This is a genomic window from Stenotrophomonas sp. GD03794, assembly GCF_029842145.1.
Lineage (GTDB): Bacteria > Pseudomonadota > Gammaproteobacteria > Xanthomonadales > Xanthomonadaceae > Stenotrophomonas > Stenotrophomonas riyadhensis.
Genome location: NZ_JAOCFV010000003.1, coordinates 1 through 57,671 on the forward strand (window position 1 = coordinate 1; position 57,671 = coordinate 57,671).

General features: G+C 65.3%; 48 protein-coding genes and 1 pseudogene (1 of these 49 running past the window's edge). 23 read left to right on the forward strand and 26 right to left on the reverse strand.

All coding sequences use genetic code 11. The annotated features are described in order from the left end of the window. The first annotated feature begins 412 nt into the window (after positions 1-412). On the forward strand, positions 413-1,402 hold the full coding sequence (locus N5D91_RS02415) for a fumarylacetoacetate hydrolase family protein (RefSeq protein WP_153856227.1): 990 nt from the start codon (positions 413-415) through the stop codon (positions 1,400-1,402). A 14-nt stretch (positions 1,403-1,416) separates the two neighbouring features. Further along, a complete protein-coding gene (maiA, locus tag N5D91_RS02420; RefSeq protein ID WP_110710961.1) occupies positions 1,417-2,085 on the forward strand; it encodes a maleylacetoacetate isomerase in 669 nt (222 codons plus the stop codon). A 76-nt stretch (positions 2,086-2,161) separates the two neighbouring features. Here the strand turns inward: maiA and N5D91_RS02425 are convergent, their stop codons facing one another. Then, complete coding sequence (locus tag N5D91_RS02425) at positions 2,162-3,289, reverse strand: PilT/PilU family type 4a pilus ATPase (protein WP_032127971.1); 1,128 nt, start codon at positions 3,287-3,289, stop codon at positions 2,162-2,164. A 121-nt stretch (positions 3,290-3,410) separates the two neighbouring features. Between N5D91_RS02425 and N5D91_RS02430 the strand changes: the two genes are divergently transcribed. The 11 genes from N5D91_RS02430 (at position 3,411) to N5D91_RS02480 (ending at position 15,826) form a co-directional block, all read left to right on the forward strand. Next, positions 3,411-3,776, forward strand: coding sequence for a DUF4398 domain-containing protein (locus N5D91_RS02430; protein ID WP_005415160.1), 366 nt, complete (start codon positions 3,411-3,413; stop codon positions 3,774-3,776). Next, positions 3,773-4,657: a hypothetical protein gene (locus N5D91_RS02435; RefSeq protein ID WP_164162109.1), complete on the forward strand. Its 885-nt coding sequence runs from the start codon at positions 3,773-3,775 to the stop codon at positions 4,655-4,657. Before N5D91_RS02430 ends, N5D91_RS02435 begins: the two co-directional genes overlap by 4 nt. Positions 4,658-4,981: 324 nt before the next feature. Further along, complete coding sequence (locus tag N5D91_RS02440) at positions 4,982-5,218, forward strand: YdcH family protein (protein ID WP_005407964.1); 237 nt, start codon at positions 4,982-4,984, stop codon at positions 5,216-5,218. 300 nt (positions 5,219-5,518) lie between these two features. Continuing rightward, positions 5,519-6,889 (forward strand): pyridoxal-phosphate dependent enzyme, encoded by a 1,371-nt coding sequence (locus N5D91_RS02445; protein ID WP_153856229.1) that lies wholly within the window; start codon positions 5,519-5,521, stop codon positions 6,887-6,889. Positions 6,890-7,012: 123 nt separating this feature from the next. Next, positions 7,013-8,197 (forward strand): cystathionine gamma-synthase, encoded by a 1,185-nt coding sequence (locus N5D91_RS02450; protein WP_153856230.1) that lies wholly within the window; start codon positions 7,013-7,015, stop codon positions 8,195-8,197. Next, positions 8,194-9,024 (forward strand): ABC transporter permease, encoded by an 831-nt coding sequence (locus N5D91_RS02455; RefSeq protein ID WP_153856231.1) that lies wholly within the window; start codon positions 8,194-8,196, stop codon positions 9,022-9,024. The genes N5D91_RS02450 and N5D91_RS02455 overlap by 4 nt, the downstream gene beginning before the upstream one ends. Then, a complete protein-coding gene (locus N5D91_RS02460) occupies positions 9,014-10,372 on the forward strand; it encodes an ABC transporter ATP-binding protein (protein ID WP_153856232.1) in 1,359 nt (452 codons plus the stop codon). The genes N5D91_RS02455 and N5D91_RS02460 overlap by 11 nt, the downstream gene beginning before the upstream one ends. Then, positions 10,369-10,950, forward strand: a complete 582-nt coding sequence (locus N5D91_RS02465; protein WP_153856233.1) for a CatB-related O-acetyltransferase — start codon at positions 10,369-10,371, stop codon at positions 10,948-10,950. The genes N5D91_RS02460 and N5D91_RS02465 overlap by 4 nt, the downstream gene beginning before the upstream one ends. 11 nt (positions 10,951-10,961) lie before the next feature. After that, positions 10,962-11,999 carry a class I SAM-dependent methyltransferase gene (locus tag N5D91_RS02470; RefSeq protein WP_153856234.1) on the forward strand — a complete coding sequence of 346 codons (1,038 nt, stop codon included), beginning with the start codon at positions 10,962-10,964 and terminating at the stop codon, positions 11,997-11,999. A 27-nt stretch (positions 12,000-12,026) separates the two neighbouring features. Next, positions 12,027-14,777: a glycosyltransferase gene (locus tag N5D91_RS02475; protein WP_180855364.1), complete on the forward strand. Its 2,751-nt coding sequence runs from the start codon at positions 12,027-12,029 to the stop codon at positions 14,775-14,777. Beyond that, the gene (locus tag N5D91_RS02480) at positions 14,774-15,826 is read left to right on the forward strand and encodes a hypothetical protein (protein ID WP_153856236.1); all 1,053 of its coding nucleotides are present in this window, start codon (positions 14,774-14,776) and stop codon (positions 15,824-15,826) included. The genes N5D91_RS02475 and N5D91_RS02480 overlap by 4 nt, the downstream gene beginning before the upstream one ends. Positions 15,827-15,867: 41 nt before the next feature. Here N5D91_RS02480 and N5D91_RS02485 read toward each other — a convergent pair whose 3' ends face one another. The 12 genes from N5D91_RS02485 to N5D91_RS02540 all read right to left on the reverse strand — a co-directional run bounded on the left by N5D91_RS02485 (position 15,868) and on the right by N5D91_RS02540 (position 27,768). Continuing rightward, positions 15,868-17,838 (reverse strand): hypothetical protein, encoded by a 1,971-nt coding sequence (locus N5D91_RS02485; RefSeq protein WP_153856237.1) that lies wholly within the window; start codon positions 17,836-17,838, stop codon positions 15,868-15,870. Between the two features lie 107 nt (positions 17,839-17,945). Next, positions 17,946-19,079, reverse strand: a complete 1,134-nt coding sequence (gene rffA, locus N5D91_RS02490) for a dTDP-4-amino-4,6-dideoxygalactose transaminase (RefSeq protein WP_153856359.1) — start codon at positions 19,077-19,079, stop codon at positions 17,946-17,948. A 34-nt stretch (positions 19,080-19,113) separates the two neighbouring features. Further along, entirely contained in the window at positions 19,114-19,479 is a 366-nt protein-coding gene (locus tag N5D91_RS02495) for an EamA family transporter (protein WP_057496716.1), read from the reverse strand. A 4-nt stretch (positions 19,480-19,483) separates the two neighbouring features. Continuing rightward, entirely contained in the window at positions 19,484-20,710 is a 1,227-nt protein-coding gene (locus tag N5D91_RS02500; RefSeq protein ID WP_057496715.1) for an acyl-CoA reductase, read from the reverse strand. Beyond that, positions 20,707-21,810, reverse strand: a complete 1,104-nt coding sequence (locus N5D91_RS02505) for an acyl-protein synthetase (RefSeq protein ID WP_153856238.1) — start codon at positions 21,808-21,810, stop codon at positions 20,707-20,709. Before N5D91_RS02505 ends, N5D91_RS02500 begins: the two co-directional genes overlap by 4 nt. Then, positions 21,807-23,204, reverse strand: a complete 1,398-nt coding sequence (locus N5D91_RS02510) for an AMP-binding protein (RefSeq protein WP_153856239.1) — start codon at positions 23,202-23,204, stop codon at positions 21,807-21,809. The genes N5D91_RS02505 and N5D91_RS02510 overlap by 4 nt, the downstream gene beginning before the upstream one ends. Further along, positions 23,205-23,951 (reverse strand): SDR family NAD(P)-dependent oxidoreductase, encoded by a 747-nt coding sequence (locus N5D91_RS02515; RefSeq protein ID WP_164162107.1) that lies wholly within the window; start codon positions 23,949-23,951, stop codon positions 23,205-23,207. It lies immediately after the preceding gene. A 2-nt stretch (positions 23,952-23,953) separates the two neighbouring features. Next, positions 23,954-24,202 (reverse strand): acyl carrier protein, encoded by a 249-nt coding sequence (locus tag N5D91_RS02520; RefSeq protein ID WP_057496711.1) that lies wholly within the window; start codon positions 24,200-24,202, stop codon positions 23,954-23,956. Beyond that, a complete protein-coding gene (locus N5D91_RS02525) occupies positions 24,199-24,951 on the reverse strand; it encodes a hypothetical protein (RefSeq protein ID WP_180855365.1) in 753 nt (250 codons plus the stop codon). The genes N5D91_RS02520 and N5D91_RS02525 overlap by 4 nt, the downstream gene beginning before the upstream one ends. Positions 24,952-24,956: 5 nt before the next feature. Beyond that, complete coding sequence (locus N5D91_RS02530; protein WP_228756428.1) at positions 24,957-25,985, reverse strand: glycosyltransferase family 2 protein; 1,029 nt, start codon at positions 25,983-25,985, stop codon at positions 24,957-24,959. 98 nt (positions 25,986-26,083) lie between these two features. Then, on the reverse strand, positions 26,084-27,022 hold the full coding sequence (locus N5D91_RS02535; RefSeq protein WP_180855366.1) for an electron transfer flavoprotein subunit alpha/FixB family protein: 939 nt from the start codon (positions 27,020-27,022) through the stop codon (positions 26,084-26,086). Beyond that, the gene (locus tag N5D91_RS02540; protein WP_153856243.1) at positions 27,022-27,768 is read right to left on the reverse strand and encodes an electron transfer flavoprotein subunit beta/FixA family protein; all 747 of its coding nucleotides are present in this window, start codon (positions 27,766-27,768) and stop codon (positions 27,022-27,024) included. The genes N5D91_RS02535 and N5D91_RS02540 overlap by 1 nt, the downstream gene beginning before the upstream one ends. Positions 27,769-28,032: 264 nt before the next feature. On the opposite strand from N5D91_RS02540, the gene rfbB reads away from it, so the two are divergent. From rfbB to rfbD, 4 genes are read left to right on the forward strand one after another with little or no spacing between them, the layout of a single operon-like run. After that, a complete protein-coding gene (gene rfbB, locus N5D91_RS02545) occupies positions 28,033-29,088 on the forward strand; it encodes a dTDP-glucose 4,6-dehydratase (RefSeq protein ID WP_164162104.1) in 1,056 nt (351 codons plus the stop codon). 14 nt (positions 29,089-29,102) lie between these two features. Further along, the gene (rfbA, locus tag N5D91_RS02550; RefSeq protein ID WP_164162103.1) at positions 29,103-29,990 is read left to right on the forward strand and encodes a glucose-1-phosphate thymidylyltransferase RfbA; all 888 of its coding nucleotides are present in this window, start codon (positions 29,103-29,105) and stop codon (positions 29,988-29,990) included. Further along, positions 29,987-30,544, forward strand: coding sequence for a dTDP-4-dehydrorhamnose 3,5-epimerase (gene rfbC, locus N5D91_RS02555; RefSeq protein ID WP_110710976.1), 558 nt, complete (start codon positions 29,987-29,989; stop codon positions 30,542-30,544). The genes rfbA and rfbC overlap by 4 nt, the downstream gene beginning before the upstream one ends. Next, positions 30,541-31,434, forward strand: coding sequence for a dTDP-4-dehydrorhamnose reductase (gene rfbD, locus N5D91_RS02560; RefSeq protein ID WP_180855367.1), 894 nt, complete (start codon positions 30,541-30,543; stop codon positions 31,432-31,434). Before rfbC ends, rfbD begins: the two co-directional genes overlap by 4 nt. A 52-nt stretch (positions 31,435-31,486) precedes the next feature. Here rfbD and N5D91_RS02565 read toward each other — a convergent pair whose 3' ends face one another. The 3 genes from N5D91_RS02565 to N5D91_RS02575 all read right to left on the reverse strand — a co-directional run bounded on the left by N5D91_RS02565 (position 31,487) and on the right by N5D91_RS02575 (position 36,969). Then, complete coding sequence (locus tag N5D91_RS02565) at positions 31,487-32,890, reverse strand: mannose-1-phosphate guanylyltransferase/mannose-6-phosphate isomerase (protein ID WP_180855368.1); 1,404 nt, start codon at positions 32,888-32,890, stop codon at positions 31,487-31,489. Positions 32,891-32,901: 11 nt separating this feature from the next. Continuing rightward, a complete protein-coding gene (locus tag N5D91_RS02570) occupies positions 32,902-34,248 on the reverse strand; it encodes a phosphomannomutase (RefSeq protein ID WP_180855369.1) in 1,347 nt (448 codons plus the stop codon). A 96-nt stretch (positions 34,249-34,344) separates the two neighbouring features. Next, a complete protein-coding gene (locus N5D91_RS02575; RefSeq protein WP_180855370.1) occupies positions 34,345-36,969 on the reverse strand; it encodes a DEAD/DEAH box helicase in 2,625 nt (874 codons plus the stop codon). A 173-nt stretch (positions 36,970-37,142) separates the two neighbouring features. Here N5D91_RS02575 and N5D91_RS02580 point away from each other — a divergent pair, with 173 nt between their 5' ends. Both N5D91_RS02580 and N5D91_RS02585 read left to right on the forward strand, forming a co-directional pair. Then, on the forward strand, positions 37,143-37,874 hold the full coding sequence (locus tag N5D91_RS02580) for a CoA transferase subunit A (RefSeq protein ID WP_012509993.1): 732 nt from the start codon (positions 37,143-37,145) through the stop codon (positions 37,872-37,874). 1 nt (position 37,875) lies between these two features. Then, positions 37,876-38,505 carry a CoA transferase subunit B gene (locus tag N5D91_RS02585; protein WP_153856250.1) on the forward strand — a complete coding sequence of 210 codons (630 nt, stop codon included), beginning with the start codon at positions 37,876-37,878 and terminating at the stop codon, positions 38,503-38,505. Here the strand turns inward: N5D91_RS02585 and N5D91_RS02590 are convergent. Then, on the reverse strand, positions 38,502-41,327 hold the full coding sequence (locus N5D91_RS02590; RefSeq protein ID WP_228756429.1) for a rhamnan synthesis F family protein: 2,826 nt from the start codon (positions 41,325-41,327) through the stop codon (positions 38,502-38,504). The two genes, N5D91_RS02585 and N5D91_RS02590, sit on opposite strands and share 4 nt — an antisense overlap. Positions 41,328-41,487: 160 nt before the next feature. Here N5D91_RS02590 and N5D91_RS02595 point away from each other — a divergent pair, with 160 nt between their 5' ends. Next, complete coding sequence (locus N5D91_RS02595) at positions 41,488-42,075, forward strand: alpha-ketoglutarate-dependent dioxygenase AlkB (RefSeq protein WP_180855371.1); 588 nt, start codon at positions 41,488-41,490, stop codon at positions 42,073-42,075. Between the two features lie 4 nt (positions 42,076-42,079). On the opposite strand, the gene N5D91_RS02600 is transcribed toward N5D91_RS02595, so the two are convergent. The 4 genes from N5D91_RS02600 to N5D91_RS02615 are packed head-to-tail and all read right to left on the reverse strand — an operon-like array spanning position 42,080 to position 45,598. Further along, positions 42,080-42,721 (reverse strand): ABC-type transport auxiliary lipoprotein family protein, encoded by a 642-nt coding sequence (locus tag N5D91_RS02600; protein WP_110710984.1) that lies wholly within the window; start codon positions 42,719-42,721, stop codon positions 42,080-42,082. Next, complete coding sequence (locus tag N5D91_RS02605) at positions 42,718-43,644, reverse strand: MlaD family protein (RefSeq protein ID WP_014035909.1); 927 nt, start codon at positions 43,642-43,644, stop codon at positions 42,718-42,720. The genes N5D91_RS02600 and N5D91_RS02605 overlap by 4 nt, the downstream gene beginning before the upstream one ends. 3 nt (positions 43,645-43,647) lie before the next feature. Continuing rightward, entirely contained in the window at positions 43,648-44,475 is an 828-nt protein-coding gene (locus tag N5D91_RS02610) for an ABC transporter ATP-binding protein (protein WP_110710985.1), read from the reverse strand. 1 nt (position 44,476) lies between these two features. Further along, the gene (locus tag N5D91_RS02615) at positions 44,477-45,598 is read right to left on the reverse strand and encodes an ABC transporter permease (protein ID WP_180855372.1); all 1,122 of its coding nucleotides are present in this window, start codon (positions 45,596-45,598) and stop codon (positions 44,477-44,479) included. Between the two features lie 92 nt (positions 45,599-45,690). Here N5D91_RS02615 and N5D91_RS02620 point away from each other — a divergent pair, with 92 nt between their 5' ends. Continuing rightward, the gene (locus tag N5D91_RS02620) at positions 45,691-46,950 is read left to right on the forward strand and encodes a threonine/serine exporter family protein (protein WP_279907085.1); all 1,260 of its coding nucleotides are present in this window, start codon (positions 45,691-45,693) and stop codon (positions 46,948-46,950) included. A 91-nt stretch (positions 46,951-47,041) separates the two neighbouring features. Here the strand turns inward: N5D91_RS02620 and N5D91_RS02625 are convergent. Both N5D91_RS02625 and N5D91_RS02630 read right to left on the reverse strand, forming a co-directional pair. Continuing rightward, positions 47,042-47,419 (reverse strand): annotated as a pseudogene (locus N5D91_RS02625) (H-NS histone family protein); the annotation flags it as partial. Between the two features lie 222 nt (positions 47,420-47,641). Next, on the reverse strand, positions 47,642-49,345 hold the full coding sequence (locus N5D91_RS02630) for a proline--tRNA ligase (protein ID WP_180855373.1): 1,704 nt from the start codon (positions 49,343-49,345) through the stop codon (positions 47,642-47,644). Positions 49,346-50,304: 959 nt separating this feature from the next. On the opposite strand from N5D91_RS02630, the gene N5D91_RS02635 reads away from it, so the two are divergent. Then, on the forward strand, positions 50,305-53,382 hold the full coding sequence (locus N5D91_RS02635; protein ID WP_180847192.1) for a TonB-dependent receptor: 3,078 nt from the start codon (positions 50,305-50,307) through the stop codon (positions 53,380-53,382). A gap of 199 nt (positions 53,383-53,581) precedes the next feature. Then, on the forward strand, positions 53,582-53,776 hold the full coding sequence (locus tag N5D91_RS02640) for a heavy-metal-associated domain-containing protein (protein ID WP_021204511.1): 195 nt from the start codon (positions 53,582-53,584) through the stop codon (positions 53,774-53,776). 80 nt (positions 53,777-53,856) lie between these two features. Here the strand turns inward: N5D91_RS02640 and cueR are convergent, their stop codons facing one another. The 3 genes from cueR to N5D91_RS02655 form a co-directional block, all read right to left on the reverse strand. Beyond that, on the reverse strand, positions 53,857-54,312 hold the full coding sequence (gene cueR / locus N5D91_RS02645) for a Cu(I)-responsive transcriptional regulator (protein WP_180855592.1): 456 nt from the start codon (positions 54,310-54,312) through the stop codon (positions 53,857-53,859). Between the two features lie 11 nt (positions 54,313-54,323). Then, positions 54,324-56,825: a heavy metal translocating P-type ATPase gene (locus N5D91_RS02650; protein WP_180855593.1), complete on the reverse strand. Its 2,502-nt coding sequence runs from the start codon at positions 56,823-56,825 to the stop codon at positions 54,324-54,326. 128 nt (positions 56,826-56,953) lie between these two features. Then, on the reverse strand, positions 56,954-57,671 hold the end of the coding sequence (locus tag N5D91_RS02655; protein ID WP_180855594.1) for a TonB-dependent receptor. 2,240 nt of this gene lie beyond the right edge of the window; only the last 718 of its 2,958 coding nucleotides appear in the window; the start codon falls outside the window, past its right edge — the gene reads right to left on this strand; its stop codon occupies positions 56,954-56,956.

Sequence of the window (57,671 nt, forward strand, 5' to 3'; positions counted from 1 at the left end):
ATCCACGCATGGCGTGGATCTACTGGCCACCGGCCCACTGTCGAAGGCGGGGTACTGTGGGTTTGCGGGGTGTGAGCGGCATGGGCCCGAGGCATGTCTCGGGCGGGTTGGGCCGGACGCCCAACCCCGGTCTTGCCGTGTGCGCAGGACAGCGCACACGAGCAAGCCGCGACCAAGCCCCCATGGATGGGTTTACGGCGTCCCCGCAAACCCACAGTGCCTCGCAATCCCACGGAATGTCCGCTGTTGCTGTTGCGTCGGCTGTTGCCTTGGCTTGAAGCAGGTGCAGGGCTGCAAGCCCTGCCAACCCCCCCACTACGGTAGGGTGGGCCGATGCCGCGCTGCAGCTTGGCGCCGCCGCAGATTTGATTACACTTGAAACTTGTTTGCCCACGACTCCGGACACCCACCCATGAAGCTTGGTTCTTTGAAGGAAGGCGGCCGCGACGGCACCCTGATCGTCGTCTCGCGTGACCTGCGCCACGGCGTGCGCGCCACCGGCATTGCCGCCACCCTGCAGCAGGCCCTGGAGGACTGGAGCCACATCGCGCCGCGCCTGAACGCCCTGTACGAATCGCTCAACGCGGGCGACGCCGATGGCGTGTTCGACCTGGATCCGCAGGCGCTGGCCGCGCCGATGCCGCGCGCCTATGAGTTCGTCGATGGCAGCGCCTACCTGCCGCATGTCGAGCGCGTGCGCCGCGCCCGTGGTGCCGAGGTGCCGGAGAGCTTCTACACCGACCCGCTGATGTACCAGGCGACCAGCGCCGGATTCTACGGTCCGCGCGACGCGGTGAAGGTGGTCAGCGAGGACTACGGCATCGACCTGGAAGCGGAGATCGTGGTGATCACCGACGACGTGCCGATGGCCGCTACTCCGGCACAGGCCGCAGGCCATATCCAGCTGGTCGGCCTGGTCAACGATGTCTCGCTGCGCAACCTGATTCCGGGCGAGCTGGCCAAGGGCTTCGGCTTCCTGCAGTCCAAGCCGCGCTCGGCGCTGTCGCCGGTGTTCGTCACCCCTGACGAGCTGGGCGCCGCGTGGCAGGACAGCAAGGTGCACCTGCCGCTGCTGACCCACATCAACGGCCAGTGGTTCGGTGCACCGGAAGCGGGCGTGGACATGCAGTTCAATTTCGCCCAGCTGGTCGCGCATGCGGCCAAGACCCGTCCGCTGGGCGCCGGCACCATCGTCGGCTCGGGCACCATCGCCAACGAAGACACCAGCAAGGGCGCATCGTGCTTCGCCGAGCAGCGTGTGGTCGAAACCCTGCGCGACGGCAAGCCGAGTACGCCGTTCATGTCGTTCGGGGACGTGGTCCGCATCGAGATGCTCGATGCCGCCGGCAACAGCATCTTCGGTGCGATCGAGCAGCGCATCGAACAGGCGACCAGGCCCTGAGCAGGGAGGCGGCGATGGAGATCCCGGTCGACGACGGCATCGTGCTGTACACCTACTGGCGATCCAGCGCCGCCTACCGCGTGCGCATCGGCCTGGAGCTGAAGGGCCTGGCCTGGGAAGCCCGGCCGGTGCACTTGGTGCGCGACGGTGGCGAGCAGCACCTGGACGCCTATCGCGCGCTCAATCCGCAGCAGCTGGTGCCAACCCTGCTGCATGACGGGCATGCACTGACCCAGTCGCTGGCGATCCTTGAATACCTGGAAGAACGCTTCCCGCAGGTGCCGCTGCTGCCGGCCGATGCCGCCGGCCGTGCGCGGGTGCGTGCGCTGGCCCAGCTGGTGGCCTGCGATATCCACCCGATCAACAACCTGCGGGTGATGCAGTACCTGGAGCGCACCCTGCAGCTGCCGGCCGACGCCCGCACGCAGTGGACCCTGCACTGGATCGCCGAGGGTTTCACTGCGATGGAAGCGATGCTGGCCAACAGCAGCGCGACGGGCACCTTCTGCCACGGTGACCGTCCCGGCCTGGCCGATATCTGCCTGCTGCCGCAGCTGTACAACGCGCATCGCTTCGGCCTGGACCTGACGCCGTACCCGACCCTGCGCCGCATCGAAGCGGCGTGCCAGGCAGTGGACGCCTTCGACCACGCGCGCCCGGAAAACCAGCCCGACGCCGCCTGAAAGAAAAAGGGGACGGAGGGGATTAAGTCGTATGTGCACTTACGACTTAATCCCCTCCGTCCCCTTTTTCGTGCGGTCAGAACCCGTGGGTGATGCTTGGCTGCCCGGCCGAGAAATCGGCGTACGGGTCGTGCTCGCCGCTGCTGCCCTCGGACAGGCGGAACTTCAGGGCCAGGCCATCGCGCGAGTCGGCCGCGCGCAGCGCTTCCTCCTGCTCGATGATGCCCGCCTTGGCCAGCCGGAACAGGCACTGGTCGAAGCTCTCCATGCCTTCTTCCAGCGAGCCTTCCATCGCGGCCTTGATCTCGTGCACCTGGCCGCGGCGCAGCAGGTCGCGGATCATCGGCGTGTTGATCAGCACCTCGGTGGCCGGCAGGCGACGGCCCTCCTTGTTCTTCACCAGGCGCTGGCTGATCACCGCACGCAGGTTCAGCGCCAGGTTCATCAGCACGTTCTTGTGCGCGCTTTCCGGGAAGAAGTTGAGGATGCGCTCGATGGTCTGGTCGGCGTTGTTGGAGTGCAGGGTGGCCAGGCACAGGTGGCCGGTTTCGGCGAAGGCGATCGCCGCCTCCATCGTCTCCGCATCCAGGATCTCGCCGATCAGGATCACGTCCGGCGCTTCACGCATCGCATTCTTCAGCGCGTTGTGGAAGGCATGGGTGTCCAGCCCGACCTCGCGCTGGTTGACGATCGACATCTTGTGCTTGTGCAGGTACTCGATCGGGTCCTCGATGGTGAGGATGTGACCGGTGGTGGTGCTGTTGCGGTGGTCGATCATCGACGCCAGCGAGGTGGACTTGCCGGAACCGGTGGACCCCACCACCAGCACCAGCCCGCGCGGGGTCATGATGACGTCCTTCAGCACCTGCGGCAGGTTCAGCTCCTCGATGCTCGGGATGCGGCTGCGGATGGCGCGGATGACCATGCCCACTTCGCCGCGCTGCTTGAACACGTTGACGCGGAAGCGCCCGGCATCGGGCAGGGCGATGGCCATGTTGAGCTCCAGCTCGCGCTCGAACTGCGGCACCTGGCCTTCGTCCATCAGCGAGTAGGCGATCTTCTTGACCATGCCCGGCGGCAGGCCGGTGTTGCCCAGCGGATAGAGCTTCCCCTCGATCTTGATGTAGACCGGTGCCCCGGTGGTCAGAAACATGTCCGAAGCGTTCTTTTCGGTCATCAGCTTCAGGAAGTAGCCGATATCCATTGCGAATTTTCCCCAACGAAACGGCCGACGCCCGTTGCCAGCACGGTGTCGGCTTGACGACAATGGCCGTGAACCGACAACCGGTACGGCCTCCCCAATGAAACGACTTAGCTTCGCACGAATGCGCCATGGCCTGTATGTGATGGCGTTTGCATTCGCACTGTCTGCTCCCGCCTGGGCGCAGGACGCCGCGCTGGAACTGGCGCAGGCCCGGCAGGCGGTCGACAAGGCCACCCAGGCCGATGCCGACCAGTACGCCCCGGACCTGATCGGGCTGGCCCGGCAGGGGCTGGAGCAGGCCCAGCGCGCCGCCGGCGACCGCCGCGAGCGCAAGAACGCCCCGGCGATGGCCCTGCGTGCCGCCGCCGATGCCGACCTGGCCCGTGTCCGCAGCGAGGAAGCCACCGTCACCGCGCAGCTGCAGCTGCGCCGCAACGAGGTCAACCAGCTGCAACGCCAGCTGTCGACCGGGGAGGACCGCCGGTGAAGCCGATGACCGCCGCAACCCTGGCTGCGCTGCTGGCGCTGCCGACCCTGGCCATGGCCGCCGACAACCCGATGGTGGCGCAGCTGAGCCAGCGTCTGATGGCCATCCAGGCCAATCCCGACACGGCTGAGCTGGGCGCCTTCGAGCGCATGCAGGCCCAGCAGGCCATTGCCACCCTGGACAAGGCCAAGCGCCGTGACCAGGAACTGGCCACCTACCTGGCCGAGCGCCGGGTGGAGATTGCCGAGACCGCCGTGCGTACCGCACTGGCCGCGCGTGAGGTCGATCGTCTCGAACGCACCCGCAGCGACCTGCTGATCGAGGCCAGCCGCCGCGATGCCGCCCGTGCCCGCCAGGAGGCCGAGCAACTGCGCATGCAGGCGCAGATGCAGGCCGAGGAGGCTGAGCGCCTGCGCCAGGCCGCCGAGGCCGAGACCCTGGCCCGGCAGGACGCCGAGAACGCCCTGACCAGTGTGGCTGGCAAGCAGCAGCAGCGCCTCAGCGCCGCCCAGCAGAACGCCGCCAAGCTGGCCCGCGAGGAAGCCGAGCTGGTGTCCGGGCAGAAGCTGCCGGGCTCGAAGTTCGATGGCCGTGGCGAGGTCTTCACCTTCAGTGGTGACGCATTCGCCGCCGGCGCCTCCAGCCTGTCCGGTGGCGCCCGCAACCAGGCCAAGGCACTGGCCGAGTACCTGAACATCGGCAAGAAGGGCCGCCTGCGCATCGAGGCCTACGACAGTGCCAACGGCGTCGGCCAGAAACGCGCCGAAGCGCTGCGCGACGCCCTGGTCGCGGCCGGTGTCGCCAGCAACCGGATCCAGCTCAGCGGCAAGAAGGCGGCGTCCACCCGGGCACGCTCGGCCGAGGTCATCATCGCCCCGTAATTGCTTGATATTGTTTGTTTTTCGTTGCGATGAGCATTCAGCCTGAACCCCGCCCCGGCGGGGTTCGGTCTTTTTGCCGCAGGGGTCTTGTACCCCGCCTTGAGCAGGCGTAGGGTCAATCGTCCGGGACGCAATGCCGCGGACCGGACGATGGGAGGGCCGGGCCGATGCAAACAGGGCGCGAACCGCAGCAGATCGACGTGCGCAGGCCAGTGCCGCAGGTCGTTGCAGGCGTCCAGGTGGGCATCGACCGGCGCTCCTCCATGAACAACGCCCCGTGCCTTGAGGCCGGGGCGTTCGTGTATCTGTCGAAGGAGGTCCATCATGTTTGAAGATCAGCCCCAGAGCGAGATCGACGCCCGTCGCGCGCGTGATCCGGAGTTCAGGGCACTCCATGACCAGCACCGCAAGTTGAACAAGAAGTGCATGGACGCGGAGTTGGGTGTACTCCCGATCGATGATGTCACCCTGGGTCGCATGAAGCGCGAGAAGCTGCTGGCCAAGCAACGACTTCTGCGAATGTACGAAACACCGCTCCCAACGACGTCCCCCACGCTTTGACGCACCCCGTCGCGCCCGGAACGGCGTGACCCGGCCATCGATGGCCCCGCCGGGCGCTCCTGCCCCGGCATCGCGGCACCGCCGATGAGGCGGCCGCGCCAAGGCACCACAAGCGGTGGTGCCTTGGCCTGCAGGCACAACTCACCGATGCGGGCGGTACCGGTCTCCTCGTCGATCCGGGGCCGTCCGCATCTCTTTTTTACGGTGGATGGGCTGCGGCCCTGCCGACCTGACTTTCATCGCCATCCGTCGGATAATCATCGGTCCGGCCCTGTGCGGCGCGAACCGAAAGTCCTCCGAATGCCCATCCATTCTTCCGTCCTCGAACTCATCGGCCAGACCCCGATCGTCAAGGCCCAGCGCCTGGACACCGGCGTCTGCGAGCTCTACCTGAAGCTGGAGAGCGCCAACCCGGGCGGATCGATCAAGGATCGCATCGGCCTGTCGATGATCGAGGCGGCGGAAAAGCGCGGCGACCTGAAGCCGGGCGCCACCCTGGTTGAAGGTACCGCCGGCAACACCGGTCTGGGCCTCGCCCTGGTGGCCCAGCAGAAGGGCTACCAGCTGATCTTGGTCGTTCCCGACAAGATGAGCCGCGAGAAGATATTCAACCTGAAGGCGATGGGCGCCGAAGTGCGCCTGACCCGCTCGGACGTGGCCAAGGGCCATCCGGAGTACTACCAGGACCTGGCCAAGACCATCGCCGAGCAGACCCCGGGCGCCTACTTCATCAACCAGTTCGGCAACCCGGACAACCCGGCCGCGCATGAATTTGGTACCGGCCCGGAAATCCTCGAACAGATGGGCGGTGACCTCGACGCCATCGTGTTCGGCTGTGGCAGTTCAGGCACCATGACCGGCCTGTCGCGTGCCTTCGCCAAGCTGTCGCCGAAGACCGAACTGGTGCTGGCCGATCCGGTCGGTTCGATCCTGGCCGAGTACATCAACGACGGCAATCTCAACGACAAGTCGGGCAGCTGGCTGGTGGAAGGCATCGGCGAGGACTTCCTGCCGTCGATTTCCGATTTCAGCCGCGTCAAGAAGGCTTATGCCATCAGCGACGCCGAGAGCTTCCACACCGCACGCGAACTGCTGGGCAAGGAAGGCATCCTGGGTGGCTCGTCCACCGGCACCCTGCTGGCCGCCGGCCTGAAGTACTGCAGGGAGCAGACCACGCCGAAGAAGGTGCTGGTGCTGGTGCCGGACACCGGCAACAAGTACCTGTCGAAGATGTACAACGACTACTGGATGCTGGACAACGGTTTCCTGCAGCGCCCGCAGCACGGCGACCTGCGCGACCTGATCCTGCGTCCGTACGGCCAGCGCGACACCGTGGTGATCGGTCCGAACGACCTGCTGACCACCGCCTACCAGCGCATGAAGCTGTACGACGTGTCGCAGCTGCCGGTGATGGACGGCGAGCAGCTCGTCGGCATCGTCGACGAGAGCGACGTGCTGCTGCACGTCTATGGTGATGAGGCACGCTTCCGCGACACCGTCGCCACCGCGATGGTCAGCAAGCTGGACCGGCTGGACGTGAAGTCGCCGATCGAGGCGCTGCTGCCGGTGTTCGACCGCGGCCAAGTGGCGATCGTGATGGACGGCGACACTTTCCTGGGCCTGATCACCCGCATCGACCTGCTGAACTATCTGCGCCGTCGCGTGCAGTAAGCCGCTGATCGCTGCAGATCACCGCTGAATTCCGGTTTATTTGCGTCAAAGCTCGTTAAGGCTGCGCTGATAGACTCCCGATCCTTTGACGGCGCCGCACGCCGGCGCCATTCAGGAAACGACATGTCCAACACCTCCTCGCCCGACCGTGCGCTGGCCCTCGCCACGCTGGCCATCCACGGCGGCCAGTCGCCCGACCCCAGCACCGGCGCGGTGATGCCGCCGATCTACGCCACCTCGACCTATGCACAGTCCAGCCCGGGCGAGCACCAGGGCTTCGAGTACTCGCGCACCCACAACCCGACCCGCTTCGCCTATGAGCGTTGCGTGGCGTCGCTGGAAGGCGGCACCCGCGGCTTTGCCTTCGCCTCGGGCATGGCGGCCAGCTCGACCGTGATCGAGCTGCTGGACGCCGGCAGCCACGTGGTGGCGATGGACGACATCTACGGCGGCAGCTTCCGCCTGTTCGAGCGCGTGCGTCGCCGCACCGCCGGGCTGGATTTCAGCTTCGTCGACCTGACCGATCTGGCCGCGTTCGAGGCATCCATCACGTCGAAGACGAAGATGGTGTGGATCGAGACCCCGACCAACCCGATGCTGAAGATCGTCGACATCGCCGCGGTCGCTGCCATCGCCAAGCGCCATGGCCTGATCGTGGTGGTCGACAACACCTTCGCCTCGCCGATGCTGCAGCGTCCGCTGGAACTGGGTGCGGACCTGGTCCTGCATTCGGCCACCAAGTACCTCAACGGCCATTCGGACATGGTGGGCGGCATGGTCGTGGTCGGAGACAACGCTGAACTGGCCGAGCAGATGGCCTTCCTGCAGAACTCGGTGGGTGGCGTGCAGGGCCCGTTCGACAGCTTCCTGGCCCTGCGTGGCCTGAAGACCCTGCCGCTGCGCATGAAGGCGCACTGCGCCAATGCGCTGGCCCTGGCGCAGTGGCTGGAGAAGCACCCGGCCGTGGAAAAGGTGATCTACCCGGGCCTGCCGTCGCACCCGCAGCATGAGCTGGCCGGCAAGCAGATGGCCGGTTACGGCGGCATCGTTTCGATCGTGCTCAAGGGCGGTTTCGAGGCGGCCAAGCGCTTCTGCGAGAAGACCGAGCTGTTCACTCTGGCCGAGTCGCTGGGCGGCGTGGAAAGCCTGGTCAACCACCCGGCAGTGATGACGCATGCCTCGATTCCGGTCGCGCGGCGGGAGCAGCTGGGCATCAGCGACGCGCTGGTAAGGCTGAGCGTGGGTGTGGAGGATCTGGGGGATCTGCAGGTGGATCTGGAAAGGGCGCTGGCGGGCGCCGCGGAATGAGCGGCATCCAAGCCGAGTTCGGCAGTTCGCCGGGTGCGCTCGTCCGCAGCTTGGTCTCCAATCGCATGCTGATCTGGCAGTTGACCCAGCGTGAGGTCATCAGCCGGTATCGAGGTTCGGTCTTCGGGCTGGCGTGGTCCTTCTTCAATCCATTGTTGATGCTGGCGGTCTACACCTTCGTTTTCTCGGTGGTGTTCAAGGCGCGCTGGGGCGTGGAAACCAGCAACCATGGTGATTTCGCCGTAATCCTGTTCGTCGGCATCATCGTCCACGGCGTGTTCGCCGAGTGCATCAACCGTGCCCCGGGGCTGATACTCAACAGTGCCAGCTACGTGAAGCGCGTCGTGTTCCCGCTGGAGACCCTGCCGTGGGTCGCGATGGGTGCCACCCTGTTCCATTCGATGGTTTCGGTGGTGGTCCTGCTGATCGCCCAGCTGCTCCTGCGCGGCTCGATCCCGCTGACCGCACTGTGGCTGCCGGTGGTGATCCTCCCGTTGGTGGTCGGCACCATGGGTGTGTCCTGGCTGCTGGCGGCACTGGGTGTCTACCTGCGTGACATCGGCCAGGTCACCGGCATCGTCACCACGGTGATGCTGTTCATGGCACCGGTGCTTTATCCGGTGCAGGCCCTGCCGGAGACGCTGCAGCCGTACATCTATCTCAACCCGCTCACGTTCATCATCGAACAGGCACGTGAGGTCCTGCTGTGGGGTCATGTCCCGGACTTCATCGGGCTGGGCAAGTACGCAGTAGGCGCTGCGCTTGTCGCGTGGTTCGGTTTTGCGACGTTCCAGAAAATGCGCCGGGGGTTTGCCGATGTCCTCTGATCCCTCCAGTGATGTCGCGATCCGGGTCAGCGGCGTCACCAAGTGCTTCCAGATCTATGACCAGCCGCACCAGCGGCTGAAGCAAGCTGTGCTGCCGCGCCTGCGTCGTGCCGCAGGCCTGGCGCCGCGCCGCTACTACGACGAGTTCTGGGCGCTGAAGGGCGTTGATTTCGAAGTGAGGCGCGGCGACACGGTCGGCATCATCGGCCGCAACGGGTCGGGCAAGTCGACGTTGCTGCAGATCATCTGCGGCACCCTGCAGGCCACCTCCGGAACGGTCGAGGTCAAGGGGCGCGTGGCGGCCCTGCTGGAACTTGGCGCGGGTTTCAACCCGGAATTCAGCGGACGCGAGAACGTCTACCTGAGCGCCTCGATCCTCGGATTGACCCGCGAGCAGATCGACGCCCGGTTCGACGACATCATTGCCTTCGCCGACATCGGCAGCTTCGTCGACCGGCCGGTGAAGACGTACTCCAGCGGCATGTACGTGAGACTGGCGTTCGCGGTCATCGCGCACGTCGATGCGGACATCCTGGTCATCGACGAAGCGCTGGCCGTGGGCGACGCCATCTTCGTGCAGAAGTGCATGCGCTTCCTGCGCAAGTTCCGCGAAACCGGCACGCTGCTGTTCGTCAGCCATGACACCTCCTCGGTGCTCAATTTCTGCCAGAGCGCGGTGTGGCTCAACCGTGGCGACATGGTCATGCACGGTACTGCCGAAGACACCTGCAACGCCTACATCGAGTACTGCTCGCAGGAGGTGTACGGCGACACGGTGAAGCTGACCTCGCGCCAGGCCTCGCGTGATGCGGCGCCGGCAAAGCCGCGGTCCAAGGCCCAGGTGGAGCAGGACACGCGTCTGGAAATGTTCGATAACGTTGCCAATTCGGCTGGCTGGCAGTCCGGTGTCGCCAGCATTGATTCGGTGCTGCTCAGCGATCCCCAGGGCGAAACCCTCACCTCGTTCGCCGGTGGCGAGGATGTGCTGCTGCGCGTGCGGGCCACTGCACACCAGGCGCTGTCCAGCCCGTTGATTGGTTTCTTCGTGAAGGACCGGCTGGGTCAGTCGCTGTTCGGCGAGCACACCTTCACCTACATCCAGCCGCCGATGCAGGTCGAGGCCGGGACGACGCTTGAGGCCAGTTTCCGCTTCACGTTGCCGATGCTGCCCAACGGCGATTACTCGATGACCGTTTCCATTGCCGACGGTGATCCGTTCGCCAACACCCAGCATGCGTGGCTGCATGACGCGGTGCTGATCAAGGTCGCCTCGCCCAAGTTGCGTTATGGCCTGGTGGGCATCCCCTTCGATGAGGTCACCATGAAGCGGGTAGGGGGAGCGGAATGAACCATGGCTTTATCCCGCCGCTGACCACCGACGATCCGCGCGTCAGCATTGGTCGCTTCACCTACGGTGGTGCCACCTTCAAGCTGTGGAGCGCCGGCGAGCGCATCGAAGTGGGGGCGTTCTGTTCCTTCGCCGAAGACGTGCTGATCTTTGGTGGCGGCGAGCATCGCATGGATTGGGTCACTACTCATCCGTTGCGCATTGCGTTCAATTCGCCAGGTGCGGGCCAGGACGGGCATCCGCACAGCAAAGGCGTGACCCGCATCGGCAACGATGTGTGGATCGGCCATGGCGCGCTGGTTCTCTCCGGAGTGACTGTGGGCCACGGCGCCTGCATCGGCGCCGGTGCTGTGGTCAGCAGGGACGTCCCGCCCTACGCTATCGTCGCGGGCAACCCCGGCCGTGTTGTGCGCATGCGCTTCAGTGAGGCGCAGATCGAGCAGTTGCTGCAGATAGCCTGGTGGACCTGGCCGGTGGAGCGGATCAAGCAGTTTGAATCCCTGCTGTGCAGCCCAAGCATCGACGCATTCATTACGGCCGCACTGGCCGACCCGGACGCTGCGGCGTCGCTCACGTGATAGAGACTGAGATGATCGATTTCCCGTTGTCGCCGAACATGCTGATGATGCCCCGCAAGCTCCCGCACAGCGCGTGGCTTGGGCACATTCCGTTCGCCAGCTGGCTGGTGGAAGTGGTGCGGCCAAAGAGCATCGTGGAGCTGGGTACGCACAACGGCGCCTCGTTCCTTGCCTTCTGCCAAGCGGTGGAAACCCAGCAGGTCAGTGCGCGGGTGTTCGCGGTGGATACCTGGGAAGGCGACGAGCATGCCGGTTTCTACGGCAATGAGATCTATGCCGAGCTCCGCGATTACCAGCAGCGCCACTACGCTGGCATTTCCGAGATGATGCGGATGCGCTTCAACCAGGCGCTGGAGTACTTCGCGGATGGATCGGTCGATGTCCTGCATGTGGACGGTCTGCACACCTACGAAGCCGTCCGCGAAGACTTCGAGACGTGGCGCAGAAAGCTGTCGCCGCGCGCGGTGGTGTTGTTCCACGACAGCTGCGTGCGCGAGCGCGGATTTGGCGTGTGGCAGTACTGGAGCGAGATATCCTCGCAGTTCCCGTCGTTTGAATTCACCCACACCCATGGGCTCGGCGTGCTGCTGGTGGGCGAGGAGCAGCCGCAGGCACTGCTGCAACTCGCCCAGGCTGCGCGTGATGGCCTGTTCGCTACCATCAACCAGTTCTTCGATGCCTTGGGTCGCAACATCAAGAACGTGGAAGAGATCGAACGGGTGAACCACGGCCTGGCCGCCGCCCATGGCGAGATCGGGCGGCTCAACGCCGAGGAAGCACGCCTGCGCGCACTGCTGGAAAAGAGCAGCTACGCCACCGAGGAGCATTACGCGATAGTGGAGTCGCAGTTGCCGAGCCTGGCCCAGGGCCTGTCACTGCTGGAGCGTCGCGTTATCGAAGGGATGAGCGAGACGCGCCAGGCACTGGACCATTCCCGTGAAGCCTCGGTCGCCAATGTGGTGGCGTCGGTGATCCCGCGCCTGGACGAGCAGGACCGGAAACTCAATCTCCTCGTGCGCCCGTGGTGGCGCCGTGCCCTTGGCCGCTGAACAAACAGGATCCCGCAAGGCACCTACATGTCCATCGACAAGACCCTACTCAAGCGTGGCCTCAAGCGGGTGGCGGCAAAGGTGCTGTCCATCAACTGGTTCGCACCGGTTCCCGATCGCCTGAAGCTGCTGGTTGCCCGTCGGGCGGGGTGCTGTGACTGGCACTGGTACGCGCGCTTCATCCTGCGTTCGCCCGGGGCGGCCGCCGAAGGCCCCAGCCACTTCCTGTCCTTTGGCAATGCCGAAGGGAAGTCACCGAGCCCGCTGTTCGACCCTGCGTGGTACTGCGCGCGTTTCGGCCTCAAGGCGTCCCCGCTTGATGCCCTGATGCAGTACCTGTTCATCGGCGACCGCCTCGGCCTGGCACCCAGCCCGTGGTTCGATCCGCGCTACTGCCGGCGCACCGCACCGTCGTCCAGCGGCCTGCGGCCGGTGCTCGGCCAGTACCTGGTGGATTACCACAACTCGGGAACGCCACACCCATTGTTCGACCAGGACTGGTACCTCAACCAGTACCCGGACGTGCGCGACAGCGGCGCCAATCCGTTGGTGCATTTCCTCTATGACGGCATTCCCGAAGGACGCCTGGCCAATCCGTACTTCGCGCCGGCGTGGTATCTGGAAACCTATCCGGATGTGGGAGGCAACGACCCGTTCGCACATTTCTTCGCGCATGGCGCGGCGGAAGGACGCAGCCCGGGGCCAGAATTCAACGCGCGACAGTATCTGGACCAGAATCCGGATGTTGCGCTGACCGGCATGAACGCGCTGGCGCACTACCTGGCGGTGGGTCGCCGCGGTGGTCGCGAGCTGGGCAAGCGTCCCTTCTCGCTGTGCGATCTTGCCGCGCCCGTGGCGCCTGCCGACGCGCCGCTCCAGGACGGCGTGGTCGACATCGTCCTGCCGGTCTACCGCGGCCTGGAAGAGACGCGCAACTGCATCGATTCGGTGCTGCGCTCGCACAACCGCAGCCGTACCCGGCTGCACATCTACAACGACTGCTCGCCCGAGCCGGAAGTGACCGCCTACCTGCGTGAGCTGGCCAGCCGCGAGCAGTCGGTACGCCTGGTCGAGAACCCGCAGAACCTGGGCTTCGTGCTGACCGTCAATGCCGGCATGGCGCACGCCCTGCAGCAGGCCGACAGCATCGGTGCTCTCCTGCTCAACAGTGACACGATCGTGACCGGTGACTGGGTCGACCGCATGGTTGCCCACCTGGGGGCCAATGTCGGCTCGGTCACGGCGCTTTCCAACAACGCTACGATCTGCAGCTATCCCCAGCTGGGCGCCAACGCGCTGCCGAAGGAGATGGATGCGTCGGCGCTGGACCACCTGACCCGCCGCATCAATGCCGGTGTGGCCGTGGATGTTCCCACCGGCGTCGGCTTCTGCATGCTGATCTCCCGCGCCGCGCTGGAAAAGGCCGGCCTGTTCGATGCCGAGGCTTTCGGCAAGGGCTACGGCGAGGAGAACGACTTCTGCATGCGCTCGGGTCGTCTCGGTTTCCGCCATCGCTTGGCCATGGACGTGTTCGTCGAACACGTGGGTGAAGTGAGCTTCGCCGACGACAGCAAGCCCGGCAAGATCATCGCGCAGAAGATCATCGACGAGCGCTACCCCGATTACGGTTCGCAAGTTGCCCGGTTCTGTTCGATGGATCCGGGCTTCTCGGCGCGCGTGCGGCTGACCCTGGAGGTCTGGAAGGCGAGGGCGCGTCCGGTCTCGGTGCTGTTGACCCACACCTGGGGCGGAGGCACCGAGCGTGCCGTGCAGGCCATGCGTGCCTCGCTGGCCGAAACCGGCGAAGTGGTGATCGTACGGCCGATGGAGGACAACAACGGGTCGGGGCTGGTCAGCGTCAGCCATGCATCGGACTTCGATGGCTTCGAGTTCCTGTTCCGCTACCGCACGCCCGACGAGCTGGCCGCGATGCTGCAGGCACTGGGCACCGGGACGCTGCAGATCCACCATCTGGTCGGGTTTGGCCCGTCGGTGCGTCGCGCGGTGGCGCTGACCGGGCTGCCCTACAGCTTCCACGTGCATGACAACTATGCGATCTGCCCGCAGATCACCCTGACCGATGCTACCGGCAACTACTGCGGCGAGCCTGGTGAAAACGGCTGTGACAGTTGCATCGCCGAGCGCCCGTCCAACGGCGCGGCGGACATCCGCAACTGGCGCGCCAACAACCAGTGGCCGCTGCTGGGTGCACAGGCAGTGTTCGCACCGAGCCGGGATGCGGCGCAGCGCATGCAGCGCTACACCGGCATTTCCGTGCAGACCGTTTACCACGAGTCGAGCATCGACACGAATCCGGGCCGGCTTGGGCGAGGCGCGCGGCCGTACCGGGTGCTGCTGCTGGGTGTGATGGCCGCGCACAAGGGCTTGAATCACCTGCTGGCCATTGCCGAGGAAGCGCGACGTATGCGTGCACCGCTCGCGTTCCACGTGATCGGCTATCCACAGACGGACGTACCCAAGAACCCGGGATTCAGCTGGAGCGGTCCCTATGCGGAGCAGGACCTGGACGAGCTGATCGAGGCGCACGACCCCGATGCGTTCCTGTTTCTTTCCCAGGCCCCGGAAACCTATTCCTACACCCTGTCGCACGCCCTGCGCGATGGCCGGCCGATTGCCGCCAACCGCCTCGGTGCGTTCACCGAGCGGCTGGAAGGCGTCCCCAATGCACTGATGCTGGCCCATGACGCGACTGCGGCCGATGCGGTACAGGCGCTGGTGACGTGGCTGGAAGGTCTGTACGAAAAGGAAACCGCATGAAACAGCGATTCGGCACGGAGCGGCGTCCTGCGCTGCGCTCGCAGTACGCCTTGCGGATTGCAGTGATCCCCGAGCGCTACGGCACGGTGATGTCGCCGTGCGCGAGCATCCGTCTGCACGCGTTCACCGAGCGCTTCGCTGCCGATGTCCGCTACCTGATGCCGGAAGAGATCGCTGCATTCAAACCGCACGCCATCCTGTGGAACCGGGGAGCGATCGAGGACGCCGACCGGATCGAGCAGATGGCCGTACTGGCCAGAAGGATCGGCGCGCGGCTGATCTATGACATCGACGACAACCTGTTGGCGATGGATGAGCACCCCGAGCGCGATGCATACGCAAAGCTGATCAGCGCCGTGCGTGCGTCGATCGACGTGGCTGATGAAGTCTGGTGCTCGACGGAGATACTGGCATCTGAAATCCGGTCTGCCGGCGGTAACGCCGTTCTCATGCCAAACGCCCTGGATCCGGACCTATGGGGTGCCCCGCGCACGCCAGTGCAACCAATGCCGAAGTTGAAACTGGTGTACATGGGTACAAGGACCCACGACGAGGACTACGCATTCCTGCAGAGGGTGCTGGGTCGTCTGCAGGCATCGCGCCCTGGCAGCTTTTCGTTGACCCTGATCGGGGTGAATGCGGCGTCGGTAGCACTGCCTGACTGGGTCGATGTGCAGTCGCCGCCAGCTCATGTAGGAGCATCTTATCCCGCGTTCGTGCGCTGGTTCGTCGGCCAAGGCCCATTTGACCTCGGCCTGGCACCGTTGATGGCCACCACGTTCAATCGGGCAAAGAGCGGCATCAAGGTGCTTGATTACGCCGCGATCGGCGTGCCTACGCTTGCGTCGGACGTCCCTGCATACAGTGCCGGGGCAGTCGGTGACTGCTTGCTGGTCGAGAACGACGAAGGGGCATGGCTGGATGTCCTGCAGCAGGTGGTCGACAGCAGGGCCATCCTGGAGCCGATCCGGCAACGTATCCAGCATTGCGTTGGTGAAGGGCATTTTGCCGAGGCGGTTGAACGGCGTTGGTTGCGCATCACTGCCTGACGTGACGCCACCTGCGGGAGATCCGCAGGTGGCGCCTTGGATCAAGGCGTCAGGTTCGGCATTGCGATCCACAGAAACGAACAGGCGCCCAGTACCACGGCTGCAGCCACGGCATGATGTGCCAGCCGCTCGAGTTGCGAGCCTGGTCTCAGGTGTGAGAGTTGGGCGCCGAGCAGTACACAGATGCCGAGCACGTACCTGCCTTGTGCCTGGAAATCATAGGTCCAGCTGTGCAGCAGGGACGCGCCCAGCAGGCTGACCGCCGCGCCGGCAGCCAGCAGGAGCTGGCTGCGTCCCAGTTGCAGCGGCTGCGACGTCGCTGCAGTGCATAGCGCCAGAAGCACCAGCAGCGTAGTCAGTCCCCAGATCGCCTGGTAATAGGCCAGTGGAGCGTAGTACTGCATGTAGCCGTAGACGCCGAACAGGCTTTTGGCCGTGGCCACCTGCCATAGCAGGGGAGGCTGGAGCATCTGCGGGAGCGAATAGCCCTGTTCGTACATGCGAAGGCCGGGGGACGGTGCCGCGTCGCTGGGCTTGAAACCGGGAGCTGCATGGACTTCACGTAGATGATCGACCAGCTCCGCCTTCTGCGAGCCACTGCCGTTGCGCAGGACATCCACTGCGATCCATGGAGCTGCCAACGCCAGAGCCAGCGCAAACAGCGCGCCGAGGCGGTAGGCAGGCGCCAGCATCCGGCTGCGGGCAAGTCTCCAGCCGTCGTAAGCCAGGATCATCACCGAAGTGGCGGACAGGACGGCCAGGAGCCAGCCGAGTCCGTAAGCTTGATGAAGTGCGTGTCCTCCGGCCGCCCACAGAATTCCCGACGTGCAGACGATCGCCATGGCGAGCGACGAGCGGACGGGCAGGCGCAATCCGGCTGATGCCAGCGTGGTGGCGATGAAGACCGCGACTGGCCAATAGTTCCGCTTGGAGATGATAAGCAGGCCCAGGCACAGCGCGAACAGCAGGGCGTGCACGATCACCACCCGCTCGGCGTGGCGCTCACCCAGCAGGTAGCTGCGCAGCGGACTCTCGCGTGTCAACGCAATGCCTGCAGCAAGGCTTGCGGCGGCCAGAGGAAGCGCATCGCCGTTCATGTACGAAAAGACATACCACGCCTGCGGCGTGACCAGGACCGGTACGAGAGTGAACGGCGAGAGACGCAGCAGGAAAACGGCTGCGATCAGTAATAGCAATATCGATGCCTGATAGAGCCTGAATCCCTGACGTTCGGTCAGACCAGCCTGCGCTGCGACGTTGCTCGCTTTGCCTGCGAACAAATACGTCACGTTCCATTCGGCGAGATAGCTGACGCCGTAGGGACTCGCCTGGTACGAGGGCAGCATCTCCGGCGAATCAAGCGCCGGCGGCAGCCAATGACTGTTGAAATAACGTGCACCCGCCTCATGCAGATCCTCGTCAGGGCTGACCGAGGGAGAGAGGGTGGCAAACCCTGCGAGCGCGAGCACCAGCGATGCGCAGATCAGTGATGGCCATGCATAGCTACCGGTATGAGCCATCTGCAGGCCCATCGCAATCGCAAGACAAAGGCCGAGGCCGACCCAGGCCAGCCGGGCAAGTCGATGCTGCAAGCGCGACGCATTTTCCGCAGGCGTGGGAAGTGCCATCACCAGTTGCGGGTCGCCAGCATCTGGCAGCACCTGGTAGCGCCCATCCTGGCCTAGCGCTTCGATGGGAACGAGCTCGTTCAGATGGGTCGGGACAAGCGGGGCCACAGCCGAGGGCATTGAGCCCTCGATCCGCACATCGCGTACAGCGACGGTCGACGCGCTGGTGGGAGGATCCAGGCGAAGCGTGAATGTACGTCCCGGTGGGAGCTGCAGCTGCAGATGCGAGCTGCCTGCGGGCAGCTCCCGCGTCACTGACCCGGCCTCGGAGAAACCATTGCCCTGGTCGAAGAAGACCTGCAATGAGCCGGCAGCCGGCAGTTCCACGTCGAGCGTGAGCTCGGCATTGCTGTACCGGCGGGAGCCCGCCAGCACGACCAGCAACGCGGCGATGACCAGAACGATTAGTTGGCCTCTACGGAACCGAGCCAACCCCTGCCACCAGCTGGAACACTGATGGAGCAATCCGGCGGCCGGTTGGGAGGCGCTTGTCATTCCGCCATGCCCAGGACTTCATCGGCGGCTGCGAAGATCGCATCGAGATGATCCTCAACGCCGATCCACAACGGCATGCGGACCAGCCGCTCGCTGAGCTCGTTGGTGTTGCGCAGATCGCCGTGTGTACGCCCTGCCTGCAGTCCAGCCGGGGCGGAATGCAGCGGGATGTAATGGAACACGGTCTGCACGCCGCGGGCCTTCATTTCGCTTATGAATCGCGTGCGGGCATCGAGGTCCGGGAGCAGCATGTAGAACATATGCGCGTTGTGCTGGCAGTCGTCCGGCACGACCGGCCGACGCAGGTGGCCGGCGGCCTCATGCGGAGCCGCCCACTGCTGATACCGCTCCCAGATTGCCAGTCGACGCGCGGTGATCTGGTCTGCTTCCTCTATCTGCGCGCAGAGGAACGCCGCGGTGATCTCACCGGGAAGGAACGATGAGCCAACATCGACCCAGGTGTACTTATCGACCTGTCCGCGGAAGAAGCGGCTGCGATTCGTGCCCTTCTCGCGCAGGATCTCGGCGCGCTCGCCAAACTCAGCGTCACGACAGAGAAGAGCACCGCCTTCCCCCGAGATGATGTTCTTGGTCTCATGGAAGCTGAAGGCGCCCAGCTCCCCGATGGTGCCCAGTGGCCGCCCCTTGTAGCTGGACATGATGGCCTGGGCAGCATCTTCGACAAGCGCCAGCCCATGACGTGCAGCGATGTCGACCAGGGTATCCATCTCACATGCGACGCCCGCATAGTGGACTGCGCAGATGGCCCGGGTGCGCGGGGTGATCGCTGCTTCGACCAGGCGTTCATCCAGGTTCAACGTGTCTTCACGGATGTCGACGAACACCGGGACCGCGCCCCGCAGAACAAACGCGTTGGCGGTGGAAACGAAGGTGTAGGACGGCATGATCACTTCGTCACCGGGCTGCAGGTCGAGCAGCAGCGCCGCCATCTCCAGCGCGGCCGTGCAACTGTGGGTCAGCAGCGCCCGCTGCGCCCCGGTGCGCTGCTCCAGCCAGGCGTGGCTGCGCTTGGTGAACTGACCGTCGCCGGACAGGTGGCCGTTGGCGTGCGCCTGCGCAATGTGCCAGAGCTCACGACCAGTCATGAAGGGCTTGTTGAAGGGAATCAAGAGTGTGCCTCGCAGGGTGGGCGTTGGAATAGTGTCAGGCGACCGATCGTGACAGCACGACCACACCCAGCATGATGATCAGCGTTCCGGCGATCTTGTATCCGTCCAGCTGCTCCCGGAATATCACGCTGGCAAACAGCGCGACCAGGAAGAAGTTGATCGCCATGTACGGGTAGGCCCGGCTGATCGGCATCTTGCTGATGGCGGCCATCCAGCACAGGGACGCGCCGAAGGCCGCCGCAAAGGCGGAAATGACCCATGGCTTGAGCAGCAGTTGCAGCACGTTCAACGGCTGCAGCGGCGCGGAAAGCAGGTGGCCGTGGACGCCTACCTGCCACTTCAGGATCAGCTGGCCGTAGACCGTCAGCATGATCGTCAACGCGATGAAGAGGTAGCTCATCGTCTCAGTTCCCTGGCAGGGTGATCTTGCGGGTCAGCACGTCCAGCAGGTCGGTGCCGTCCCAGACCGGGTGGAAGTCGAGTGCGCGGCCGAAAGGCACGATGCGGTCGATGGCACGATTACCGAGCCGGTCAAGCAGCTTGATCAGCGATTCCCGCGGGAAACCCTGCACGACGAGCGTCTGGTCGCGATCATCCAGCTGTGGCGCCAGTGCTTCCAGCGTGTCCAACTGAACGTCCACCACCAGCCCGTGGCCACTCTGCAGCTCGCGCAGGTTTCCATCGGCGCGGGCAGCATCGAGCGTAAGGGGATAGGTGCCCAGTGACGTGCCCGAATGCAGCCCATCGGAGGAGAGTGCGGCCATCAGGTGGGCATCGGTCACCCGGGCCATCATCGCGGCGGGCTCATCTGCGACGGCGCCGGATTGCGAGCGTACCGCAGGCCAGAACCGTGCACGCGCGGCCTCCACTGTTTCCTGCGCGCCAACCCAGTACAGGGTGCGGGGTGAAGAGCACGCCTGCTGGCCGAACCAGAGAACATCGTTGACGAACCGGTGGGCAAGCTGCTGCAGGTCCGCGTCGCTGCTCTGCAGTACATGCGCGGCATCGATGGCTGCCACACCGAATCGATCCGGGAAGGCGAGTTCAACGGCCAACGGCGCCAGCGGCAAGGAACGGATCTTGGCGACCGTTGCGTCGCCGCCCCAGATGATCCGCGCATGGCAGCTGCGGGAGATCAACGTAGTCACCGCGTCATCATGCGGATAGGTCAGCAGCACGCTGCGCTGCAGGACGTCGGCATGCAGCCCTTCCTCGCGCATGGCGTGCAGGATCGAGACCAGTGCCTCGCGTTGGGGACTGTGCTTCTGCGACAGGCGGGCTACGTTGCGATTGCCGGCCAGCACGGACATCAGCCAGGCATAGGCGAACAGCACATCGACGTTGGCCGGCGCAAGATGGAACACCAGGCCACGTGCCAGCAGGTGTTCGGTGGACGGCGCCAGCAGGCGCCGCGACAGCTGCTCCTGCGCCGCCGGACGGAACCAGTGCGCCAGCGTCGCCAGTTCGGGATGCTCGCGCAGCACCGGCAGCGCGAACACACGTCGTGCGAAATCGGCAACGAACGCGCGCGCCTCCGCACTGAAGGGTGACAGCGGCGGCAGCGTGGCCAGGCGCGCCAGCTGATCCGGCAGCGCCGCGTCTGCGTCAATGGAGAACAGGATCTGTGTCATGCGCGGGGTACCGTTCGTGTGTCGCTGCAGCCGCGGACTTCAACGTTCTTGATGCGGCCCAGTACGCTGAAATGCTTCCCGAGTCGACCGCAAGGGCAATCGTCCTCGCCGTGGATCACGCCCAGGTCTTCGGTGAGCAGGCTGTGCCCCGGGTAACTGCCAGGCAGCAGGCTCAGCACCTGCACGGCACCTGCGGTTCCATTGGCTGTTGGGCTGAGATCCTGCAGGTCACGAATGATCACATCGGCATAAGCCGGTGCATGAAGATGACCGTGCTCGCACTCGAAGAAAATCGATCCGACCTGCTCGACCATGCCGTAATAATTGTGGACGCGATCAATACCGAAGGTGCTGGAGAGCGAGGCCTTGTAAGCGGCATTGTCGACCTTCTGTTCGTCCATCTTCTTCCAGCCGCCGCCATGCACCAGCATGCTGCCTTCGGGGAAGCGCAGCGTTACGCCGTCGCGTGCGGCAGCCTGGACAAAGGACTGCCAGACGATGAAGGTGAAGCCGAACAGCAGTACCGGTTCGTCCGGGGCGTTGGCCAGCCAGTGCGCCAGAGCTGCCCAGTCGGGCTGCAGCTGTTCGTCGAGCAGGTACAGATGGTCGCGGCCGAAGTTGGAGAAGCCCAGGATGCCGGCTGCGCGCGCGTTGAAGCGGCTGCGATCGCGCAGGAACGAGTCGTCGTCGATCACCAGCATGCGCATCCGGCGGTTGCCGGCAAAGTGGGAGAAGATCCGCGTCAGGGCGCGGGTCTGCGCGCGTGCGGTTTCCGCGTCGAGGAAGATCCTCGAGACGGCAGCGCCCGTGGTGCCGCTGGAAACCAGCGTGCGCAGTACCTGGTCGTCGGCGACGCTCTTCAGGTCGATCTGCTTGAACAGCCGGACCGGCAGCCAGGGCAGCGATTCCAGCGAGTCCGCCTGGCCGCCGCGCCACAATGCATCGAGCATGGCGCGGTAGGGCGGGCAGGACAGGTGGTGATGCCGGGTGAGCGACTGCAGGCCGTCCAGCAGCCATTCGCGCTTGGCCTGGCGGCCCAGCCCATAGACCTCCGCTTCCAGCGCAGCCGCTGCCAGCGAACTGTCCGTGCCTGCGTTCATTGACGTGCTCCTTGCGCGGCGAGCTGCCGCAGCGACAGATAGTCGATCTTGCCGCTGGACAGCAGCGGCAGCGAATCCAGATGGATGCAGCGGACCAGGCCGCCGAACAGCTTGTAGCGCGCCTGCACCAGTTGGCGGACGTTGTCCTGCGCAGCGGGGGCATCGCCATGGCTGAATACGACCAGATCGTCGTCATTGCCCGAGCAGGCGATCTGACGGCCGAGCGCGGTCGACAGCATCGCTTCCACTTCGTCGAGATTGACGCGGTTGCCGGAGATCTTCAGGAACCGTTTGGCGCGCCCGGTGATGTAATGGAACCCTTCGTCATCCACACGGGCCAGATCGCCCGTGCGAAGCAGGCCGTGCAGTTCGTCGGGGCGCGCAAGTCCTTCGCGCGAGGTGGCATAGCCCATCATGACATTGGGCCCCTCGTAGACCAGTTCACTGCTTTCCGCATCGACATGCATACGACCACCCGGCACCGCAACGCCGATGCTGCCGATCTTGTCCAGCAGCCGCTCGGAGGGAACATAGCTGATGCGGGGCGAGGCTTCGGTCTGGCCGTACATGACGAAGAACTGCAGGCCGTGGTCCTTGGCAGACTCGGCAAAATGCTGGACCAGTTCGTCGCGCAGGCGGCCACCGGCCTGGGTCAGCATGCGCAGGCTGGGCAGCTGCAGGCGCGCAAGGCCCATGCGGCGCAGTATTTCGTAGGTGGCCGGAACCCCGGACAGGGAGGTGACCGCATTGCCGCGTGCGGCTTCCCAGAACTCGCGGGTCATCAGGCTGTCTTCGCTCAGCACCACGCAGCCACCACAGCCCAGATGGCTGTTGAGGATGGACATGCCAAACGAATAGGCCAACGGCAATGTGGTGATGGCGCGGTCTTCGGGACCCAGGCCGAGATAGGCAACGATCGATGCCGTGTTCGCGGCCAGGCCCTGCGCGGACAACCGCACCAGCTTGGATGAACCCGTACTGCCCGATGTGCTCAGCAGCAGCGCCAGGTCGCCATGCGGCGATGGGAGCGTGAGGTGGGTTTCGCGCAGGTGGATGCCCAGAGTGCCTGCGACATGCACCGTCCGGTAACCCGCCGGCGCCGTGCCCGGCATGGCAAGCCAGTCCGGCGCGTACTGGGTCAGCAGCGCGTCCAGCAGCTCCGGGTCGACATCGGGCTGGATCAGCAGGGGTACCTGACGGGTACTGCGCAGGGCGCCCAGATAGAGCGCGACCGCGTCGATCGTGCTGGGCATCGCCAGCACGCCCATGCCCCGCCCGGCGGGCAGGTGCGTGGCCAGGGTATCGGCCAGCACGCCCAGTTCGTCATAACTGAGCGTCCGTGTTCCCTCGATGAGCGCAGTGCGGTTGCCGTGCGCCAACTGCCAGAACTGCATTCAGACCACCATCTGTCCGTCGATGCCGATGATCTGGCCTGTGATGTAGGCGGAGCTGTCGCCGAGCAGGAACGCGACCAGCTCGGCCACTTCGCGCGGCGTTCCTGCGCGGCCCATGCCGATCGATTCCACCCGCTTGGCGTGGGCGGCCTGCGGCATGGCGCGGGTCATGTCGGTATCGATGAAACCCGGCGAAATCGCATTCACGCGAATGCCCTTGGCAGCCAGTTCCTTCGACGCGGATCGGGTTGCACCGACCAGTGCCGCCTTGCTTGCCGAATACAGGCTCAATCCTGCAGCGCCATTGACGCCCATGATCGAGACGAGGTTGACGATGCTGCCCTTCCGGGTTCGCGCCATCAACCGGCTTGCATACTGCATCATCATCAACGGCGCTTTGACATTCACCGCCAGCACGCGGTCGATGTCTTCGGCACGGATCATGCCCAGAAGACCTTCGTGCAGGACCCCTGCGTTGTTCACCAGCCCATCCAGGCGGCCGAACTGGTTGAATATCTGCTTGAACACGGCGGCCACCGCATCGACGTCGGCCAGATCGATGACCGCGACCATCGGTTCCGGTGCCCCCTGTGCGGTGACCTCGGCGGCGAGCGCGCGCAGCGCGTCGTCATCGCGCGCGACGATCACCAGCTGGACGTGCTGTGCTGCCAGCAGTTCGCAGATGGCCCGGCCGATGCCTCGCGAGGCCCCGGTAACCACGACAACGGGAGCGTGGGTGCCCGTCATTGTCAGACAGCAGCGCCGTGCTTGCGCAGGATTTCGCGCGCCTTGCCGACCGAGCTCATGTCGATCACTTCGTCCATGTCGATCATGACGTTGAACGCTTCTTCCAGTGCGGCGACCACGGACATGTGCGCGATCGAATCCCACTGCGGAATGGTGTTGTAGCGCAGTTCGTCAGTCACCTGGGAGGCATCGATGCCCAACACGCGGGCGAACACGGCTACAACCTGGTCTTCGTTGCTGGAGTTGCTCATAGGAATTTCCGGAACCCGTTAAGAGATGAATTGAATTGGAAGCCAAGCCGGGCATACAGATTGATGATGCCGGTATTGGCGGCGGACACCAGCGTCGTGCAGCGCTGGATATCCCTGGTAGCCAGCGATTGCAGGGCAGTGATCCATAGCGGCATGGCCAGCATGGCGTACGGGGCGGCTGCACCTGTCAGCAGCAGCTCTGCCCTGTGCTCGTCGGCGAAGACTCGTTCTGCATGGAAGCCAATGACACGGCCGCGTGATTCCGCGGTTTGGACCAGCTGGGCGTTGACCAGGTCCTCGATCCAGTTGGCGGTGCGAAGACGTGCGTCTGCAGGGTCGATGGCAGGGTCTTCCAGAAAACGGCCATGCCCGAAGTCGTCGGCGGCGATGGACCGCAGCAACGGAATGTCCGCAGCAATGGCCGGCCGCAGCGTAGGCAGCATCCCGCGCGGGACCGCAGGCAGTTGCCCCATGCCGCTGCGTGACACGGTCAGTGACGTTTCAACGAACTGGAAGCCACAGCCGAGCACCGCAGCACGCAACGCATGCGCATTGGCATCGATGCGACCGAACAGGTAGTGGACACCCTGCTGCCTGGCCCAGGCCTGGGCCTGGTCCAGCATTGCGGCCGCCTGGTCCGTGGTGGCCGCATCCAAACGGACGATCTCGGCAGTGGTGCAGCCCAGCGCGCGCTCATCCCAGGGCGTCAGGCGCGCCTCGACCACGCTGCCGCCTGCCTGCAGAGACAAGTGGCTCATGGAGCTTCTCCGCGAACGGTCGTTTCAGAGACGATGTAGTAGGGGCGCCGTTGCACATTGCGGAAGACCTGGCCGACGTACAGCCCCACAACGCCCATGGAGAACATCATCAATCCGCCAATCAGCCAGATTGCGGCGATGATCGAGGTGTAACCCGCAACCTGGATGTCGCCGTCCCACCATCGCCAGATGCTGATGGCCACCATGACGAAGGCGACCAGCGCGCAGAACATGCCAGTGCCGGCCACCATGCGCAGCGGCTTCTCCGAGTAACCCAGGGCGATGTTCATGGCCAGCCGCAACAGGCGCCGCAGGGTGTAGGACGATTCACCCTCTGCGCGCTGCTGGTGGCGTACGGGAAGCTTGCCCGTGCGGAAGCCGGCCCATTTCACCATCAGCGGGAACGAGCGATCACGTTCCGGCATTGCACAGACCGCGTCGATGACCTTGCGGTGGAAAATGCCGAAATTGGCCGTGGAAGGGTCCTGCGGCACGCCGGTCAGCCAGCCCAGCACCGCAAAGAACCCCCACGACGAGAGGCGCTTGAGCGGGGTGTCCATGCGCTGTATCCGCTGCGCGAACACGGCTTCAAACTGCTCATCCACCGCCTTGCGGTACAGGCCGGGAATTTCTGCAGGAACATCCTGCAGGTCGCAATCCATGACGACCGTCCAACGGCCCTGGGCATGCTCGATGCCGGCTGAAATGGCCGAGTGCTGCCCGAAATTTCGCGAGAGCTTCAGGCCCTTGAGCCAAGGCCGGCTGGCGGCCAGCTCCTCGATGCGCGGCCATGCGCCGTCAGGGCTGGCGTCGTCGACCAGGATCATCTCGAACGACACGCCCATGGATCCTGCCGCAGCCTGGACCTGATCGACGAGATCTTCCAGGCACCCTTTACAGCCATAGACAGGCGCGACGACCGACAGTTCGACCGGCGGCTGCGGAGGGGAAGGCGGAACAGCGGTCATGGAGTGGTGGGCCTCGGCGCCATCTTCAGGGAAATCGGAACCATCGCGCCGGCGCATCCGCCTGCAGGGGGTAAATCCGACAACGGAAGAGTATAGACGCCCGGGCAGGGTCCGGCATGACGGCGGCGGCGCAGGCGCCGCCGCCGTCGCTTGAGTCAGAGCGCCTTTTCCAGCTCCGGCAGGATCGCAAACAGATCCCCCACCAGGCCGATATCGGCAATCTCGAAGATCGGCGCATCGCCGTCCTTGTTGATCGCGACGATCGTGCCGGCATCCTTGATGCCGGTCAGGTGCTGGATCGCACCGCTGATGCCGACGGCTACATACAGTTCCGGCGCGATGATCTTGCCGGTCTGGCCGACCTGCAGGTCGCTGGGCACGTAGCCGGCGTCAACGGCGGCACGCGAGGCACCGACGGCGGCACCGAGCTTGTCGGCCAGCTGGAAGATGACCTTGAAGTTCTCTTCCGAACCAACACCACGGCCACCCGACACCACGCGCTTGGCGCTCTGCAGGTCCGGGCGGTCGCTGGCACCGGCGGCCAGGCCGACGAAGCGGGTGTGAGTCGGCAGGGCAGCATCGACGTTGGCCGCTTCGATGGCGGCGCTGCCGCCCTGGGCCGCTTCCGGCCACGAGGCGGCACGCACGGTGGCGACCACGATCTGGTCGGCCGGGGCTTCCACGGTGATGATCGCGTTGCCGGCGTAGATCGGGCGCTTGAAGGTGTGGCTGCCTTCAACGCTCATCAGGTCGGAGACCTGGTTGACGCCGAGCAGGGCGGCCACACACGGCATCAGATCCTTGCCGAAGGTGGTCGACGGGCCGAATACGTGGGTGTAGCCCTTGGCCAGCTGTGCGATCTGCGGCGCCAGCACCTGGGCGATGGCCTGCGCGTTGGCGGCATTGGCCACGGTCAGGACCTTGGCGACGCCGGCGATCTTCGCGGCTTCAGCGGCCACGGCGCGCGGGTCGGCAGCCAGCACCAGCACGTCGATGCTGGCACCGCTGATGGCGGCGGCGGCACTGACGGTCTTGGCGGTGGCGGCGTTGAGCTTGCCGTCGTGGTGCTCGGCGATGACGAGAATCCTGCTCATTACAGCAACCCCTTCTGCTTGAGTGCGGCAACCAGTTCGGCCGCGTCCTTGACCATCACACCCTTGCTGCGCTTGGACGGCGCGGCGTAATGGGTGGTCTTGAAGGTGTCGGCGGTTTCAACGCCGAGGTCGGCCAGCTGCAGGGTCTCCAGCGGCTTGGCCTTGGCCTTCATGATGTCCGGCAGCTTGATGAAGCGCGGTTCGTTCAGGCGCAGATCGGTGGTGACCACGGCCGGCAGATCCACTTCCAGCGTTTCCAGGCCGGCATCGACTTCACGGGTCACCGTGGCTTTGCCATCGGCAATTTCGAGCTTGCTGGCGAAGGTCGCCTGCGGGCGGCCCCACAGCGTGGCCAGCATCTGGCCAGTCTGGTTGGCGTCGTCGTCGATGGCCTGCTTGCCGAGGATCACCAGATCCGGCTGTTCCTTTTCGATCAGCTTGAGCAGGGTGCGCGACGCGGTCAGCGGCTGGATGGCCTGGTCGGTGACGACGTGGATGGCACGGTTGGCGCCCATGGCCAGGCCGTTGCGCAGGTGCGCCTGGGCGTCGGCCGGGGCGATGGTGGCAACCACGACTTCGCTGGCGATGCCCTTGTCGCGCAGGCGCAGGGCTTCTTCCAGAGCGATTTCATCGAAGGGGTTGGGGGACAGCTTGACGCCGTCGGTGACCACGCCGGAACCGTCCGGCTTGACCTGAATGCGGACGTTGTAGTCCACCACGCGCTTGTACGCGACGAGGATTTTCATCTGGTACGGGGTCCTTCAATAACGGGGAGAACGTCCGGTCCTGGAGCAGCAACCGGTTCGGGGGTGGGACCCCAATTCTAGCTGGCTTGAGGTGACCATGCGAATGCGTATGGTGGGGGCTCCGGCTGTTGCGATGCAGCAATGCAGTCGGCCTGAGTTCACTTGTGTGATCGCGTGTTACCGGAGGCCCGTTGTATCCTTCAACGTTGCATTGTCGTGGCCATGAAGGCCCCGTCCCACGAATCACGATCAGGAGAACAGGTAGTGCCCACATGGCTTGTAACCGGCGGCGCCGGATTCATTGGCGGTAACTTCGTTCTCGAGGCCGTCGCGCGCGGCGTCAAGGTCATCAATCTCGATGTGCTGACCTACGCCGGAAATCTGAAGACACTGTCCAGCCTTGACGGCAACCCGAATCACCTGTTCGTCCAGGGCGACATCGGCGACAGCTCCCTGGTCGCCCGCCTGCTGGCCGAACACCAGCCGGATGCGGTGCTGAACTTCGCCGCCGAAAGCCATGTGGACCGCTCCATCGACGGCCCTGGCGCGTTCATCCAGACCAACGTGGTGGGTACCCTGGGCCTGCTGGAAGCGGTGCGGGACTACTGGAAGGCGCTGCCGGCCGAACAAAGCGCGGCATTCCGCTTCCTGCACGTGTCCACCGACGAGGTGTACGGCACCCTGGGCGAGACAGGCAAGTTCAGCGAGACCACCCAGTACGCGCCCAATTCGCCGTACTCGGCATCGAAGGCGGCCTCGGACCACCTCGTGCGTGCGTTCCACCACACCTATGGGCTGCCGGTGCTGACCACCAACTGTTCGAACAATTACGGCCCGTACCACTTCCCCGAGAAGCTGATCCCGCTGGTGATCGCCAAGGCGCTGGCTGGCGAGCCGCTGCCGGTGTACGGCGATGGCAAGCAGGTGCGCGACTGGCTGTTCGTGTCCGATCACTGCGAAGCGATCCGTACCGTGCTGGCCAAGGGCCAGGTCGGCGAGACCTACAACGTCGGCGGCAATTCGGAAAAGCAGAACATCGAAGTGGTGCAGGCCATCTGCGCGCTGCTGGATGCGCGTCGTCCGCGCGAAGATGGCCAGCCGCGCAGCAGCCAGATCACCTACGTCACCGATCGCCCCGGTCATGACCGCCGTTATGCGATCGATGCTTCCAAGCTGAAGAACGACCTGGGCTGGGAGCCGGCCTATACGTTCGAGCAGGGCATCAGCTTCACCGTCGACTGGTACCTGGACAACCAGGAATGGGTCAACGGCGTGCTCGACGGCAGCTACCGACTGCAGCGCATCGGCACCACGGCCTGAACCCGGGAGACAACATGACGCAGCGCAAGGGCATCATCCTCGCCGGTGGCTCCGGCACCCGGCTGTATCCGATCACCAAAGGCGTCAGCAAACAGCTGCTGCCGGTGTACGACAAGCCGATGATCTACTACCCGCTCAGCGTGCTGATGCTGGCGGGCATCCGTGAAGTGCTCATCATCAATACCCCGCACGAGCAGGCGCTGTTCCAGCAGCTGCTGGGTGATGGTTCGCAGTGGGGCATGGACATCCAGTACGCGGTGCAGCCGAGTCCGGATGGCCTGGCCCAGGCCTACCTGATCGGCCGCGACTTCGTGGCCGGCAAGCCGAGCTGCCTGGTGCTGGGCGACAACATCTTCCACGGCCACGGCCTGCGCGAGGTGCTCAAGCGTGCCGATGAGCGCGTGGACGGTGCGACCGTATTCGGCTACTGGGTGAACGACCCGGAGCGTTACGGCGTGGCCGAGTTCGACACGAGCGGCAAGGTCATCGACCTGGTGGAGAAGCCGGCGAACCCGCGCTCGAACTATGCGGTGACCGGCCTGTATTTCTACGACGGCAACGCCAGCGATTACGCGGCTGAACTGAAGCCGTCGCCGCGTGGCGAACTGGAGATCACCGATCTCAACAAGCGCTACCTGGCCGAGGGCAACCTGCACCTGGAAGCACTTGGCCGTGGCTATGCGTGGCTGGACACCGGCACCCACCAGTCGCTGCTGGAAGCGTCCAACTTCATCGAGACCATCCAGACCCGACAGGGCCTGCAGGTGTGCTGCCCGGAAGAAATCGCGTTCGGCCAAGGCTGGATCAATGCCGAGCAGTTGGAAGCGCTGGCTGCACCGCTGATCAAGAATGGCTACGGCCAGTACCTGCACAAGCTCGCCCTGCGTGGAGTCGTTCCGTGAAAGTGATTGAAACCAAGTTGCCCGGCTGCGTGGTGATCGAGCCGGCCGTGTTCGGCGATGCCCGCGGTTACTTCTTCGAAACCTGGAACGCCGAGCGCTTTGCTGCACTGGGCCTGCCGGACCGTTTCGTGCAGAGCAACGTCTCCACCTCCGCGCAGGGCGTGCTGCGCGGCCTGCATTACCAGTGGCCGCGCCCACAGGGCAAGCTGGTCAGCGTGCTGGAAGGCGAAGTCTATGACGTGGCCGTTGACATCCGTCGCGGCTCGCCGACCTTCGGCCAGTGGGAAGCGGTGGTGCTGAGCGCGGAGAACAAGAAGCAGTTCTGGATTCCAGAGGGCTTCGCCCATGGTTTCGCCGTGCTGTCCGAGCGTGCGGTGTTCAGCTACTTGTGCACCGAGGTCTACCTGAAGGACTTTGATGCCGGCGTGCGCTGGAATGACGCGGACATCGCCGTGGACTGGCCAGTCAGCGCACCGACCCTGTCGACCAAGGACGAGAACGCTCCGTTCCTGAAGGACATTGCCGAAGACCGCCTGCCGGTCTACATCCCGTGACGGTGCTGGTGTTCGGCGGCAATGGCCAGGTCGGCCAGGAGCTGCTGCGCGCGCTGGCGCCGCTGGGCAAGGTGGTCGCAACGACCCGCAGCGGGCAACTGCCCGACGGAAGTGCCTGCGAAACCGCCGATTTCGGCCAGCCCGACAGCCTGCCGGCATTGCTGGATCGCCTGCAGCCATCGATGGTGGTCAACGCGGCCGCCTACACGGCGGTTGATCGTGCCGAGCAGGATGCCGAGGCCGCCTTCGTCGCCAATGCGGAGGCGCCGGGCATGATCGCGCGCTGGTGTGCGGCGCACGGCGTGCCGTTCGTGCATTACTCCACCGACTACGTGTTCGATGGCCAGGGCAGCGCGCCCTACCGCGAAGACGAGCCGACCGCGCCATTGGGCGTGTACGGCACCAGCAAGCGCGATGGCGAGGATGCGGTTCGCGCGGCCGGCGGTCGTCATCTGATCTTCCGCACGGCGTGGGTGTATGCCTCGCATGGCGCCAATTTCCTGCGCACGATGCTGCGGGTGGGCGCCGAGCGCGACCAGTTGCGTGTGGTAGCCGATCAGATCGGCACGCCGACACCGGCTGCGCTGATCGCTGATGTCACCGCGCAGGCACTGCAGCATCCGGGGCAGCTGTCCGGCACCTGGCATCTGACGGCCAGCGGTCAGACCAGCTGGCACGGGTTCGCCGAGGCGATCTTCGCCGAAGCGCTGGCGACCGGCGTGTTGGCGAAGGTGCCGACCGTCGAGGCGATTCCCAGTTCCGAGTACCCGACCCCGGCCAAGCGCCCGGCCTGGTCGGTGCTGGACAACCGCAAGCTGCAGCAGGATTTCGGCATCGTGCTGCCTGCATGGCAGGACGGCCTGAAGCGGGTGATGGCGGAGATTGCCTGACCCGGCAGGCGACGTGCCGACCAACGGTCGGCACCCACCACAGGGCGCCGGGTCAGCTGCGCCCGTAGGTATCCTCGAAACGCACGATGTCGTCTTCACCGAGGTAACTGCCGGACTGCACCTCGATCAGTTCCAGCGGTAGCTTGCCCGGATTGCGCAGGCGATGGGTCACGCCCAGCGGGATGTACGTGCTCTGGTTTTCGCTGAGCAGGATCACCTCGTCGCCGCGGGTCACCTCGGCGGTGCCGCTGACCACGATCCAGTGCTCGGCACGGTGGTGATGCATCTGCAGGCTGAGCGTACCGCCGGGCTTGACGGTGATGCGCTTGACCTGGAAACGCTCGCCGTTGTCGATCGAATCGTAGGCTCCCCAGGGGCGGTAGACCTTGCGATGCCAGGTGGCCTCGCTGCGGCCTTCAGCCTTCAGCTGAGCGACCACGGTCTTGACCTCCTGCATGCGGTCAGCCTTGCCGACCAGCACCGCGTCGTCGGTCTCGACCACGATCACGTCATCCAGGCCGACCAGCGCCACCAGGCGCTGTGCATAGGCATAGGTGTTGCGGCAGTCGATCGCGATCACGTCACCCTGATGCGCATTGCCATCGCCATCCTGCTGCGAGACATCGCGCAGTGCGGTCCACGAACCGACGTCGTTCCAGCCCGCGTCCAACGGAATCACCACGGCGTCTTCGGTTTTTTCCATCACGGCATAGTCGATGGAATCGGAGGGAACGGTGGCGAATGCCTCCTGGTCGAGGCGGGTGAAATCCGAATCGCGACGGGCCTGCTGCCAGGCCTGGCGGCTGCCGGCCAGCATGTCGGGCTGGAAACGCTCCAGCTCCTGCAGGTAACGCGAGGCCTTGAACAGGAACATGCCACTGTTCCAGTAGTACTGGCCGCTGCTGACGTAGCCGGTGGCGGTGTCCAGGTCGGGCTTCTCGACGAAACGCTCGACCGCGCGCAGGCCCTGGCCGTCGGCAGCCTTGATATAGCCGTAGCCGGTTTCCGGACCGGTCGGCACGATGCCGAAGGTGACCAGCTTGCCGGCCTCGGCAGCGCTGGCAGCAGCCTGCACGACTGCGCGGAACGCGGCCTCTTCAGTGATGACATGGTCGGAGGGCAGCACAAGCAGCAGCGCATCGGCGCCGTCGCGGGTTGCCTCCAGCGCGGCCACGGCGATGGCCGGGGCGGTATTGCGGCCGACCGGCTCAAGGATGATCGCAGCCGGCTCGGCGCCGACCTGCTGCAGCTGTTCGGCAGCGACGAAGCGGTGCTCCTCGTTGGCGATCACCAGCGGACCGTGCGCGGCGATGGGAGCGACGCGCTGCCAGGTGGCCTGCAGCATCGTCAGTTCTCCCGCCAATGGCAGGAACTGCTTCGGATACGCCTCGCGCGACAGTGGCCACAGGCGGGTACCGGAACCACCGGAGAGGATGACGGGCTGGATGCTGCTCATGCGTTCCTCGGTTACTGCTGGATGAGGCGGGAAATTTCGTCGGTGCGCGCCTGCATCAGCGCTGCGTCACCGCGGGCTTCGACGTTCAGTCGCAGCAGCGGCTCGGTGTTGGAGCTGCGCAGGTTGAAGCGCCAGTCGCCGAAGTCGGCGCTGATGCCATCGGTATGGTCCAGCGCCGGCGACTGCGCGGCGAAGTGCTCCATCACGCGTGCCACCGCAGCCTTGGCATCGGCCACCTTGAAGTTGATTTCTCCGCTGCAGGGATACGCCGCCATGCGGTCTTCGACCCAGTCGGCCAGCGAGCGGCCGCTCTCGGAAACCAGTTGCGCGATCAGCAGCCACGGGATCATGCCGGAGTCGGCATAGGCGAATTCGCGGAAGTAGTGGTGAGCGCTCATTTCGCCGCCGTACACCGCATCTTCGGCGCGCATCTTTTCCTTGATGAAAGCGTGACCGCTCTTGCACAGCACCGGCACGCCGCCTGCCTGTTCAACCATTTCCACGGTGTTCCATACCAGCCGCGGGTCATGCACGATCTTGCCACCGGGATTGCGTGCCAGGATGGCCTTGGCCAGCAGGCCGACCAGGTAATAGCCCTCGATGAAGCGGCCGGTATGGTCGAAGAAGAAGCAGCGGTCGAAGTCGCCGTCCCAGGCAATGCCGAAGTCGGCGCTGTGTTCGCGCACTGCATCGGCGGTGGCGGCGCGGTTTTCCGGCAGCAGCGGGTTGGGAATACCGTTGGGGAAGTTGCCATCGGGTTCATGGCAGATGCGGATGAACTCGAACGGCAGGTGCGGTGCCAGCAGGTCGACGATGGCACCGGCACCACCGTTGCCGGCATTCACCACCAGCTTCAGCGGCTTGAGCTTGGCGGCGTCGACGTAGCTCAGCAGATGCTGGATATAGGCGCTCTTGTCATGCTGGGCGGTCTGCCCGGCGCTCGGCGGCTGGGCCTCGGACGCATCGGCGGCGACCGCATCGGAGATCGCGAACAGGCCGGTATCGGAGCTGATCGGACGGGCGTTCTCCTTGACCAGCTTCATCCCGTTATAGTCCATCGGGTTGTGGCTGGCCGTCACCATCACGCCGCCGGCTGCGCCGAGGTGATCGGTCTGGAAGTAGACCTCTTCGGTACCGCACAGGCCGATGTCGATCACCTCACGACCGGTACCACGCAGGCCTGCGGCCAGTGCATCCTGCAGCGCCGGGCTGGTCAGGCGCACATCGTGGCCGAGGACCACCGGGCCGGGAGCGAGCTGCGCGGCCAGGGCGACGCCGATGCGGCGGGCCAGGTCTTCGTTCAGTTCTTCCGGCACGCGGCCGCGGATATCGTAGGCCTTGAAGGCGGGCAGGGGCATCGATCAGATCCTTTGTGAGCTCAGCCCTCAATTGTAGTCCCAGTCCCGTTTGGGAATCGTTTCCATCGGAGAACGCCACCTGACTGGCGCCCCGGATCAGGCCTGCGGTGGTCGCCGGCCTGGCCGGCGGGTGCGCTTGGCCGGCAGGCCCGGCAACGGCGCCAGCAGCGCCTGGACGTCCTCCTCGCTGAAACGTGGCCCCGTGCTGCCGCCGCCTTCCAGAATCGAGTCGGCCAGCAGGGCCTTGCGTTCCTGCAGTTCGGCAATCCGTTCTTCGATGCTGCCTGCGGCGATCAGCCGGTAGACGAACACCGGCTGCTGCTGGCCGATCCGATGGGCGCGGTCACTGGCCTGGTTTTCGGCGGCCGGGTTCCACCAGGGATCGAAGTGGATGACGGTGTCTGCAGCAGTCAGGTTCAACCCGACGCCACCCGCCTTCAGGCTGATCAGGAACACGGGTACCTCGCCCTGCATGAAGCGCTGCACCGGCGTGGCCCGGTCCTGGGTATCGCCGGTCAAGGTCACATAGGCCAGTCCCAGATCGTCCAGCGCCTGCGCGATCAGCGAAAGCATGCCGGTGAACTGCGAAAACACCAGGATGCGCCGGCCTTCCTCGACCATCGACGGCAGCATCTCTCGCAGCAGCTCCAGCTTGGCCGAGCCGGCATTGCGTGCCGGGGCGTCGCCCGGCAGCAGGCGCGGATCACAGCAGACCTGACGCAGCTTCAGCAGCGCATCCAGCACCCTGATGTGGTTACGCGCCAGTCCGCTGTCGCTGATCGCCTCGCGGACCTGCTTTTCCATCGCGGCACGCACGGTCTCATAGAGATCACGCTGCCCGCCCTCCATCGCTACCGCGCGGGTGATGAGGGTCTTCGGTGGCAGTTCGGCGGCGACCTGGTCCTTGCGCCGGCGCAGGATGAAGGGGCGCAGCCGCTGCGCCAGCAGCTGGGCTCGGCGGTGATCGCTGCCGCGCTCGATCGGGTGGCGCCAATGCTGGTTGAACTGTTTTTCGTTGCCGAGCAGGCCGGGCAGCAGGAAGTCGAACTGCGTCCACAGTTCGCCGAGGTGGTTTTCCAGCGGCGTGCCGGTCAGGCACAGCCGGTGACGCGCCTGCAGCGTGCGCAGGGTGATTGCGGCGCGCGACTTTGGATTCTTCACCTGCTGCGCTTCGTCGAGGATCAGCAGGTGGTAGGCATGGGCCTTCAAGGCCTCTTCATCACGCCAGAGCAACGGATAGGTGGTGATCACCAGGTCATGCTCGGGGATGGACGCGAACGAAGCTTCACGCCCGGGCCCATGCAGGGCCAGCACGCGCAGGCCCGGTGTGAAGCGCGTCGCCTCGCTCTGCCAGTTGTGCAGCAGTGAGGTCGGCACCACCAGCAGCGCCGGCCGGTCCAGGCGGCCACCTTCCTTCTCGACCAGCAGGTGGGCCAGGGTCTGCAGGGTCTTGCCCAGCCCCATGTCATCGGCCAGTACGCCGCCCAGGCGCTGCTGCCGCAGGTACTGCAGCCACGACAGGCCTTCGCGCTGATAGCCACGCAGCGTCGCCAGCAATCCGGCCGGTGGTGCCACGTCTTCCGGCGCAGGCGCCTGCAGCAGGCGCTGTACGAGTGCCTGGGTGTCCCCGTGGCCCCGGAGCCGCAGGTGTGCGTCGTCCTGCAGCGCCTGCAGGCGACCGCGGTCCTGCGTCGACAGCCGTAGCGGCGCGCCGCGCTGGGTAAACAGATCGGCGAGCAGGGCAATGACTGGCTTCAATCGCGATGCCCGCAGTGCCAGGCGCGTGTTGCCGCCGGCAGTCAGCAGGATGTTCTCGTCATCGCCAATCGCGTCCAGCTGCGCGCGCGACCAGCGTGGGTCGGCGTGCAGCACCTGCTGGAGCAGCGGAAGCATGGGCACGTTGTGGCCGTCCACCTCGATCTCGAGGCCCAGATTGAACCAGCCCCCGTCCGTCGGGTCCGCCTGGATGTCCAGGTCGATCTCATCCACCCGGGTGATGCGATGGCGGAAATCGTCGTCCGTCTCTACCTTCCAGCCCAGGGCCTCCAGCCGCGGTACGTCGTCCAGCAGGAAGCGGGTCCAGTCGAAACTGCGCAGTTCGAACAATGGGCCGGCGCCGTCCAGGACGATGCGTGGCTGTCGCTCACGGTGCAGATGCACGCCGCGCAGTTCATCTTCGCGTCGTGCCTCCTCGTGAAGGTCACGCGGCAGCAGGTAGAGCTGGCCCTGCGGGCCATGCACAAACAACGACGGGTCGTCGAGAAAGCGCACGTGCTCGTCGTACTCGAACGCGATGGTGGCGACGTCCAGCCACTGCGAAGGATCACGCTCGGTGAGCCAGTCGGGACGGTACTCCAGGCTGTGCAGATGGAGGATCGGCGTCATCGCCTGGATCGGCAGGGTTGGCAGCGTCGGATGCGCAGCGGGACGTAGCGGGCCCGAGTCGCCCTCCAGTGACGTGTCCAGTGCAGCCAGCAGGACGGAAGCGACGTGCTCGCAGTGGCCCCCCACCGGGCAGGTGCAGCGACTCTGAAGAGGGCTGTAGGGTGCGCGGGCGCTGGCGTCCAGGTCGATGGCCACCTGCCAGGTTTCCACCTGCGCGGTCAGCAGCGGTGCCCGGTAGTGCAGTTCGTGCACGGCACCTGCGCGTTGCCTGCCTCTTTCCAGTGTCCCGGCATCCAGCCAGCGGGACAGTTCCCCTCCGGTGAATACTACGGCCATGCGTCGTCCTGTCCTCTCCATCTGCGGCACGCGTTGCCAGGGGCACCGCAAGCGGGGAAGGGGACATTCTACGGAAAGGCGGCCGCGCATACCGGTTCATGCTGCGGCGCACCCCAGCCGGCAACGGGTGTGCCGCTAGAATGGCAGCATTCTCACCGGGTAGGGCAGTAGAGATGCAGCAATCGACTTCCACCGGCAAGCGCGGCAAGCGCTTCGCCAGTGCGGCGGAGGCCCTGCAAGGGGTGGTCGCCGATGGCCAGACGCTGGCCGTGGGCGGCTTCGGCCTGTGTGGCATTCCCGAGGCGCTGATCGCCGCGCTGCGCGACAGTGGCGCCAAGGGCCTGACCGTGATCTCCAACAATGCCGGCGTCGATGGTTTCGGCCTGGGCCAGCTGCTGGAAACCCGGCAGATCAAGAAGATGATTTCGTCCTACGTGGGCGAGAACAAGGAATTCGAGCGCCAGTTCCTGGCTGGCGAGCTGGAGCTGGAATTCAATCCGCAGGGCACCCTGGCCGAGCGCCTGCGTGCCGGCGGCGCGGGCATCCCGGCGTTCTTCACTGCCACTGGCTACGGCACGGTGGTGGCCGAGGGCAAGGAAACCCGCGAGTTCGACGGCAAGCACTACGTGATGGAGACCGCGCTGCGTGCCGATGTCGCGCTGGTCAAGGCGTGGAAGGCCGACGAAGCGGGCAACCTGGTGTTCCGCAAGACCGCGCGTAACTTCAACCCGGCCTGTGCGATGGCCGGCAAGGTCTGCATCGTGGAAGTGGAGGAGGTCGTGCCGGTCGGCGCCATCGATCCGGACCAGGTGCACCTGCCCGGTATCTACGTGCATCGGATCGTGCACAACCCGCATCCAGAAAAGCGTATCGAACAGCGCACCATCCGCGCGGAGGGCAACTGACATGGCGTGGACCCGCGATGAGATGGCGGCACGCGCCGCCCGCGAACTGACTGATGGCGCCTACGTGAACCTGGGCATCGGCCTGCCGACCCTGGTTGCCAACCACATCCCCGAAGGCGTGGACGTATGGCTGCAGTCGGAGAATGGCCTGCTCGGTATCGGCCCGTTCCCGACCGATGCCGAAGTCGATGCCGACCTGATCAACGCCGGCAAGCAGACCGTGACCGCACGCGCCGGTGCCAGCTACTTCGGCAGCCACGACAGCTTCGCGATGATCCGCGGCGGCCACGTCAACCTGGCCATCCTCGGCGCCATGCAGGTCACCCACAAGGGCGACCTGGCCAACTGGATGGTGCCCGGCAAGATGGTCAAGGGCATGGGCGGCGCGATGGATCTGGTGGCCGGCGTGCAGCGCGTGGTGGTGCTGATGGAGCACACCGCCAAGAACGGCGAGCACAAGATCCTGACCGAATGCACGCTGCCGCTGACCGGTGTGGGCGTGGTCGACCGCATCATCACCGATCTGGCCGTGTTCGACGTCACCGACAAGGGCCTGTTGCTGGTGGAAGCGGCGCCGGGCGTCAGCGATGACGAGTTGAAGGAAAAGACGGGCGTGGCCTTTCAGCGCTAGTCCTGAGGGCTCGCGCTGACTGTACCGCGTCCGGTGAACGCGTCTTCGGTGGCGAGTTGGGCAAGTACAAGGTCGGCATTCCATCGCCCACTGCCCAGACATTGGAGTGGAACCTGGACGCCCTCGGCGTCCAGGTTCAGCTCGGCGATGTCCTCATGGAGCGTATGGCAGGTTTCTTCGATGAAGGTCAGCGTCCCGGTATGGACCTCGGCGAGGATCTCCAGGGCAGCCGTTGGAAGTTCAACGGAACCGAAGCGGGGCGTATTCAGGCCCTCGCTGCTTTCAGTGAAGCCGTTGAACTGGCCGTGCGGAGCTGCCAGCAGTGACTCCAGCAGCAGGTCGTTGGCAAGGATGGGGGAGTCTGTTTCGTTGCCGCCATTGCGGCCGTCGAAGTACCGTGCCTCGGCCCAGCCCTGCGATGCCAGTGCGCTGGCGCCTGCGCGCAGGGCCATGTAGCAGCCGCCCAGTGGTGTGCCGAGCAGGCGCGCGAGGTTGCGCTGGATGCTGCCGGCGTAGCCCACGTCGATCACCATTGGCGTCGATGAGCCGACGGTACGGGCCCAGTACGCCTGATAGACCTTGCGATGGCGGGCAGCCAGCGACAGAAGTGCATCCCTGACCGGGTGCAGCCAACGCTGTACCTCGTCGGCCATTTCCGGCAGAAAGACGTCGCGCTCCATCAGCGCCGGCTGCAATGCCGCCACCCGTGCCACGGCATCTTCGCCGAGTCGTGCCTGCAGCAGGCCGCGCAGCGACCCGTTGAACGTACCCTGCATGAGCAGTGCAAGATCTGAGGCATCGAGCTGTGCGGGCAGCAGCGTCGCCCGACGCGACGCCAGAAAATAGGTGCTCTTGATCCTGGCGGCGAACGGGTGTGCGGCCTGCAGCCGGGTGAATGCCTGCTCCAGCAGATAGCCTTCGCGGCTCAGGAACAGCAGGTGGTCCACCTCGCGGCGGCGAGCTACGTCGATGATATGCAGCAGGAAGTCCAGGACCAACGGGCCGAGTACCGTATAGCCCAGCGTATGTGCATCGAGCTGGGGACGACCGAGCAGCCGCTGCGGAGAGGTGTCGGCGATCGCAGCGAAGCTGTTTGCCAGCAGGCCGCGCCAAAGCTGCTCAGACCATGGTGCCTGGGTGCCCTGGGGATGGCGGAGCGGGCGAAGGCCCGGTACGACGTCCAGCAGGGTGACCGGCCGCAGCACGTGCACGGGCGTAAGCAGGCCGCCCAGCTGCGGCATCTGGATGTCGGCGTGTTCGTTGTCACCCACATGTAGCCAGCGGCCATCTTCGCGCCCTTCCTGACGCGCCAGCTGCTTCCAACTGTCGGCAGAGTCCTTGCGCAGGCCGGTCTCGCAGGAAATCCACCACCGCGAGATGAGCTGCTGCACTCGATCGGGCAGGACCTGCCGCATGTCGTCGCTGGATAGATACATGTCGGAGAACGCCGTCAGCGAAGTCAGCTTTGCATCTACAAGCGCTGTCAGCAGACCTTGCCGCGGCCGGAGTATCGCGCACTCATGCATTCGCTCGGCATTGGCAAGCATGCTCGCATCCACGCCAGGCAACGCGAGGCGCCCGGCAAGCTCGATGTGGATCTCGGAGAGGGAGGGGTCCCGCTGCAAGATTTCACGCAGGCAGCTTTCCGCATCGGCGCGATGCCGGGAGAAATCGCATATGCCCCATTGCCGCTCCAGTCGCCAAGCGAGATGTTCGCGGGCCGCGGCGGGTGTCAGGAACACGCGGGTGACCAGCGTATCGAAAATATCGACCGTGACCATGCGTGCGTCCAGCGCGGCTAGCGTCAAACGGTCAGACAGGCCGGTTTGAAGTGCCTCGCCGACATTACGTTCACCTTCGGCAGCAAGTGCCAGGCGACCATCGGGTGGCAGGATGCCCAAGCGGAAACCCTGGTGGCGGGCGATGACGCCAAACAGGCGCTCGACGGCGTGCTGCAGCGTTCCATCCACCTGGCCCTGTTCCACGGGGAAGGCATCCAGTGGAAGGTTCAGATCGTACAGCGGTCGCAGCGCATCGACTCGCGCCCAGAACATCGAGCCGGCGGGGAAGTCTATGTAACGCTGCGCATCCAGGGCGATTCCAAGTTTCTGCGCGAGTGCGTCGCACGCGGGGCCATTGCTCAGCCAAGTGTGCGCCCAGAGTGGAACACCGTCGTAACTTTCAGGATAGACCAGGCCCAGCTGTGGGTCGGCCTGGAAGGTGCCCAAGATCCAAGCGATGCGCTCACGTGAGCCCAAAAGGCTGTCTAACAGGTAGTGGCGCCACGTCTGCTGTTCGCTACCGGTATAGAGCGATTTCTTGGTGTGAATGTGGCACACCAGATCCAGTGCCTTGATCTCTTCGCGGAACGTTACTAATAGTGGAGCGATGTCGCGACCACGATTCTGGACTTGGCGGACAAGGAGGGTCTGGACGTTCGGAAGGCGCCCGAATGCCTCACGTGCCTGCGCTTCGGCTGCAGCGTCCATCACCGAGACCAGCAAGGTAAAGCGCAGTGGCATACGCGAGAGCGTGGTGGCGAACTCGTTGATCAGGTCTGGATAGAACACGTGCGCCATCACGCCCACACTCAACCGCAGCTGTTCCAGGGGGATCGGCACAGGCAGCGCAGGCGTATCGAAGGGTTCGCTGGCGCGGGTGCGGACGACGCTGGCCGAGCGCAGGCGCGCAATGAAACCGCGCACGCCCATTGCATGAACTACCTTCAGTGCGCGGAGCAGCACCGATCCCAGTCCAGCCATGCCACCGCCGTGGCGCTGCACCGACCGTCGCGCGGTGGCGAGATAGCGCCCCAGGCTCATGACTGGCCTCTGCGGGGCTGTGGAAGAGGCGGCAGGGGGGAGGGGCACGGCATCAGGTGCATTGGGCAGTGGCGCTGAAATGTCCCGTCATTCTCCGGTTTGCGCCTGAATCGAGCAAATCAGGCATGCTCGCTGTTGCTCCTGTCCAGTACCCGGCCCAATGCTGTTTCCTCCTGATCTGCCTGACGCTGATGTCCGTCATCTATCGGGCTGGCTGCCCGCTGGCAAGGCCGCTGCATTGCTGCTGACCCTGCAGGCCGAAGTCCCCTGGGAAGTCCACCGCATCCGCATGTTCGGCAACTGGGTGGATTCGCCGCGGCTGAGCTGCTGGATCGGCGATTCGCAGGCGCGCTACCGCTATTCCGGGGCTGAATTCGTGCCGCACCCCTGGCCATCCGCGTTGCAGGCCATGCGTGATCGCCTGCAGGTGGAGGGCCTCGGCCGCTTCAACAGCGTGCTGCTGAACCGCTATCGCGGCGGCGGTGATTACATGGGCTGGCACAGCGATGACGAGCCGGAACTGGGGCCGGCCCCGGTGATTGCTTCGCTGAGCCTGGGCGCGGCGCGGCGCTTCCTGCTGCGCCGGCGCGATGACCCGGCGCGGAAGGCCGAGTATCTGCTCGGCCATGGCGATCTGCTGGTGATGGCCGGTGAGACCCAGCAGTTCTATCAGCACGCGCTGCCGAAGATGGCGCGGGTGCAGGGCGAGCGGATCAACCTGACGTTCCGCTGGATCACGCCGCGCTGATCGATCAGCGTGCGACGGTCGGCTGGTCGGCCTGCCCGCTGGTCAGCGTCCAGCCCACCACGTCCTGCGCCAGCTGCTGCAGGCCACGTTCGAAGGCGGCGGTGACGGCAGGAACATCGGTGCTGCCGACCGGCTGCGCCTGACGGAAGGTGCGGTCGGCGACCACGCGCTGGTCGGCGACGTGGATCAGCTTGGCGTTGACCTCGATCACCACCGTCGGCGTGGCCTGTCCCTGGTAATCCGATTCGAAGCGGCGCACGTCGGTGGACAGCTTGTAGTCGGCACGGATGCCGGCGGTGCTGCGGGCGACGCCGCGGATGCGGCCGGAATCCTCGAAGCCGCGCAGCAGCGTGTCCTCGATCATGTCGGTAGCCGGCTGGACCCAGCTGGCGCCCTTGTAGATCTCCATCTGCGACGGCGTCGGCCGCACGTTGATGCGCGGGCTGTCAACCATGCGCGCGGCGCTGGGCTTGGCCAGTACCAGCTGCCAGCTGGCCTGCGGCCATGCCGGGTCCGTCTTCACCTGCACCGAGGGCGAGTACAGCGTCACCGCGGTTTTCTCGCTGCTGCCAAGGATGGAGCAGCCGCCCAGCAGGGGGACCATCGAAGCGGCCAGCAGCAGGCGCGGAAGGGTGGTCGGGCTCATTTGGGTTCGAACTCCTTCGGTGCGTCGCGGCCCAGCAGGTAGCGCGCGGGGTTGTTCTCGAGGCGGTCGCTGACCCGGCGCAGGTCGCGGATCAGGCCGCGCAGTTCGGTCAGCGTCGGGCCGAGCTGGCCAAGGCCATCGTTGGCGAAGCTGTTGATCGCGGCGCGGTTCTCACCAAGGATCGAATCGGCGTTGCCGGCGGCCGAATCAAGCTTGGCCAGGGTGCCGTCGAGCTTGTCGATGATGCCGGGCAGCTGCTGCACCAGGTTCTTGTCGAGGCGCTCGATGGTGCCGTTGGTGGTCTTCAGCGTGGTGTCCAGGCTGCGCGCGGCATCGCGCGCGCTGAGCAGCAGCGCCTGGGTACCCTGGTCACGGTCGGCCAACCCACCGCTGATGGTTTCCAGGTTGGCCAGTGTCGCGTTGATCGAAGCCACGTTGCGGTCGCTGAGGATCTGGTCCATGCGCTCGACGATGCGGTTGGCGACGTCGGTGATGTTCTGCAGCGCGGAGGGCGTGGTCGGAATGATCGGTGCCGGGTCCTTGTTGACCGTGGTCAGTGCCGGCGACTGCGGTGTACCCCCGCTGAGCTGGATGATCGACGGGCCGGTCAGGCTGGTGATCGCCAGCTTGGCGCGGGTATCGGTCTTGACCGGCGTGTTGGAGTTCAGGCGGATGCGCGCGACGACCTGGCGCGGGTCGTCCGGTACCAGGTTCAGTTCGGTGATCGAGCCCACGGCGATGCCGTTGTACTGCACCGGGCTGCCCACCGACAGGCCGGTCACCGCTTCGCGGAACACCACGCGGTATTCCTGCCAGGTGCGGTCGGAGGAGTACTTGGCGGCCCACAGGCCGAAGGCCAGCAGGGCCAGGCCGGTGATCAGGGTGAACGCGCCGATCAGCACGTAGTTGGCTTTGGTTTCCATGGCTCAGGCACTCTCGATCTGTTCGCCACGCGCGGCGCGCGCGCGGGGTCCGTGGAAGTATTCCTGGATCCACGGATGATCCAGTTTCTCGATCTCCGGCAGGGGCGCGTTGGCCACCACCCTGCGGTCTGCCAGCACGGCGACGCGGTCGCAGATGGCGTACAGGGTGTCCAGGTCGTGGGTGATCAGGAACACGGTCAGCCCCAGTGCTTCCTGCAGGGTCTTGATCAGGCGGTCGAAGGCGGCCGCACCGATCGGGTCGAGGCCGGCGGTGGGCTCGTCCAGGAACAGCAGCGGCGGATCCAGCGCCAGCGCCCGGGCCAGGCCGGCGCGCTTGCGCATGCCACCGGACAGCTGCGAGGGCAGCTTGTTGATTGCATCGGCGGGCAGGCCAGCCAGCTTCACCTTCAGCAGCGCCAGCTCGTAATGCCAGCGCTCGGGCAGCTCGCGATGGTGCTCCTTCAGTGGCACCTGAACGTTCTCGCCCACGGTCAGCGAGGAGAACAGGGCGCCGTCCTGGAACAGCACGCCGGTGTTGCGCTCGATGTGCAGGCGGCTCTCGGCATCGTCGGCACGCGCGTCGCGGCCGAGCACTTCGATCTGCCCGGCATCGGGCACGCGCAGGCCGAGGATCGAACGCATCAGCACCGATTTGCCGGTACCCGACCCCCCCACCACGCCCAGGATCTCGCCGCGGCGCACATCAAGGTCGAGATCCTCGTGCACGGTCTGGCTGCCGAACCGATTGACCAGGCCACGCACGCGGATGGCCAGCTCGTGGCCCTGGTCGTCGTGCATGTCGATGGGGTCCGGGAGGGCTGATGTGCTCATGTCACCAGTCCATGTGCATGAACCACAACGCCGCGAAGGCGTCGATGATGATCACCAGCGAGATCGTCTGCACCACGCTGGACGTGGTGCGTTCGCCCACCGACTGCGCCGTGCCTTCGACCTTCAGGCCTTCCAGGCAGCCGATCAGGCCGATCACCAGCGCGAACACCGGCGCCTTGGACAGACCGACCAGCATGTGCCGCACTTCCATCGTGTCGTGCATGCGCGCGATGTACATCTGCGGCGGAATATCCAGGTCGAACGCACCCACCGTGATGCCGCCGGCCAGGCCGGCGACCATGGCGATGAAGGTCAGCAGGGGCAGGGTGACCAGCAGCGCCAGCAGTCGTGGCAGCACCAGCAGGTCGATCGGATCCAGGCCCAGGGTGCGCATCGCATCGATTTCCTCGCGCGCCTTCATCGCACCGATCTGCGCGGTGAACGCACTGGCAGTGCGGCCGGCCAGCACGATCGCGGTCAGCAGCACGGCGAACTCGCGCAGGAAGGCGATGTTGACCAGTTCGACCACGTAAATCTCGGCGCCGAAATCGCGCAGGATGGTCGAACCGAGGAAGGCGATCACCGCGCCGACCAGATAGGACAGCAGCGCCACCAGCGGTACCGCGTCCAGCCCGACCTGTTCCATCTGGTGCACGGTGGCCGTCATCCGGAAGCGGCGGGGTTCCTTGACCAGGCGCGCGGCCTTGACCAGGTTCTCGCCGAGGAAGCTGCACAGCGCCTTGATGTTGTGGCCGGTGGCATGGACGCTGACACCCAGCCGCTCCAGCGCGGCCAGCACACCGAAGTCGCGCTTGGGCCTGGGCCGGTCGTCGGCCACTTCCTCGATGGTGCACACCAGCGCCTGGTGATCCGGGCGGAACTTCAGAGCGTCTTCGCCAAGGTCGGCACGGTGGGCCACGCGCAGCACCTGCAGCACGCCGGCCGAATCCATCTTCTCTATGGCGGTGGCATCGATGCCGGTCAGCGTATCGGGAACGCCGCGCAGGACTTCGGCCGCGGCCAGCGCGGTCTTCAGGGTCCAGGTGCCGGACAGGCGGATCAGGCCCGGGTCATGGGCATCCTGTTCGAGCTGGGGGGCGAGGTTCGGGGTCACTTGGGCCATTCGGGTCGCAGCATAACCGTTCTGTCTTGGGCATCGCGTCGAACTCGGATGAATTTCTCCGGTAAGGCCCAGCCTAGGTAATACTACGGCGCATGTCCGCAGACGCTCACACGATCCCCACGCCCCAGGCCACCTACGCGCAGCGCGTGGCCTTCGTTTCCGAGATCGCCGGACGCCTGCACAGCTACGGCACCACGGCCCAGCGCCTGGAAACGGCGGTGGTGGCACTGGCCCGCCAGCTCGATCTGGATTGTGAACCGTGGTCGAATCCCACCGGTATCATCCTCAGCTTCAGCGACCCGGCGCAGGCAATCGGCTCCAGTGACATCACCCGCGTGATCCGCCTGGCGCCCGGTGAGAACGACCTGCACAAACTCAGCGTGGCCGACCATATCGCCGAGGAAGTGGCCAACGGGCGGATGAGCATTGCCCAGGGCCACACGGCGCTGCGCCAGCTGGACAAGGATCCGGGCCGGCGCGGCAAGCTGCGTACCATCCTCTCGTTCACCCTTGGCGCAGCCGGTGTGGCCGGCATGTGGAAGCTGCCATGGCTGGACATCGCCACCGCCGGCGTCATCGGCCTGATGATCGGCCTGCTTGGCATGGTCACCGACCGTCGCCCGGCCACCCGCGAAGCCGCCGAGGCGCTGGCCGCGGTGCTGGCCGGCATGGTCGCCACCCTGGTGGCGTCCTTCATCGGCGCGCTCAACCTCAACACGGTGATCATCGCCTCGCTGGTGGTGCTGCTGCCCGGCATGTCGCTGACCAATGCGGTCAATGAGCTGGCCAGCCAGCACTGGGTGTCGGGTACCGCGCGCTTTGCCGGTGCGCTGACCACCATCATGAAGCTCAGCGTCGGCGCGATGATCGCGGTGACCCTGGCCGATGTGCTCGGCCTCGATCCGGTGATCCGCGCCACGCGGCCGCAGGGGCCGTGGGTGGAGTGGGGCTCGCTGCTGACCGCGGCGTTTGCCTTCGCGATGCTGTTCAAGGCCAACCGCCGCGATTATCCGTGGGTGATCGCGGCCTCGGTGGCCGGCTATGCGATCTCCAAGTTCGGTGGCCACGCATGGGGCGCACCGGCCGGCATCTTCCTGTCGGCAATGCTGCTGACCGCCGGTGGCAATCTGTTCGGGCGCCTTGTTGGGCGCCCGGGCGCGATCATCCGCCTGCCGGGCATCATCATGATGGTGCCCGGCAGTACCAGCCTGCGCGGCGTGCTGACCCTGGTCCAGCAGCAGGACGTGGGCGCTGGCCAGAGCGTGTTCCTCACCGTGCTCAATGTGGTGATGGCGCTGGTGGCCGGCCTGCTGTTCGGCAACCTGCTGATGCCGGCGCGCAAAACCCTGTAGGTGTGCACCGTTGGTCCACGCACCTCAGCGGGGAAAGAAAAACGCCGGCTTTCGCCGGCGTTTTTCATTGCATCCCGATTCGGCCTCAGGCCTTCTTGATCAGGAAATCTTCCGGCTTCTTGTTGCCCTTGGCGGTCAACTCGGCCATCCAGCGCGGCTGCTTGCCACGACCGGTCCAGGTTTCCTTCGGGTTGGCCGGGTTACGGTACTTCGGGGCAACCTTGCCCAGCTTGCGGCCGGCGGTCTTCGACGGTGCCTTGGTTGCCGTGGGGACCTTGCGGGTGCGCGGGGCGGGGGCGCCGCCGAACAGTTCCTCGATGGTGTAACCCTCGGTCTTGGCCAGCTTGGTCAGCTGGGCCCGGACCTTGGTGATCGGCCGGCGCTTGGCGACGATGGTCTGCTGTTTCTTGGCGGTGCGGATCAGGGCGCCCAGCTCGCGTGCCGACAGGCCGGTCAGGTCAATGCTCATTTACGGTTACTCCGGAAACTAATGTGTGGACGGGACGAGCCAGTCCATGGCGTCGGCGGACAGAATAAAGATGAATTAATCAGAGTACAAATGCAGGCAGGACAAGGCTTGGCGACATGCCGGCCGCATTGCGTCGATTTTGACCGGATTATGTCCGCTGCAATATCGGTTGGTTGGACACAATGCAAAAAAAGACCGGGGCACGCCCCGGTCTTTCTCTGATCACCCCTGCAGGCGCTGCAGCAGGGTGGCCTTGTCCAGGCTCTCGGCTTCACTGGCACGACGCGAGCGGTATTCGTAGGTGCCGGCGGCCAGGCCACGCTCGCTCACCACCACGCGGTGCGGGATGCCGATCAGTTCCATGTCGGCGAACATCGCGCCCGGGCGCAGGCCGCGGTCGTCGAGTGCCGCGTCCAGGCCGGCATCGCGCAGCTCCTGCAGCAGGCTGGCAGCAGCATCGGCCACGGCGGCGTCGCCCTTCGGATTGATCACGCACACTACCACCTGCCACGGCGCCATCGCGTCCGGCCAGATGATGCCGGCATCGTCATGGTTCTGTTCGATCGCGGCAGCCACCACGCGCGAAATGCCGATGCCGTAGCAGCCCATCGCCATCACCGCCGCCTTGCCGTTCTCGTCCAGCACGGTGGCATCCAGCGCTTCGGCATACTTGCGGCCGAGCTGGAACACGTGGCCGACTTCGATGCCACGGGCGATCTTGAGTTCGCCACCGTCCAGCGCGCGGTCACCGGCACGCACGTTGCGGATGTCGGCCACTTCCGGTTCCGGCAGGTCGCGACCCCAGTTGACGCCGGCCAGGTGGAAACCGGCTTCGTTGGCGCCGACGACGAAATCGGACATTGCCGCCACTTCGCGATCGGCCACCACGCGGATGGCCTTGGCCGGGGCGACCGGGCCGAGGAAGCCCGGCACGCTGCCCAGATGTTCGGCGATTTCCGCCTCGCTGGCGAAGCGCTGTTCGTCCAGGCCGGAAACCTTGGCCAGCTTGATCTCGTTGACTTCATGGTCGCCGCGCACCAGCACCAGCACGAACTGCTGTGCCTCGCCTTCGCCCGCGATCAGCGCCACCGACTTCACCGTGCGCTGCAGGTCGATGCCGAGCAGGGCCGCGACGTCCTCGCAGGTCTTCTGGGTAGGCGTGTCGACCTTGCGCATCGCTTCACCGGCTGCTGCACGCGGTGCCGGATCGGCGGCAATCGCCGCTTCCATGTTGGCCGCGTAGTCCGAACCGGTGGAGAACACCAGCGCGTCTTCGCCGGAATCGGCGATCACGTGGAATTCCTGCGAGGCATCACCGCCGATCGCGCCGGAGTCGGCCTGCACCATGCGGAAGTCCAGGCCGAGGCGGGTGAAGATACGGCTGTAGGCCGATTTCATGTTCTCGTACTCGCGCACCAGGCACTCATCGTGCAGGTGGAACGAATAGGCGTCCTTCATCAGGAACTCGCGCGAACGCATCACGCCGAAGCGCGGACGGATCTCGTCGCGGAACTTGGTCTGCACCTGGTAGAAGTTGACCGGCAGCTGCTTGTAGCTGGACAGCTCGCTGCGCGCGAAGTCGCAGGCGGCTTCTTCGGCGGTCGGGCTGTAGCAGAACACCTGGTCCTTGCGGTCCTTGATCTTCAGCAGCTGCGGGCCGAACTTCTGCCAGCGGCCGGTCTGCTCCCACAGTTCCTTCGGCTGGATGGTCGGGATCTGGAATTCCACGGCACCCGCACGGTCCATTTCCTCGCGCACGATGCGTTCAACCTTGCGCAACACGCGCAGGCCCAGCGGCGACCAGGTGTACAGGCCCGATGCCAGCTTGCGGATCATGCCCGCGCGCAGCATCAGCCGGTGGCTGGTCAGCTCGGCGTCGCTGGGGGTTTCCTTGGTGGTGTGCAGGTGGAACTGGGAGAGGCGCATCGTCGGCTTCGGATAACGGCAGAGACGCCTATTCTGCCAGCCCAGCCGGGGGGAGGGGTATCGGCAGGGCTGCGCCCTGCACCCGCCTCAAGCAACGTCAACTGCAACAGCAACAGCAACAGCAAGAATGGGTTTCCTGGGAGATGGCGGGGTGGGTCCGGCGGCAGGGGACGCCGTAAACCCATCCTTGGGGGCTTGGTCGCGGCTTGCTCGTGTGCGCTGTCCTGCGCACACGGCAAGACCAGGGTTGGGCTTCCTGCCCAACCCGCCCGAGGCATGCCTCGGGCCCATGCCGCTCACACCCCTGCCGCCGGACCCACCCCGCCTTCGACAGATTTCCGCGATGGACGATTTATGGGGTCAGATCCGTTTTCCTGCGGAAAACGGATCTGACCCCGGATTCAATTCGAGATCTGACAGATTTCATCCACGCATGGCGTGGATCTACCACCGTCACCGGGAAACTGTCGAAGGCGGGGCGGTGTCGGATTGCGGGGTGTCCGCGGCATGGATGCCGCGGCCAAGCCCCCATGGACGGGTTTACGGCGTCCCCGCAATCCGACACCGCCCCGCCAAACCACAGACAACCCAGAGCCGCTTTGGCTTTGGCTTTGGCGTCAAGCAGGTGCAGGGCGCAGCCCTGCCGACCCACCCTCCCCTGCGCACGAAAACGATTTCACTGATTTCAGCAAACCGTCATCCCTTCGCCACGCCAGTACCATATTGCGGAGCAGCATGCGCCCGCGGGCGACCCATGCTAAAAAACGCCCGCCCATCGCTTAGATCGATCCAAGACGACGTTGCGATGGCCGGGAGTTGGGGGAGCAGCAACAGGACGTACCAGGCCACGCGCACGGTGCTACTGCCACTGCATGGCAATAGCGACAATGTCACTTCAAATTAGATCGATTCAAGTTGTCCGTGCCACGTCACCGGATCAATCCAGGAGAGAGGGAGAGATGGGAATGAAGCATTCAACACGTACGCATGGCCAGGACGCACTGGCGCTGGCCATCGCGCTGGCCTTGGCCGCCGCCGTCATTCCGGCTGGCGCCGCCGCGCAGCAGGCCGCTTCCACCGGCGCGCAGGACGCCACCAACCTGGACAGTGTCCAGGTCACCGGCTACCGCTACGCCATTGAAAAGAGCCTTGAGCAGAAGCGCGACGCCAACGCCGTGGTCGAAGTGATCACCGCCGAGGACGTCGGCAAGTTCCCCGACAAGAACGTGGCCGACGCACTGCAGCGCGTGCCCGGCGTGGTCATCACCCGCAGTGGCGGCGAAGGCAAGAGCGTCAGCGTGCGTGGCCTCGCACCCGACCTGACCCTGACCCAGTTGAACGGCAACTACGTGGCCACGTCGGAAACCAACGACGAAGCCACCCGTTCGTTCAACTACACCCTGCTGCCGTCGAACATGCTGTCCAGCGCCGAGCTGTTCAAGTCGCCGGAAGCACGCATCGATGAAGGCGGCATCGGCGGCACGGTCATCCTGCACACCCGTCGCCCGCTGGACATGGAATCCAACTCGGGCTTCGTCACGCTCGAGGGCACCTCCTCCGATACCCACCACGATATCGACCCGCAGGCCTCCGCGCTGTATTCGTGGCACAGCAAGGACGAGCGTTTCGGCGTGCTGGTCGGCGTGACCCAGCAGAAGCGCACCACCCGCACCATGGAAGCCAGCACCGAGGACTACCAGTGGTATGGCGCCGGCAAGGCGCGCGATGCCTATGGCAACGTACAGGCGCAGGATGGCATCCACTACTGGTGGGGCAGGTCCGGCTTCAACAACCAGACCGGCGGCAACTACAGCGATTTCTTCATGCCGACGTCGGTCAACTTCGCGGTGAAGGAAGAAAAGCGCGAGCGCAAGGGCGGCCAGCTGACCTTCCAGTTCAAGCCCGTCGACAACGTCACGATGACGGCCAACTACTTCCGCTTCGAGCTGCAGGGTGACTACACCCAGAACATGCTGAAGATTCCGGAATGGAGCATGGCCCGCTTCAACGGCGACGGAAACTGGGCCGGTGGCCGCCTGCTCAACGGCCTGGATTTCGATCCCAGCGGCAACACCGTTACCGGCGCCCAGTTCGAAAAGCTGGCCGGAAAGACCTACTACTGCAGCGAAGACCAGGCCAAGGCCGCCGGCCTCAAGCCCGGCGGTTGGGGCCCGGACGACTGCACGGTTCCGACACCGCAGCTGACCGGTGGCTACAGCAAGGAAAAGGCGCTCTCGCAGACTGCCGACCTGACCATCGACTGGGACATCAGCCCACTGTGGAAGGCCTCGTTCACCGGTGGCCGCACCTGGTCCGAAGGTGGTCCGTCGATGAACTTCCGCATGTCGGCCAAGCCGCGCCGCAAGGTCGGCAACGACTACCTGCCGGGCAACCTGTACAGCGCCTGGGACCTGACCGGCACGCCCTCGGCCACCTTCTCGCCCGACCTGCAGCAGCAGCTGATGAACGGCATCGCCGAAGTCGATACCGGCTCGACCGATTCGTCGTGGAAGCGCACCGAGGTCAAGCAGAACTACTTCCAGGCTGACGTGACCAAGCTGTTCGAGTCCGGCTGGCTGGACTCGATCCAGTTCGGCGCCAAATACCGTGACGGCAAGGTCCATCGCAATACCGGCAACACCTACTGGACCTGTCAGGGCCGCGATCCTGCCGACTATAAGGACGGCCGCTACCAGGCGGGCTGCGACCCGACCGCCGGTGATGCGCAACCGGGCTTCTTCCTGTCCAACCCGATCAGCAACATTGCCGGCGGCTTCAACGCCAATGTGTTCCCGGGCATCAACTACCCGGCCTACATCGACTACCTGAACAAGACCTACGGCGGTTCGCACAACCGTACCGAGGAAGACTTCGTCTACAACGTCAACGAGAAGATCTACTCGGGCTACTTCCAGGCCAACTTCCGCACCGAACGCGTGCGCGGCAATGTCGGCGTGCGCGTGGTGCGCACCAAGCAGTTCGCGCAGTCCTCCGACTCGATCGAGAAGTTCAACGACTACTTCCTGGACAACGCGTCGGGCGCACCGATGGCGTGCACCGATCCGGCCGCTGCGGCCTACCCGACCTACAGCTGCGAGAGCGGCTTCTTGCGCCTGCCGTACGATCTGGCGCAGAGCAAGACCTACAGCCTGATCGGCGTGGATCGTACCTACACCGACGTACTGCCGAGTTTCAATATCGCCTGGGACATCACCGACACGCTGGTGCTGCGTGGTGCCGCATCGAAGGTGATCGCCCGCCCTGGCTACACCGACATCGCAGCACCGGGCGCACTGAGCTACTACAGCGAGGAGTACGTCAATGATCGCCGCGTTGCCGGTGGCGCATCGACCGCAGGCTGGGTCGGCCAGGGCAGCAACAAGCAGCTGGAACCGTTCAAGGCCACCCAGTTCGACCTGGGCCTGGAGTGGTACTTCCAGCCGGGCGCGGTCGCCGGCGTCGGCCTGTTCCGCAAGAACGTGGACAACTTCACCCTGCCGGTGGTGCGCGACACGCCGATGGTCATCAACGGTGAAGCGGTGAACGTGCAGCGCTACCAGACCCAGGCCAATGGCCGCGATGGTGTCTCGCAGGGCGTCGAGCTGTATGGCCAGTACACCTTCGATTTCGGCTTCGGCGTGCAGGCCAACTACACCTACAACGACACCAACCTGGCCTCGATTGTTCTGGACGGGCAGGAAATCGGCTCCTCGCCGCTGGTCGGCAGCGCCAAGAACCAGGCCAACGTGACGGTCTTCTACGAGAACGAGAAGTTCCTCGCGCGCGCCTCGTTCAACCGTCGCGGCCAGGTGGTCGGTGGACTCAACAACGGCCTCACCATTTACACCGAGCCGTATGACCAGCTGGATCTGAACGTGGCCTACAACCTGACCCCGGACTGGACCCTGACCGCCTCGGTGATCAATGCCACCAAGTCCGAGCAGCGCGTGCACCTGGGCAGCGACACCAAGGCACGCCTGATCTCCAATACCTATGCAGGCCGCCAGCTGTACTTCGGCGCTACCTGGAAGTTCTGAGGCACCACGGGTTGCCCGGGCCCGCCCGGCGCAGCCCACGCCCCGCCCTGGCGGGGACGTTCCTCCACGGCAGCCACGCTGGTACAGGTGGCTGCCGTTTTTTGTCGGCGCCTTGCCTGTCGTTCAGCCCGGCGCTTGACCCTGCCATCGTTGGAAGGTGCACACTGGCTCCATCCCAAGAGCACCGAAGGAGCTACAGATGGAATTCCATGTTGAAGGCATGACCTGCGGCGGCTGCGCGCGCAGCGTGACCAAGGCGATCGAGCTGGTCGATCCGCAGGCCAGCGTGCAGGCAGATCCGGCCAGCCGTCGCGTGCAGGTGCAGACCTCGGCCAGCGAAGCGCAGATCGTGGCGGCGCTGACCGATGCAGGCTTCCCGCCGCGCACGGCCTGATTCCCTGCCCTGCGCCTGCAACGAAAAACCCGCCCGGTGCAGCTGCACCGGGCGGGTTTTTTCATGCATGCAACGCCAGGTCAGTGCTTGTGCGTGCGGCGCCGTACTGCACCGGTCTTCGCGGTCTCCGGCGGTGCCAAGGTCTCTTCGTCTTCGCCCAGCCGCTGCAGGATCGGGCATTCCGGGCGCTCATCGCCCGCACAGCAGCTGATCAACGACTTCAGCGTGTCGGCCATCTGCCGCATGCTTTCGATACGCTGCTCCAGGTCGGCGATGTGCTGTTCGGCAAGTTGCTTGACGTCGGCACTGTGCCGCGAGGTGTCGTTCCACAGGCCGAGCAGATCGGTGATCTCGGCCACCTGGAAGCCAAGATCGCGCGCCCGCCGAATGAAGCGCAGGCGGTGGATGTCCGTCTGCGAATATGCCCGGTAGCCGGACTCGGTGCGATCGGCCGCAGGAATCAGGCCGATCTGTTCGTAGTAGCGGATCATCTTCGCCGAAACGCTGGACGCCTTGGCGGCTTCACCGATGTTCATGCGGTTCTCCTTCAGTGGCTCGCAGCGGGGGCATCCGCCATCGGCGGCTGGAAGCGGCGCAGGCGCAGTGCGTTGCCCAGCACGAACACGCTGGACAGTGCCATCGCACCGGCGGCGAACACCGGCGACAGCAGCACACCCCATACCGGGTACAGCACGCCGGCCGCCACCGGAATCAATGCGGTGTTGTAGGCGAAGGCCCAGAACAGGTTCTGCCGGATGTTGCCCAGCGTTGCCTTCGACAGTGCGATGGCATTCGGCACGCCCTGCAGGTTGCCCGACATCAGCACCACATCGGCCGACTCCACCGCGATATCGGTGCCGGTACCGATCGCCAGGCCGACATCGGCTTCGGCCAGTGCCGGCGCATCGTTGATGCCGTCACCAACGAAGGCGACATGGCCATGGGTGGCCTTCAAACGGCGCACCGCTTCGACCTTGCCTTCCGGCAGCACCTCGGCCACGACTTCATCGATACCGAGCTGGCGTGCGATCGCCTGCGCGGTGCCGGCATTGTCACCGGTGATCATCGCCACCTTCAGGCCGAGCTGGTGCAGTGCCGCGATCGCGGCCGGCGTGCTCGGCTTGATCGGATCGGATACTGCGATGATCGCTGCCAGGCGTCCATCGATGGCCGCGTACAACGGCGACTTGCCCTGCGCGCCGAGTTCGGCCGCCAGCGCCGCAAATGCGGTGATATCCACGCCCAGGTCGCGCATGAAGCGATCAGCACCGACCTCCACACGCGCACCCTCCACGCTGGCGCGTACGCCCATGCCGGTGACCGACTCGAAATCAATCATCGACGGCAGCGCGAGGCCCTGCTCGGTGGCTGCATCGACAATGGCGCGGGCGATCGGATGCTCCGAACGTGATTCCACGGTGGCGACGGCGGCCAGCACTGTGGCGCGATCAAAGCCGTCGGCGATCTCTAGGTCGGTCAGGCGCGGGCGGCCTTCGGTCAGCGTGCCGGTCTTGTCCACCGCCACCACCTGCGCGTCCTTCAGCAACTGCAGTGCTTCACCCTTGCGGAACAGCACGCCCATCTCGGCGCCACGACCGGTTCCGACCATGATCGACGTCGGCGTGGCCAGGCCCATTGCACACGGGCAGGCGATGATCAGTACCGCCACCGCATTGACCAGCGCGAAGCTCAGCGCCGGCGATGGGCCGAAGATCAACCAGACCGCGAAGGTCGCCAGTGCGGCCAGCATCACCGCCGGCACGAACCACAGGGTGACCTTGTCGACCACCGCCTGGATCGGCAGCTTCGAGCCCTGTGCCTGTTCGACCATGCGGATGATCTGCGCCAGCATGGTCTGCGCGCCCACCGCCGTGGCACGCACGGTCAATGCACCTTTCTGGTTGACCGTGCCGCCGACCACGCTGCTGCCCGGCTGCTTCTCGACCGGAATCGGTTCGCCACTGATCATCGACTCGTCGATGTAGCTGCGCCCCTCGATCACCTCGCCATCGACCGGCACGCGCTCGCCCGGGCGCACTTCCACCACATCGCCGCTCAGAACCTCGTTGACCGGGATCTCGATCGTGCGGCCGTCACGGATCACATGCGCGACCTTGGCCTGCAGGTTGACCAGGCGCTTGATCGCCTCCGAGGTACGGCCCTTCGCGCGCGCCTCAAGGAAACGGCCGAGCAGGATCAGCGCGACGATCACCGCCGCTGCTTCGTAGTAGACGTTCACCGTGCCCGGCGGCAGCAACCGCGGTGCAAAGGTCGCCACCACCGAGTAACCGAACGCTGCGGCGGTACCCACCGCCACCAGCGAGTTCATGTCCGGCGCCAGCCGCAGCAGTGCCGGGAAACCCTTCTGGTAGAAACGGCGGCCGGGAATGGCCAGCACCAGCAGGGTCAGTACGAACTGCAGGTACCAGCTGGTCTGCATGCCGATGGTGGCCATCACCCATTCGTGCATGCCGGGAATCAGGTGCGAACCCATTTCCAGCACGAACACCGGCAGTGCAAGTGCGGTGGCCACGATCAGGTCGCGTTTCAGTTCGGCGCGCTCGGCATCCTTCTTTTCCGCCGCTTCGTCATCGGACTGAACGCCTGCTTCGATGGCACGGGCGGCATAACCGACCTTGTCGATGGCCGCTACCAGCGCATCCACAGCGGCCACGCCGCGCACCGTGGCGCGTTCGGTGGCCAGGTTGACGCTGGCCTGGCTGACGCCCGGTACCGCCAGCAGCGCGCGCTCGACGCGACCGACGCAGGAGGCACAGGTCATGCCTTCCACTGCCAGCTCGATGGTGCCGGCCGGCACGTCATAGCCCACCCGCTCCACCGCCTGGATCAGCGCGGCGCGATCGACCGGACCGGACGGGCGGATATCCGCGCGCTCGGTGGCCAGATTGACCGAAACACTGCCGACGCCCTCGACCTTGGACAGCGCCGCTTCGACACGGCCGACGCAGCTGGCGCAGGTCATGCCCTCGATGGGCAGGCTGATGGTGGACGGGCTTGCGGGGACTGCAGTGGCGCGGGGCGTGCTCATGATCGGATTCCCGGGGTTCCTTCTGGATGCGGACAGGCTAAACCTTGCCATCGTGGGAAGGTCAAATCCAGCCACCCCGTCCAGCCGGTAGCGCCGGGCCATGCCCGGCGTACCGCCCGCAATCCACCTCAGAAGGTGAACACGTACTCCAACGCGAACTCGCGGCCAACCGCGCCGAGCAGGCGGGTCGGGGCGAAATCGTAGTCCAGCTTGTACGGGTCCTTGTGGTTCCAGCTGGCCGAGTTGAACGCGTTGTTGACGTAGACGTTGACCTTGGCGTGCTCGGTCACCTGGTAGCCCACGTTGAAGTTCCAGGTGATGAACGGCCCCACCCGCCCGTAGTAGCGCGCCGTCTGCTGGCCGGCGTTGGGATTCGGATTCGGCGAGCCATCCGGACGCGTGGCCGGTTCCAGGCAGTTGAGCGACGGGCTGTCGCTGGGCACGTAACCATCGGCGAACGGCAGGCAGCCGCCAGGATTGTTCAGGCGATCGGTGCCCCAGTGGTAGCGCACGCCCGGCACCGAACCGATGCGATCGGCATAGACGTTGGCATTCCAATTGCCACGCTGCCAGGCCAGGCTCGCGCGCAGCTTGCTGCGCAGGTCACGGTCACGACGCTCCGGGTTCGGATCGTTGGCGTAGCGCTGCTCCTTGGTCGAGATCTGGTTGGTGTAGTTCAGGCCGAGCTGGAAGCTGCCCCACTGCGCGGTTTCCAGGCGATAGCGCGCGGTCAGGTCGATGCCGCGCACTTCGCGGCTGGCCAGGTTGAAGGGGCCGCGCTCGATCGATACCAGGCGACCGTTGCTGTCACGGTTCACGCGGGCCAGGATGCCGGCGCAGTACTCG

Excerpts from the sequence above, each read along its gene's own strand:
- N5D91_RS02415 (WP_153856227.1), top strand. The coding sequence starts at position 413 with ATGAAGCTTGGTTCTTTGAAGGAAGGCGGCCGCGACGGCACCCTGATC.
- maiA (WP_110710961.1), top strand. The coding sequence starts at position 1,417 with ATGGAGATCCCGGTCGACGACGGCATCGTGCTGTACACCTACTGGCGA.
- N5D91_RS02425 (WP_032127971.1), bottom strand. The coding sequence starts at position 3,289 with ATGGATATCGGCTACTTCCTGAAGCTGATGACCGAAAAGAACGCTTCG.
- N5D91_RS02430 (WP_005415160.1), top strand. The coding sequence starts at position 3,411 with ATGCGCCATGGCCTGTATGTGATGGCGTTTGCATTCGCACTGTCTGCT.
- N5D91_RS02440 (WP_005407964.1), top strand. The coding sequence starts at position 4,982 with ATGTTTGAAGATCAGCCCCAGAGCGAGATCGACGCCCGTCGCGCGCGT.
- N5D91_RS02445 (WP_153856229.1), top strand. The coding sequence starts at position 5,519 with ATGCCCATCCATTCTTCCGTCCTCGAACTCATCGGCCAGACCCCGATC.
- N5D91_RS02450 (WP_153856230.1), top strand. The coding sequence starts at position 7,013 with ATGTCCAACACCTCCTCGCCCGACCGTGCGCTGGCCCTCGCCACGCTG.
- N5D91_RS02455 (WP_153856231.1), top strand. The coding sequence starts at position 8,194 with ATGAGCGGCATCCAAGCCGAGTTCGGCAGTTCGCCGGGTGCGCTCGTC.
- N5D91_RS02460 (WP_153856232.1), top strand. The coding sequence starts at position 9,014 with ATGTCCTCTGATCCCTCCAGTGATGTCGCGATCCGGGTCAGCGGCGTC.
- N5D91_RS02465 (WP_153856233.1), top strand. The coding sequence starts at position 10,369 with ATGAACCATGGCTTTATCCCGCCGCTGACCACCGACGATCCGCGCGTC.
- N5D91_RS02470 (WP_153856234.1), top strand. The coding sequence starts at position 10,962 with ATGATCGATTTCCCGTTGTCGCCGAACATGCTGATGATGCCCCGCAAG.
- N5D91_RS02475 (WP_180855364.1), top strand. The coding sequence starts at position 12,027 with ATGTCCATCGACAAGACCCTACTCAAGCGTGGCCTCAAGCGGGTGGCG.
- N5D91_RS02480 (WP_153856236.1), top strand. The coding sequence starts at position 14,774 with ATGAAACAGCGATTCGGCACGGAGCGGCGTCCTGCGCTGCGCTCGCAG.
- N5D91_RS02495 (WP_057496716.1), bottom strand. The coding sequence starts at position 19,479 with ATGAGCTACCTCTTCATCGCGTTGACGATCATGCTGACGGTCTACGGC.
- N5D91_RS02500 (WP_057496715.1), bottom strand. The coding sequence starts at position 20,710 with ATGACACAGATCCTGTTCTCCATTGACGCAGACGCGGCGCTGCCGGAT.
- N5D91_RS02505 (WP_153856238.1), bottom strand. The coding sequence starts at position 21,810 with ATGAACGCAGGCACGGACAGTTCGCTGGCAGCGGCTGCGCTGGAAGCG.
- N5D91_RS02510 (WP_153856239.1), bottom strand. The coding sequence starts at position 23,204 with ATGCAGTTCTGGCAGTTGGCGCACGGCAACCGCACTGCGCTCATCGAG.
- N5D91_RS02515 (WP_164162107.1), bottom strand. The coding sequence starts at position 23,951 with ATGACGGGCACCCACGCTCCCGTTGTCGTGGTTACCGGGGCCTCGCGA.
- N5D91_RS02520 (WP_057496711.1), bottom strand. The coding sequence starts at position 24,202 with ATGAGCAACTCCAGCAACGAAGACCAGGTTGTAGCCGTGTTCGCCCGC.
- N5D91_RS02530 (WP_228756428.1), bottom strand. The coding sequence starts at position 25,985 with ATGCGCCGGCGCGATGGTTCCGATTTCCCTGAAGATGGCGCCGAGGCC.
- N5D91_RS02535 (WP_180855366.1), bottom strand. The coding sequence starts at position 27,022 with ATGAGCAGGATTCTCGTCATCGCCGAGCACCACGACGGCAAGCTCAAC.
- N5D91_RS02540 (WP_153856243.1), bottom strand. The coding sequence starts at position 27,768 with ATGAAAATCCTCGTCGCGTACAAGCGCGTGGTGGACTACAACGTCCGC.
- rfbA (WP_164162103.1), top strand. The coding sequence starts at position 29,103 with ATGACGCAGCGCAAGGGCATCATCCTCGCCGGTGGCTCCGGCACCCGG.
- N5D91_RS02565 (WP_180855368.1), bottom strand. The coding sequence starts at position 32,890 with ATGAGCAGCATCCAGCCCGTCATCCTCTCCGGTGGTTCCGGTACCCGC.
- N5D91_RS02570 (WP_180855369.1), bottom strand. The coding sequence starts at position 34,248 with ATGCCCCTGCCCGCCTTCAAGGCCTACGATATCCGCGGCCGCGTGCCG.
- N5D91_RS02575 (WP_180855370.1), bottom strand. The coding sequence starts at position 36,969 with ATGGCCGTAGTATTCACCGGAGGGGAACTGTCCCGCTGGCTGGATGCC.
- N5D91_RS02580 (WP_012509993.1), top strand. The coding sequence starts at position 37,143 with ATGCAGCAATCGACTTCCACCGGCAAGCGCGGCAAGCGCTTCGCCAGT.
- N5D91_RS02585 (WP_153856250.1), top strand. The coding sequence starts at position 37,876 with ATGGCGTGGACCCGCGATGAGATGGCGGCACGCGCCGCCCGCGAACTG.
- N5D91_RS02590 (WP_228756429.1), bottom strand. The coding sequence starts at position 41,327 with ATGAGCCTGGGGCGCTATCTCGCCACCGCGCGACGGTCGGTGCAGCGC.
- N5D91_RS02595 (WP_180855371.1), top strand. The coding sequence starts at position 41,488 with ATGCTGTTTCCTCCTGATCTGCCTGACGCTGATGTCCGTCATCTATCG.
- N5D91_RS02600 (WP_110710984.1), bottom strand. The coding sequence starts at position 42,721 with ATGAGCCCGACCACCCTTCCGCGCCTGCTGCTGGCCGCTTCGATGGTC.
- N5D91_RS02605 (WP_014035909.1), bottom strand. The coding sequence starts at position 43,644 with ATGGAAACCAAAGCCAACTACGTGCTGATCGGCGCGTTCACCCTGATC.
- N5D91_RS02610 (WP_110710985.1), bottom strand. The coding sequence starts at position 44,475 with ATGAGCACATCAGCCCTCCCGGACCCCATCGACATGCACGACGACCAG.
- N5D91_RS02615 (WP_180855372.1), bottom strand. The coding sequence starts at position 45,598 with ATGGCCCAAGTGACCCCGAACCTCGCCCCCCAGCTCGAACAGGATGCC.
- N5D91_RS02620 (WP_279907085.1), top strand. The coding sequence starts at position 45,691 with ATGTCCGCAGACGCTCACACGATCCCCACGCCCCAGGCCACCTACGCG.
- N5D91_RS02630 (WP_180855373.1), bottom strand. The coding sequence starts at position 49,345 with ATGCGCCTCTCCCAGTTCCACCTGCACACCACCAAGGAAACCCCCAGC.
- N5D91_RS02635 (WP_180847192.1), top strand. The coding sequence starts at position 50,305 with ATGGGAATGAAGCATTCAACACGTACGCATGGCCAGGACGCACTGGCG.
- N5D91_RS02640 (WP_021204511.1), top strand. The coding sequence starts at position 53,582 with ATGGAATTCCATGTTGAAGGCATGACCTGCGGCGGCTGCGCGCGCAGC.
- cueR (WP_180855592.1), bottom strand. The coding sequence starts at position 54,312 with ATGAACATCGGTGAAGCCGCCAAGGCGTCCAGCGTTTCGGCGAAGATG.
- N5D91_RS02650 (WP_180855593.1), bottom strand. The coding sequence starts at position 56,825 with ATGAGCACGCCCCGCGCCACTGCAGTCCCCGCAAGCCCGTCCACCATC.